The 57,671-nt window shown below is 46.4% G+C and carries 56 protein-coding genes and 4 tRNA genes (1 of these 60 cut by a window edge); 25 read left to right on the forward strand and 35 right to left on the reverse strand.

Annotated elements, in window-relative coordinates:
* The 15 genes from nuoL to tpiA form a co-directional block, all read right to left on the reverse strand.
* Positions 1–577, reverse strand: the start of a protein-coding gene (gene nuoL, locus EDC63_RS03875) for an NADH-quinone oxidoreductase subunit L (RefSeq protein WP_124947303.1). It extends 1,412 nt beyond the left edge of the window; only the first 577 of its 1,989 coding nucleotides appear in the window; it begins with the start codon at positions 575–577; its stop codon lies beyond the left edge, outside the window.
* Positions 578–672: 95 nt separating this feature from the next.
* Complete coding sequence (nuoK, locus tag EDC63_RS03880) at positions 673–978, reverse strand: NADH-quinone oxidoreductase subunit NuoK (RefSeq protein ID WP_124947302.1); 306 nt, start codon at positions 976–978, stop codon at positions 673–675.
* A gap of 21 nt (positions 979–999) precedes the next feature.
* Positions 1,000–1,629, reverse strand: coding sequence for an NADH-quinone oxidoreductase subunit J (locus tag EDC63_RS03885; protein ID WP_124947301.1), 630 nt, complete (start codon positions 1,627–1,629; stop codon positions 1,000–1,002).
* 28 nt (positions 1,630–1,657) lie between these two features.
* Complete coding sequence (gene nuoI / locus EDC63_RS03890) at positions 1,658–2,146, reverse strand: NADH-quinone oxidoreductase subunit NuoI (protein WP_124947300.1); 489 nt, start codon at positions 2,144–2,146, stop codon at positions 1,658–1,660.
* A 17-nt stretch (positions 2,147–2,163) separates the two neighbouring features.
* Positions 2,164–3,192, reverse strand: a complete 1,029-nt coding sequence (gene nuoH / locus EDC63_RS03895; RefSeq protein ID WP_124947299.1) for an NADH-quinone oxidoreductase subunit NuoH — start codon at positions 3,190–3,192, stop codon at positions 2,164–2,166.
* Between the two features lie 36 nt (positions 3,193–3,228).
* The gene (gene nuoG / locus EDC63_RS03900; RefSeq protein WP_124947298.1) at positions 3,229–5,604 is read right to left on the reverse strand and encodes an NADH-quinone oxidoreductase subunit NuoG; all 2,376 of its coding nucleotides are present in this window, start codon (positions 5,602–5,604) and stop codon (positions 3,229–3,231) included.
* 12 nt (positions 5,605–5,616) lie between these two features.
* Positions 5,617–6,879 carry an NADH-quinone oxidoreductase subunit NuoF gene (gene nuoF / locus EDC63_RS03905; RefSeq protein ID WP_124947297.1) on the reverse strand — a complete coding sequence of 421 codons (1,263 nt, stop codon included), beginning with the start codon at positions 6,877–6,879 and terminating at the stop codon, positions 5,617–5,619.
* 5 nt (positions 6,880–6,884) lie between these two features.
* Entirely contained in the window at positions 6,885–7,358 is a 474-nt protein-coding gene (nuoE, locus tag EDC63_RS03910; protein WP_124947296.1) for an NADH-quinone oxidoreductase subunit NuoE, read from the reverse strand.
* Between the two features lie 84 nt (positions 7,359–7,442).
* A complete protein-coding gene (locus tag EDC63_RS03915) occupies positions 7,443–8,696 on the reverse strand; it encodes an NADH-quinone oxidoreductase subunit D (protein ID WP_124947295.1) in 1,254 nt (417 codons plus the stop codon).
* On the reverse strand, positions 8,689–9,282 hold the full coding sequence (locus tag EDC63_RS03920) for an NADH-quinone oxidoreductase subunit C (RefSeq protein WP_124947294.1): 594 nt from the start codon (positions 9,280–9,282) through the stop codon (positions 8,689–8,691). The genes EDC63_RS03915 and EDC63_RS03920 overlap by 8 nt, the downstream gene beginning before the upstream one ends.
* Positions 9,283–9,300: 18 nt before the next feature.
* Positions 9,301–9,777: a NuoB/complex I 20 kDa subunit family protein gene (locus EDC63_RS03925; protein ID WP_124947293.1), complete on the reverse strand. Its 477-nt coding sequence runs from the start codon at positions 9,775–9,777 to the stop codon at positions 9,301–9,303.
* Positions 9,768–10,124 carry an NADH-quinone oxidoreductase subunit A gene (locus EDC63_RS03930; protein ID WP_124947292.1) on the reverse strand — a complete coding sequence of 119 codons (357 nt, stop codon included), beginning with the start codon at positions 10,122–10,124 and terminating at the stop codon, positions 9,768–9,770. The genes EDC63_RS03925 and EDC63_RS03930 overlap by 10 nt, the downstream gene beginning before the upstream one ends.
* A 154-nt stretch (positions 10,125–10,278) precedes the next feature.
* Positions 10,279–10,363 (reverse strand) — tRNA-Leu (locus EDC63_RS03935).
* 98 nt (positions 10,364–10,461) lie between these two features.
* Positions 10,462–10,830 carry a preprotein translocase subunit SecG gene (gene secG / locus EDC63_RS03940; protein ID WP_124947291.1) on the reverse strand — a complete coding sequence of 123 codons (369 nt, stop codon included), beginning with the start codon at positions 10,828–10,830 and terminating at the stop codon, positions 10,462–10,464.
* A 36-nt stretch (positions 10,831–10,866) separates the two neighbouring features.
* Entirely contained in the window at positions 10,867–11,622 is a 756-nt protein-coding gene (gene tpiA / locus EDC63_RS03945; protein WP_124947290.1) for a triose-phosphate isomerase, read from the reverse strand.
* Between the two features lie 433 nt (positions 11,623–12,055).
* Between tpiA and pstS the strand changes: the two genes are divergently transcribed.
* The 4 genes from pstS (at position 12,056) to pstB (ending at position 15,825) form a co-directional block, all read left to right on the forward strand.
* Entirely contained in the window at positions 12,056–13,105 is a 1,050-nt protein-coding gene (pstS, locus tag EDC63_RS03950) for a phosphate ABC transporter substrate-binding protein PstS (RefSeq protein ID WP_124947289.1), read from the forward strand.
* A gap of 106 nt (positions 13,106–13,211) precedes the next feature.
* Positions 13,212–14,174 carry a phosphate ABC transporter permease subunit PstC gene (pstC, locus tag EDC63_RS03955; protein ID WP_124947288.1) on the forward strand — a complete coding sequence of 321 codons (963 nt, stop codon included), beginning with the start codon at positions 13,212–13,214 and terminating at the stop codon, positions 14,172–14,174.
* A gap of 7 nt (positions 14,175–14,181) precedes the next feature.
* Complete coding sequence (gene pstA, locus EDC63_RS03960) at positions 14,182–15,027, forward strand: phosphate ABC transporter permease PstA (RefSeq protein ID WP_124947287.1); 846 nt, start codon at positions 14,182–14,184, stop codon at positions 15,025–15,027.
* Positions 15,028–15,051: 24 nt separating this feature from the next.
* Positions 15,052–15,825 carry a phosphate ABC transporter ATP-binding protein PstB gene (gene pstB, locus EDC63_RS03965; protein WP_124947286.1) on the forward strand — a complete coding sequence of 258 codons (774 nt, stop codon included), beginning with the start codon at positions 15,052–15,054 and terminating at the stop codon, positions 15,823–15,825.
* Positions 15,826–15,888: 63 nt separating this feature from the next.
* Here pstB and glmM read toward each other — a convergent pair whose 3' ends face one another.
* The 4 genes from glmM to EDC63_RS03985 all read right to left on the reverse strand — a co-directional run bounded on the left by glmM (position 15,889) and on the right by EDC63_RS03985 (position 20,795).
* Complete coding sequence (gene glmM / locus EDC63_RS03970; RefSeq protein WP_124947285.1) at positions 15,889–17,256, reverse strand: phosphoglucosamine mutase; 1,368 nt, start codon at positions 17,254–17,256, stop codon at positions 15,889–15,891.
* Positions 17,249–18,028: a dihydropteroate synthase gene (gene folP / locus EDC63_RS03975; protein WP_262982240.1), complete on the reverse strand. Its 780-nt coding sequence runs from the start codon at positions 18,026–18,028 to the stop codon at positions 17,249–17,251. The genes glmM and folP overlap by 8 nt, the downstream gene beginning before the upstream one ends.
* A gap of 107 nt (positions 18,029–18,135) precedes the next feature.
* Positions 18,136–20,037 (reverse strand): ATP-dependent zinc metalloprotease FtsH, encoded by a 1,902-nt coding sequence (gene ftsH / locus EDC63_RS03980; RefSeq protein WP_124947284.1) that lies wholly within the window; start codon positions 20,035–20,037, stop codon positions 18,136–18,138.
* 128 nt (positions 20,038–20,165) lie between these two features.
* A complete protein-coding gene (locus EDC63_RS03985) occupies positions 20,166–20,795 on the reverse strand; it encodes an RlmE family RNA methyltransferase (protein WP_124947283.1) in 630 nt (209 codons plus the stop codon).
* Positions 20,796–20,825: 30 nt separating this feature from the next.
* On the opposite strand from EDC63_RS03985, the gene yhbY reads away from it, so the two are divergent.
* Complete coding sequence (yhbY, locus tag EDC63_RS03990) at positions 20,826–21,119, forward strand: ribosome assembly RNA-binding protein YhbY (RefSeq protein WP_124947282.1); 294 nt, start codon at positions 20,826–20,828, stop codon at positions 21,117–21,119.
* On the opposite strand, the gene EDC63_RS03995 is transcribed toward yhbY, so the two are convergent.
* The 6 genes from EDC63_RS03995 to EDC63_RS04020 all read right to left on the reverse strand — a co-directional run bounded on the left by EDC63_RS03995 (position 21,111) and on the right by EDC63_RS04020 (position 28,064).
* Positions 21,111–21,572: a DUF4149 domain-containing protein gene (locus tag EDC63_RS03995; RefSeq protein WP_124947281.1), complete on the reverse strand. Its 462-nt coding sequence runs from the start codon at positions 21,570–21,572 to the stop codon at positions 21,111–21,113. The genes yhbY and EDC63_RS03995 overlap by 9 nt on opposite strands.
* A 9-nt stretch (positions 21,573–21,581) precedes the next feature.
* Complete coding sequence (gene greA, locus EDC63_RS04000) at positions 21,582–22,058, reverse strand: transcription elongation factor GreA (protein WP_124947280.1); 477 nt, start codon at positions 22,056–22,058, stop codon at positions 21,582–21,584.
* A gap of 82 nt (positions 22,059–22,140) precedes the next feature.
* Positions 22,141–25,344: a carbamoyl-phosphate synthase large subunit gene (gene carB, locus EDC63_RS04005; protein WP_124947279.1), complete on the reverse strand. Its 3,204-nt coding sequence runs from the start codon at positions 25,342–25,344 to the stop codon at positions 22,141–22,143.
* 190 nt (positions 25,345–25,534) lie between these two features.
* Complete coding sequence (gene carA, locus EDC63_RS04010) at positions 25,535–26,668, reverse strand: glutamine-hydrolyzing carbamoyl-phosphate synthase small subunit (RefSeq protein ID WP_124947278.1); 1,134 nt, start codon at positions 26,666–26,668, stop codon at positions 25,535–25,537.
* A 112-nt stretch (positions 26,669–26,780) separates the two neighbouring features.
* A complete protein-coding gene (gene dapB / locus EDC63_RS04015; protein WP_124947277.1) occupies positions 26,781–27,587 on the reverse strand; it encodes a 4-hydroxy-tetrahydrodipicolinate reductase in 807 nt (268 codons plus the stop codon).
* 6 nt (positions 27,588–27,593) lie between these two features.
* On the reverse strand, positions 27,594–28,064 hold the full coding sequence (locus EDC63_RS04020) for an outer membrane protein assembly factor BamE (RefSeq protein WP_124947276.1): 471 nt from the start codon (positions 28,062–28,064) through the stop codon (positions 27,594–27,596).
* Positions 28,065–28,146: 82 nt separating this feature from the next.
* Here EDC63_RS04020 and fur point away from each other — a divergent pair, with 82 nt between their 5' ends.
* Positions 28,147–28,581 carry a ferric iron uptake transcriptional regulator gene (gene fur / locus EDC63_RS04025; protein ID WP_124947275.1) on the forward strand — a complete coding sequence of 145 codons (435 nt, stop codon included), beginning with the start codon at positions 28,147–28,149 and terminating at the stop codon, positions 28,579–28,581.
* A gap of 110 nt (positions 28,582–28,691) precedes the next feature.
* Here fur and recN read toward each other — a convergent pair whose 3' ends face one another.
* A complete protein-coding gene (gene recN, locus EDC63_RS04030) occupies positions 28,692–30,353 on the reverse strand; it encodes a DNA repair protein RecN (RefSeq protein WP_124947274.1) in 1,662 nt (553 codons plus the stop codon).
* 1 nt (position 30,354) lies between these two features.
* A complete protein-coding gene (locus EDC63_RS04035) occupies positions 30,355–31,227 on the reverse strand; it encodes an NAD kinase (protein WP_124947273.1) in 873 nt (290 codons plus the stop codon).
* Between the two features lie 74 nt (positions 31,228–31,301).
* Between EDC63_RS04035 and hrcA the strand changes: the two genes are divergently transcribed.
* The 3 genes from hrcA to EDC63_RS04050 all read left to right on the forward strand — a co-directional run bounded on the left by hrcA (position 31,302) and on the right by EDC63_RS04050 (position 34,006).
* A complete protein-coding gene (hrcA, locus tag EDC63_RS04040) occupies positions 31,302–32,321 on the forward strand; it encodes a heat-inducible transcriptional repressor HrcA (protein WP_124947272.1) in 1,020 nt (339 codons plus the stop codon).
* Positions 32,322–32,391: 70 nt separating this feature from the next.
* Positions 32,392–33,483 carry a ferrochelatase gene (hemH, locus tag EDC63_RS04045; protein ID WP_124947271.1) on the forward strand — a complete coding sequence of 364 codons (1,092 nt, stop codon included), beginning with the start codon at positions 32,392–32,394 and terminating at the stop codon, positions 33,481–33,483.
* A 163-nt stretch (positions 33,484–33,646) separates the two neighbouring features.
* Positions 33,647–34,006, forward strand: a complete 360-nt coding sequence (locus tag EDC63_RS04050; RefSeq protein WP_124947270.1) for a YajD family HNH nuclease — start codon at positions 33,647–33,649, stop codon at positions 34,004–34,006.
* A gap of 233 nt (positions 34,007–34,239) precedes the next feature.
* Here the strand turns inward: EDC63_RS04050 and EDC63_RS04055 are convergent, their stop codons facing one another.
* From EDC63_RS04055 to EDC63_RS04070, 4 genes are all read right to left on the reverse strand, one after another.
* Positions 34,240–35,529 (reverse strand): Fic family protein, encoded by a 1,290-nt coding sequence (locus EDC63_RS04055; RefSeq protein WP_124947269.1) that lies wholly within the window; start codon positions 35,527–35,529, stop codon positions 34,240–34,242.
* A 448-nt stretch (positions 35,530–35,977) separates the two neighbouring features.
* Positions 35,978–36,499, reverse strand: coding sequence for a TIGR00645 family protein (locus EDC63_RS04060; protein WP_124947268.1), 522 nt, complete (start codon positions 36,497–36,499; stop codon positions 35,978–35,980).
* Positions 36,500–36,584: 85 nt separating this feature from the next.
* Positions 36,585–37,364: a co-chaperone DjlA gene (djlA, locus tag EDC63_RS04065; protein ID WP_223248372.1), complete on the reverse strand. Its 780-nt coding sequence runs from the start codon at positions 37,362–37,364 to the stop codon at positions 36,585–36,587.
* Between the two features lie 36 nt (positions 37,365–37,400).
* Positions 37,401–38,117, reverse strand: coding sequence for a hemerythrin domain-containing protein (locus EDC63_RS04070; RefSeq protein WP_124947266.1), 717 nt, complete (start codon positions 38,115–38,117; stop codon positions 37,401–37,403).
* Between the two features lie 211 nt (positions 38,118–38,328).
* Between EDC63_RS04070 and grpE the strand changes: the two genes are divergently transcribed.
* The 5 genes from grpE to EDC63_RS04095 all read left to right on the forward strand — a co-directional run bounded on the left by grpE (position 38,329) and on the right by EDC63_RS04095 (position 44,460).
* Positions 38,329–38,868, forward strand: coding sequence for a nucleotide exchange factor GrpE (grpE, locus tag EDC63_RS04075; protein WP_124947265.1), 540 nt, complete (start codon positions 38,329–38,331; stop codon positions 38,866–38,868).
* A 70-nt stretch (positions 38,869–38,938) separates the two neighbouring features.
* Positions 38,939–40,855 (forward strand): molecular chaperone DnaK, encoded by a 1,917-nt coding sequence (dnaK, locus tag EDC63_RS04080; RefSeq protein ID WP_124947264.1) that lies wholly within the window; start codon positions 38,939–38,941, stop codon positions 40,853–40,855.
* Positions 40,856–41,031: 176 nt separating this feature from the next.
* Positions 41,032–42,150, forward strand: a complete 1,119-nt coding sequence (gene dnaJ / locus EDC63_RS04085) for a molecular chaperone DnaJ (RefSeq protein WP_124947263.1) — start codon at positions 41,032–41,034, stop codon at positions 42,148–42,150.
* 198 nt (positions 42,151–42,348) lie between these two features.
* On the forward strand, positions 42,349–42,732 hold the full coding sequence (locus EDC63_RS04090) for a DUF6394 family protein (RefSeq protein ID WP_124947262.1): 384 nt from the start codon (positions 42,349–42,351) through the stop codon (positions 42,730–42,732).
* Between the two features lie 21 nt (positions 42,733–42,753).
* A complete protein-coding gene (locus EDC63_RS04095; RefSeq protein ID WP_124947261.1) occupies positions 42,754–44,460 on the forward strand; it encodes a potassium channel family protein in 1,707 nt (568 codons plus the stop codon).
* Positions 44,461–44,500: 40 nt separating this feature from the next.
* Here EDC63_RS04095 and EDC63_RS04100 read toward each other — a convergent pair whose 3' ends face one another.
* From EDC63_RS04100 to EDC63_RS04115, 4 genes are all read right to left on the reverse strand, one after another.
* Positions 44,501–46,885 carry a putative bifunctional diguanylate cyclase/phosphodiesterase gene (locus EDC63_RS04100; protein ID WP_124947260.1) on the reverse strand — a complete coding sequence of 795 codons (2,385 nt, stop codon included), beginning with the start codon at positions 46,883–46,885 and terminating at the stop codon, positions 44,501–44,503.
* Between the two features lie 241 nt (positions 46,886–47,126).
* Positions 47,127–48,497, reverse strand: coding sequence for a cysteine--tRNA ligase (gene cysS, locus EDC63_RS04105; RefSeq protein ID WP_124947259.1), 1,371 nt, complete (start codon positions 48,495–48,497; stop codon positions 47,127–47,129).
* Between the two features lies 1 nt (position 48,498).
* Positions 48,499–48,849, reverse strand: coding sequence for a DUF4870 family protein (locus tag EDC63_RS04110; RefSeq protein WP_124947258.1), 351 nt, complete (start codon positions 48,847–48,849; stop codon positions 48,499–48,501).
* Positions 48,849–50,525 (reverse strand): glutamine--tRNA ligase/YqeY domain fusion protein, encoded by a 1,677-nt coding sequence (locus EDC63_RS04115; protein WP_124947257.1) that lies wholly within the window; start codon positions 50,523–50,525, stop codon positions 48,849–48,851. The genes EDC63_RS04110 and EDC63_RS04115 overlap by 1 nt, the downstream gene beginning before the upstream one ends.
* 155 nt (positions 50,526–50,680) lie before the next feature.
* Between EDC63_RS04115 and EDC63_RS04120 the strand changes: the two genes are divergently transcribed.
* The 11 genes from EDC63_RS04120 (at position 50,681) to EDC63_RS04170 (ending at position 57,660) form a co-directional block, all read left to right on the forward strand.
* Positions 50,681–51,832 (forward strand): nuclear transport factor 2 family protein, encoded by a 1,152-nt coding sequence (locus EDC63_RS04120; protein ID WP_124947256.1) that lies wholly within the window; start codon positions 50,681–50,683, stop codon positions 51,830–51,832.
* Positions 51,833–51,835: 3 nt separating this feature from the next.
* Positions 51,836–53,071: a L,D-transpeptidase Cds6 family protein gene (locus EDC63_RS04125; RefSeq protein ID WP_223248371.1), complete on the forward strand. Its 1,236-nt coding sequence runs from the start codon at positions 51,836–51,838 to the stop codon at positions 53,069–53,071.
* 23 nt (positions 53,072–53,094) lie between these two features.
* Positions 53,095–53,727 (forward strand): peptidylprolyl isomerase, encoded by a 633-nt coding sequence (locus EDC63_RS04130; RefSeq protein WP_124947255.1) that lies wholly within the window; start codon positions 53,095–53,097, stop codon positions 53,725–53,727.
* Positions 53,720–54,211 (forward strand): peptidylprolyl isomerase, encoded by a 492-nt coding sequence (locus EDC63_RS04135; RefSeq protein ID WP_124947254.1) that lies wholly within the window; start codon positions 53,720–53,722, stop codon positions 54,209–54,211. Before EDC63_RS04130 ends, EDC63_RS04135 begins: the two co-directional genes overlap by 8 nt.
* Before the next feature lie 101 nt (positions 54,212–54,312).
* Positions 54,313–55,035 (forward strand): UDP-2,3-diacylglucosamine diphosphatase, encoded by a 723-nt coding sequence (locus EDC63_RS04140; RefSeq protein ID WP_124947253.1) that lies wholly within the window; start codon positions 54,313–54,315, stop codon positions 55,033–55,035.
* A 135-nt stretch (positions 55,036–55,170) separates the two neighbouring features.
* The gene (gltX, locus tag EDC63_RS04145; protein WP_124947252.1) at positions 55,171–56,562 is read left to right on the forward strand and encodes a glutamate--tRNA ligase; all 1,392 of its coding nucleotides are present in this window, start codon (positions 55,171–55,173) and stop codon (positions 56,560–56,562) included.
* Between the two features lie 70 nt (positions 56,563–56,632).
* Positions 56,633–56,708: transfer RNA gene (locus tag EDC63_RS04150), tRNA-Ala, on the forward strand.
* A 49-nt stretch (positions 56,709–56,757) separates the two neighbouring features.
* Positions 56,758–56,946, forward strand: coding sequence for a hypothetical protein (locus tag EDC63_RS04155; protein ID WP_124947251.1), 189 nt, complete (start codon positions 56,758–56,760; stop codon positions 56,944–56,946).
* Between the two features lie 49 nt (positions 56,947–56,995).
* Positions 56,996–57,071, forward strand: a tRNA-Glu gene (locus EDC63_RS04160).
* A 166-nt stretch (positions 57,072–57,237) separates the two neighbouring features.
* Positions 57,238–57,498 (forward strand): RNA recognition motif domain-containing protein, encoded by a 261-nt coding sequence (locus EDC63_RS04165; RefSeq protein WP_124947250.1) that lies wholly within the window; start codon positions 57,238–57,240, stop codon positions 57,496–57,498.
* A 77-nt stretch (positions 57,499–57,575) separates the two neighbouring features.
* Positions 57,576–57,660, forward strand: a tRNA-Leu gene (locus EDC63_RS04170).
* The last annotated feature ends 11 nt before the right edge of the window (positions 57,661–57,671 follow it).

Here is a 57,671-nt window from a genome sequence, read left to right on the forward strand (position 1 = left end):
GCCATAACACCATTCCGATACCTAACAGAAAGCCGAAATCCCCTACTCGATTGACCAGAAACGCCTTCAGGTTCGCATAGATAGCCGTTTGCCTGGTATACCAGAAGCCAATCAGTAAATAGGAAACAAGTCCCACCGCTTCCCAACCGAAAAATAGTTGCATGAAGTTATTGGCCATGACCAACATCAACATGGAGAAAGTAAACAGGGAAATATAGCTGAAGAAACGTTGATAACCAGGATCATCATGCATATAGCCGACGGTGTATATGTGTACCATCAGCGACACAAACGTCACCACTAGCATCATCATGACAGTGAGTTTATCGATTAAAAAACCGATCTCAAATCGTGTATCACCCGTCGTTAACCAAGTATAAACACTGCCATTAAAGGTATGCCCAGCCATTACATCCTGAAAAATTACCAGGGAAGCAACAAATGAAACGGCAACACCAATAATCGTTATCCAATGAGCGCCGGAACGACCGATAAATTTCCCAAACAGGCCAGCCACTATTGCTCCAAATAGCGGCGCCAGCGGTACCAATAAATACAGTTTTTGCATTTCAGTCATAGTTCAATTGCTCGACTTGTTTATTTTTCAGGGACAAAGTGTTATATCAACCTAACAGAGAAAATTTTCATAACGGTGAAATAAACGTCCCGATATTAGTGCTTCAAATGGTCTAGATCATCCACGTTGATAGTCCGCAGATTACGGAACAGCACCACGAGAATTGCCAACCCTATTGCAGATTCAGCTGCCGCAACAGTCAGAATAAAGAACACAAAAATCTGTCCGGATATGTCACCAAGATAATGCGAAAATGCAATGAAATTCATATTTACCGCAAGCAACATAAGTTCGATTGCCATGAGCAAAATAATGACGTTTTTCCGATTCAGGAAAATACCTACAACGCTGATCGAAAACAGGATCGCGCCAAGTACTAGATAGTGTGATAAAGACAACACCTGAATTCCCCTTGTAACCTGCTATTGACCGGTTTCGGCTGGAGCAATTTCTTTCTTCTCCGCCTTCATTGATACCAGACGAACCCTATCCTCTCGCCTTACAGCAATTTGCTGTGCGGCATCCTGAGATTTGGTATTTTTGCGACGGCGCATTGTCAAAGCAATGGCTGCCACAATCGCTACCAGCAACACTACAGCGGCAATTTCAAATGGATACACATACTCTGTATACAAGAGACGCCCCAATTCCTTGGTATTGCTGTAGCCTGCAGCATGCGTCTGCGGTGCTGGAACGATAGAAAGCCCAAAATGCTTACTGCCCAGCACTACGACCATCTCAAACACCATGAATACAGCGACAATCGCGGCTAGAGGCAGATAATTCCAGAATCCTTCACGTAATCTGTCCAGATTGATGTCGAGCATCATCACGACAAACAGGAATAACACCATCACTGCACCGACATAGACCAATACCAGCGTAATCGCCAGAAACTCTGCTTCCAACATAATCCAAAGTCCGGCCGCAGTAAAAAACGCCAGCACAAGAAACAATGCGGAATGCACAGGATTACGCGCTGTAATCACGCGCACTGCGGCAAACAGCAATATTGCCGAGAAAAAATAAAAAACAAATGTTTCAAAATTCATATTGATATCCTAAAAACCGCTTCAAACTTTAGCGATACTTTGCATCTGCAGCACGATCTTTTGCAATCTGCTCTTCGTGCTTATCGCCTACAGCTAACAGCATAGGCTTGGTGTAATACAAATCACCTCGCTTTTCTCCGTGGTATTCCAGTATGCGGGTTTCAACAATCGAATCAACCGGGCAGGATTCCTCACAAAAACCGCAAAAAATACACTTGGTCAAATCAATGTCGTATTGCGTTGTGCGGCGCGTACCATCTTCACGCTGTTCAGATTCAATGGTAATAGCCAATGCTGGACATACTGCTTCGCACAATTTACAAGCAATACAGCGCTCTTCTCCATTAGGGTAACGTCGCAATGCGTGCAGACCACGAAAACGCGGAGACTGAGGTGTTTTTTCCTCCGGAAACTGTACGGTAATTTTGCGCGCAAACATATGACGCCCAGTCAGAGCCATGCCTTTAAGTAATTCAGCCAACAACAGACTGCTTAAGAAATTTTTGATGCGGTTCATAATATTCTCTCCCGCTCTCAATGAAACAGATACGCATAAGGTGTCTGCATAGCGGCGCCAACCACCAGGATCCAGACTAACGTAATCGGTATAAATACTTTCCAGCCAAGACGCATGATCTGATCATAGCGATAACGCGGGAAAGTGGCACGGAACCATAAAAACAGGAACAAGACAAAAGCAATCTTGAACATAAACCAGACAAAACCAGGTATCCAGGTGAAAGGAGCAAATTCAAATAACGGTTGCCATCCACCAAGAAACATAATCGCTGTCAGGGTAGCAATGAGAATCATGTTGGCATATTCAGCGAGGAAGAAGACCGCAAAAGCCATACCGGAATATTCCACGTGGAAACCTGCGACAATTTCCGATTCGCCTTCTGCCACGTCAAAAGGTGCGCGATTGGTTTCAGCCACACCAGAAATCAAATAAACAATAAACAACGGAAATAATGGTAGCCAGTACCAACTAAATATACCGCCTTGCTGGCCATTCACGATATCGACCAGATTCAGACTTTGTGACGCCATCAACACACCAACTAGCGCAAATCCCATGGCAATTTCATAAGAAACGATTTGAGCAGCAGAACGCAAGCTACCCAGAAAGGCATATTTAGAGTTGGATGCCCAACCTGCAACGATGACACCATAGACACCCATGGATGTAATTGCCATGATATACAACAGCCCTGCATCCACATTGGCCAACACCAATTCCGGACTAAACGGGATCACTGCCCAGGCTGCCAGTGCAGGTGCAATAGTCAATACCGGCGCCAACACAAACAATATTTTATTAGAGCCGGTTGGAATAATGATTTCTTTGAACATCAGCTTCAGACCATCTGCGATTGGCTGAAGCAAACCAAATGGACCGACCCGATTGGGACCAATACGCACTTGCATCGCACCGATCACCTTGCGTTCTGCCAAGGTTAAATAGGCGACACCGATCATCAGTGGAGCAACGATTGCAACAATCTTGATGAGTGCCCAGACTGCCGGCCAGGTAAAGCCAAAGAGTTCTTGGAAAAATGCCATTATTAAAATAAGCCCTTAACTATATCCATGAAAAGGTTATGCCTTCTCTACTTCAATCTCACCCAACAGCTCACCCAAACTCGCTGTTAAAGCATGTGCACCAGCAATACGAACGCAATCACCAGGTAATTGATCATCGCGCATAGCTCTGAGGGTTGCCTGGCCTGACTTTTGGCGAACCATCGCCATACCGCCTTCTGATATTTGCAACTTCTGCAATAGATCACCATGCATAAATGCTTCAGGTGCAGCAGCGTCTTGGGTGCGTTGTAGCGACTCTGCCCGACGTACTACCGGATCAGCTTGATAAACAGGGATTTCACCCACCCGTTGCAGATTACTGACTGGAGGTACATCCACAGACTGCACCGAAATGTTTTGTTGCAAGTTATTCAGCCTGGCCTGAATGGCTTCATCACCCTTTCCGAGCATTTCAGCACGCACCATCTCAGTACTGTCATACTCAAATTCTTTTAAATTCAGCAGGTTTGCCAAAACACGCAAAATTTTCCAAGCAGGCCTGGTTTCACCAAGTGGTTTCACTACACCATGAAAACTTTGAACACGACCTGCCGTATTAATAAAGGTACCTGATGTCTCGGAAAAAGGAGCAATTGGCAGCATCACATCAGCATAGTCCATCGCGCCATGTTTGTAGGCGCTCATGGCAACAACCAAATCAGCCGATTGCATTGCCTGTATTGCCTGCTGAGGGTTATAGCTATCCAGTTCCATTTCTGCGCCAAGCAAAATATACGCATTCAGCGGCTTTTCAAGCATAGCGGCAGCATTCAAACCGGTTTTTGCAGTTTCACCCATTGATCCATACATAGGCACCGCCCCGGCGACATAAGCCCCAACACTATTTGCAGCTTCACCCAGAACGCCAAACTGGGCACCAGCCATTTCTGCAATCGTCTGAGCAATGCCTGAGAGTTCTGCATAACGGGGATGATGTTGAGCCAAATTACCCAACAGTACAGCCCTGCGCTCGCCTTGAGCAAGGCTGGAGGCAATGGCTTGCGCAGAATCAGAAACAGTGACCGAATCCACTTGCTGCTTCAATGCAGAAGGAATATCGATTGATTTAATTTCAGCAAGCGCTTTAAGAATTTGTGCAAGCATGTTTACCATAGCAACCGGTGAAACTATCGCTTTGTTGGCAACTTGCGTCAATAAATCTTCATCAACCGGATTAACAATGTTCAGTTCCGCGCCATGTTTTACCGCTTTACGTAAACGCAAGGCAATCAACGGGTGATCTTTCCGTAGCGTGCTGCCAATTACCAATACACGATCCAGCTCTTCCAAAGAGGCAATACTTTGCCCCAGCCATGGCGCACCTTGTAACTGTCCATCAGCACTAAAATCTGACTGCAGTAAACGATGATCCACATTCCCACTACCCAGACCGCGCATCAGTTTTTGTAATAGATATAGCTCTTCAAGTGTGCTGTGGGGGATTGCTAAAGCACCAATCTGATCAGCGCCAAAATCCTGCTTGATGCGCGTCAAACCATTGGCGACATACTCCAATGCTTCCTGCCATTCGCATTCACGCCATTCGCCACCACGTTTGATCATGGGAACAGTTAAACGGTCTTCAGAATTTAAACCTTCATAGGAGAAGCGATCTTTATCCGAAATCCAGCACTCGTTAATTTCTTCGTTTTCAGCAGGCAAAACACGCATGACACGATTTTGCTTCACATGCACAATCAGGTTACTGCCAAGCCCGTCATGAGGGCTGACTGATTTGCGACGGGATAGCTCCCATGTGCGGGCGGTATAACGGAATGGTTTGCTGGTCAAAGCACCAACAGGACACAGATCAATAATATTACCGGATAATTCGGAATTAATGGTGCTTTCAACAAAGGGCATAATTTCTGAATGCTCGCCGCGTCCCACCTGCCCCATTTCCATTATGCCGGCGATTTCCTGGCCAAAACGTACACACCGTGTGCAATGAATACACCGGGTCATATCCGTCGCTACAAGCGGCCCTAAATTCTTGTTTGAGACTACGCGTTTTTCTTCTTCGTAACGGGATTTACTGGCACCATAACCTACTGCCAGATCCTGCAACTGGCACTCACCACCTTGGTCACAGATAGGACAATCCAGAGGGTGGTTGATCAGAAGAAACTCCATTACGCCTTTTTGCGCTTTGAGAGCAGAATCTGATTTTGTAAAAACTTTCATCCCGTCCGTTGCAGGTGTTGCACAAGCAGGCAAAGGCTTTGCTGCTTTTTCTACCTGAACCAGGCACATGCGGCAGTTGGCAGCGATCGTTAACTTTTTGTGATAGCAAAAATGGGGAATGTACACACCCACCTGGTTAGCTGCATCCATAATGGTACTACCACTTGGAACAGATACCTGCTTGCCGTCTATTTCAATGTTTAACATACTTTTTCTCAATTACACCATGCACTTGCCGTGCTTGATGTGATATTCAAATTCTTCCCGAAAATGCTTGATGAAGCTTTTGACCGGCGTTGCTGCCGCATCCCCCAAAGCACAAATGGTTCGGCCACCAATATTGTTTGAAACGTCTACCAGCAAATCCAGATCTTCCAGTTTGCCTTTTCCATGTTCAATACGATGAACAATCCTGTACAGCCAACCGGTCCCTTCACGACAGGGCGTACATTGACCGCAAGATTCCTCGTAATAAAAATACGATAATCTTTCCAGCGCTTTCACCATGCAAACCGTATCATCCATGATGATGACCGAACCGGCCCCCAAAGAGGAACCGGCCTTTGCAATAGCATCGTAATCCATAGTGACATCCATCATGATATCGCCAGGCACTACAGGCACAGACGAGCCACCCGGAATACAGGCTTTAAGTTTGCGACCGCCTCGCATTCCGCCAGCCATTTCAAGTAACTCACTGAATGGTGTTCCCATTGGAACCTCATAATTACCCGGTTTGTTAACGTGTCCGGATACAGAGAATATTTTTGTACCACCGTTGTTTGGTTTACCCAATTCCAGAAATTGCTGGCCGCCATGCCGAATAATGTAGGGAATACAGGCAAATGTTTCAGTGTTATTAATCGTAGTTGGCTTTCCGTAAAGTCCATAACTAGCCGGAAATGGTGGCTTAAAACGTGGCTGTCCCTTTTTACCTTCGATAGACTCCAGCAAGGCTGTTTCTTCACCACAAATATAAGCTCCATACCCATGGTGGGCATGCAGATTGAAGCTAAAATCGGTGCCGAACAGGTTGTCGCCCAAAAACCCCGCCGCCCTGGCTTCTTCCAGCGCAGCTTCAAAACGATCGTATGCTTCGAAAATTTCGCCATGAATATAGTTGTAACCTACCTTAACATTCATCGTATAGGCAGCAATAGCCATTCCCTCAATCAGTACATGAGGATTTAAAAGCAAAATATCTCGGTCTTTGAAAGTCCCTGGCTCACCTTCATCAGAATTACAAACAAGATACTTATCACCGTCAAAATGGCGAGGCATGAAGCTCCACTTCAACCCGGTTGGAAAACCGGCGCCACCACGCCCGCGCAGAGCTGACTTTTTGACTTCACTGATAATTTCTTCCGATGGCACTTTTTCCGTAACCACTTTTTTCAGCATTTCGTACCCACCAGAGCTGCGATAGGTTTCGAGTGTCCATGGCTTATCTAAATGCTGGGTGTTAAAAATCACTTCATTCATAGAATCTATTCCAGCTCCGCTAAAATCTGATCGATCTTTTCTGGAGTCAAATAACTGAGCATTTTATGATTGTTGAGCGTGCACAATGGGGCATCTCCACATGCGCCCATGCATTCGGATTCACGTAGAGTAAATTTGCCATCATCTGTCGTTTCCCCAATCTGAATCCCCAGCTTCTTTTTTAAATGTTCAACAATATCCAGCGCACCGACCAATGTACAGGAAAGATTGGTACATACCGTGATTTTGTGATGACCAACGGGGTGCATTTCATACATATTATAGAAGCTCGCGACTTCATATACTGCAATAGCCGGCATGCCCAGATAGTGTGCTATAAAATCCATCAGTTCAGTAGAAAGCCAACGCTTTTCAATCTGCGCAATCCGCAACGCAGACATTACAGCAGATTGTTTTTGATCCGCCGGATATTTAGCAATTTCTTTATCAATTTGTGCGAGAGAATCGGATGTCAGCATTTTATAATCCACAACAGATGGTCAAAGACATACTTGCTACCGCACATACATGCACAGTCATACCATTGAAAAAAATCATATTCATCAACGGTCAATTTCACCAAAAACAATATCTTGTGTACCAATAATTGCGACAACGTCTGCAATCATATGACCACGAGCCATTTCATCCAATGCGGCCAGGTGAGGATAACCAGGCGCGCGAATTTTCAAACGATAAGGCTTATTTGATCCATCAGATACCAAATAGATACCGAACTCTCCTTTCGGATGTTCGACAGCCGCATACGCTTCACCTGCCGGCACATGCATCCCTTCGGTAAACAGTTTGAAATGATGGATTAACTCTTCCATATTCTGCTTCATGTCTACACGTGAAGGTGGCGCAACCTTATGGTTATCAGACATCACTGGTCCGGGATTAATACGCAACCAGTCAACACACTGCTTGATAATATGGTTGGATTGGCGCATTTCTTCCATACGCACTAGATAGCGATCATAACAATCACCATTAACACCCACTGGAATATCAAAATCCAGCTGATCATAAACTTCATAGGGCTGCTTCTTGCGCAAATCCCATTCCACTCCAGAGCCACGCAACATTGGCCCGGTGAAACCCAATGCCTTAGCGCGTTCAGGCGATACCACTCCGATTCCAACCGTACGTTGCTTCCAAATCCGGTTATCCGTCAAGAGGGTTTCGTAATCATCCACATACTTCGGGAAACGTTTGGTGAAATCATCAATAAAATCCAGTAACGATCCCTGACGGTTCGTATTCATATCTTTGATTGCAGCGGCATTGTGGATTTTCGATGCCTGATATTGTGGCATCGTGTCAGGCAAATCACGGTATACACCACCCGGCCGATAATAAGCTGCATGCATACGAGCACCGGAAACCGCCTCGTAACAGTCCATCAGGTCTTCGCGTTCTCGAAAGGCGTACAAAAATACCGTCATGGCGCCAATATCCAGCCCATGGGCACCAAGCCACAACAAATGATTCAATAAACGGGTAATTTCATCGAACATCACACGGATATACTGAGCGCGAATTGGCACATCAATTTGCATCAGCTTTTCGATCGCCATGACATAGGCGTGCTCATTGCACATCATTGAAACGTAATCAAGCCGATCCATATAAGGCACTGACTGAATATAGGTCTTGTGTTCAGCTAACTTTTCAGTAGCACGATGTAACAGCCCAATATGTGGGTCAGCACGTTCAATCACTTCACCATCCAGTTCCAGCACCAAACGCAAAACACCATGGGCTGCAGGATGCTGTGGACCAAAATTCAAAGTGTAGTTTTTAATCTCAGCCACCGTAATTCTCCTCACGGATGATGCGCGGTGTGACTTCACGCGGCTCGATTGACACTGGCTGATAAATCACTCGCTGCTGATCTGGGTCGTAACGCATTTCTACGTTGCCACTTAACGGGAAGTCCTTACGGAAAGGATGTCCAACAAAGCCATAATCAGTCAGAATACGACGCAAATCCGGATGGCCGTCAAAGACAATTCCAAACAAATCAAAAGCTTCTCGTTCAAACCAGTTAGCTGAGGGCCAGATTTCATTGACTGAGCCAATGAGCGGGAAGTCATCCTCTGGGGCAAAAACACGTAATCTCAATCGATGGTTCAGACTGACCGACAGCAGATGGTATACCACTGCAAAGCGTTTACCTTCCCATAAGCCATCACCATAATCCAGATAATCCATTCCACACAGATCAATTAACTCTTCAAAATGCAAGTCTTGGTGATCACGCAGGGTTTCAGCAACAGATAACAAGTCATTTGCCGAAACGACAACTGTCAATTCGCCAAGCCGTTCGGTGAGGCTCGTCAACTTGTCGCCCAAAGCACTTTTCAGGCAAAGCGAGAGTGTTTCCAACTTGGAACTCATATTGATATCCAGAATCCTTTAACGAGCAATTGTATTAGTGCGCTTAATTTTATTCTGAAGCTGAATAATGCCGTAAAGCAATGCCTCAGCAGTCGGCGGGCAGCCAGGAACATAAACATCAACCGGTACAATCCTGTCGCAGCCACGTACAACAGAATAAGAATAATGGTAATATCCGCCACCATTAGCACATGAACCCATCGAAATCACCCAGCGCGGCTCTGCCATCTGATCATAAACTTTACGCAAAGCTGGGGCCATCTTATTGCACAACGTACCAGCTACAATCATCACATCTGATTGACGCGGGCTAGCACGAAACACTATCCCGAAACGATCCAGATCATATCGCGAAGCACCTGCCTGCATCATTTCAACAGCGCAGCACGCCAGACCAAAAGTCATTGGCCACAACGATCCAGTGCGCGTCCAGTTAATCAGTTTATCTGCAGACGTAGTGACGAAGCCTTGTTCCAATACACCTTCTATTCCCATTCCAAGGCTCCTTTCATCCACTCATAAACAAAGCCTACAACCAGAATACCAAGGAAAATAACCATTGCCAGATATCCGAACAGACCAATTTCATTGAGCACAACTGCCCAAGGAAAGAGAAAGGCAATTTCCAGATCAAACAAAATAAACAGGATAGCGACGAGATAATAACGCACATCGAATTTCATGCGCGCATCCTCGAATGCCTCAAATCCACACTCATAAGGAGAAAGCTTCTCACTGTCGGGGTGGTTTGGTGCAAGCAACCAACCGATCAGCATAGGCCCAACGCCTACCAGCAGACCGACGATTACAAACAGCAAAATCGGAAAATAACTTTCTAGCATCCAATTCGCTCCAGAAGAATACCTAGTTACACAAGGTAAAAAATTTAGTTTAGTTGCGGTTTAAGGCCCATGTCAAGCCTGAGAACGATATCCATTCAACCTGATCCATCAGGTTAATTCGTAACTGAATTCATGTTCTTTCAACACAAATTTGTGGTGCCGATGACCAGACTCGAACTGGTACAGCTTTCGCCACCGCCCCCTCAAGACGGCGTGTCTACCAATTTCACCACATCGGCAAGTAGACAGAAAAGCGGGGTTTGCTTTTCCGCATTGACAACCTGACCTGACTAATAATTACCAGAAGCATGAATAGCCATGCTCGTCCTGTTAATAATTAATTCGGTATTTCCCTGGCTTTTGACCCGGCGTTGCCTGTATTAATTTGCCCAGTCGCATCGACCGGTTTAGCATTCACTGTTGCAGCAGGTTGCGTAAGCGGCTGGTGCGACTCCATAACCCCAACCGGCTTAGACTTATGGCTAGATAGATAAGTCAAGCCAAGGCTGGTTGCAAAAAATACAGCAGCCAGCACAGCGGTTGCTCTGCTCAAAAAGTTTGCTGAGCCAGAGGAGCCAAACACGCTGCCAGATGCACCACTACCAAACGCAGCACCCATATCGGCGCCTTTACCATGTTGCAATAGCACCAAGCCAATAACACTAACCGCTGCCACTACGTGAAAAACCCAAATTACTAATTCCATCATAACCTCATGAAGCTTTGCCTTTTCAGCAAAGCATTAACCCTGAGCAGCCTTACAAACAGCCACAAATTCTTCAGCAATCAAAGATGCGCCGCCAATCAGGCCACCATCAATATCACTCATTGAAAAAAGTTCGACAGCATTCGATGCCTTGACGCTGCCACCATATTGAATGACTAATTTTTTCGCTATATCCGCATCTAAACCTGCAATCTTTGAACGGATGAAGGCATGAACAGCTTGCGCTTGTTCCGGAGAAGCCGTTTTTCCCGTTCCAATGGCCCATACAGGTTCATAAGCCACTACCGCTTTAGCGAAAGATGCTACACCAGCCAGTTCAATTACTGCATCCAACTGCCGCGCCACAACCTGTTCAGTCACACCACTTTCACGCTCTTCCAGCAACTCACCTACACACAGAATGGGCGTCATGCCAGCTTGCTGAACTGCAACGTACTTGGCTGCAACAGTTTGATCACTTTCAGCGTACAGACTACGACGTTCAGAATGACCAACAATCACATAAGTACAGGAAAAATCAACCAGCATTTCAGCCGAAACTTCCCCTGTGAATGCACCTTTACTATGCTCGCTGAGGTTTTGAGCCCCCCAGGATATATTTGTGCTTTGCAATAACGACTGCAATTGTGACAAGTAAGGAAATGGTGCACAAACTGCGCAACCAACATTTTTAAACCCAGCCATAGCGGGCACAATAGCATCTAGCAGAGCCTTATTCTGCGCCAGATTACCATGCATTTTCCAGTTACCAACTACCAACTTTTCCCGCATAACCAACCCCAGCTTGCAAAGCACTCAATAGTACCTATGAAGGCACATTTGGTCAATCCCGGCACTGCCACAATTGTGAGCCAGAAATGCTTCAATCTACTTCAAAATTAAAAAACACATGCTCTACCTCAAGATTCTAGCAATTCACTTGCATTGCAGCATACTGCCTTAATTCTTCATAAACACATCACAACACCTTATTATATCCAATTAATCCAAGTGCCCAATCAGCACTCAATCAAATAATTTGATCAAACTGGAAATGGGCAGACACTAGCATCATAAGACAATCAATTTCTTTTTCTGCAATTTCACCTACACTGTAATAATTGTAATATTTCTGTAACACAGTTCCTTTAACATTCGTTGCAGCACTTCAGGAACAACACTTTGACAGGCCTGATTGTTAATTGAGAAAATACCAGGAGAACAAATGAAATCTTTATTGAATAAAAGTTTAATCACCACTCTCTTCATTACTGCAGGACTTAGCAGCGCCTCAGTTTTTGCAGCCGATATGACCATTACTGGCGCCGGCGCAACATTCCCTTACCCTGTATACGCCAAATGGGCTGAAGCTTATAAAGCTAAAACCGGTGTTAAAATGAACTACCAATCCATCGGCTCAGGTGGTGGTATCAAACAAATTATCGCTAAAACCGTCGATTTTGGTGCTTCAGACAAACCCCTTACACCAGAGGATCTGGAAAAAAATGGCTTGATGCAATTTCCTACCGTTATGGGTGGCGTAGTTCCAGTAATCAATCTTCCGGATATTCAACCTGGTCAAGTTAAACTCTCTGGTGCAGTATTGGCAGACATTTTTCTGGGCAAAATCAAAAAATGGAACGAAGCGCCAATCGCTGCTTTAAACAAAGGTGTAAACCTGCCTGATTCAGCCATTACCGTTGTGCACCGCTCCGATGGTTCCGGCACTACCTTCATTTTCACAAACTACCTCTCTAAAGTCAGCCCAGAGTGGAAAACCAAAGTAGGTGAAGAAGCCTCAGTATCATGGCCTGCTGGTGTTGGCGGCAAAGGCAACGAAGGCGTGGCATCCTATGTCAAGCAAATCAAAGGCTCTATTGGCTACGTAGAATACGCATATGCACTGCAAAGCAAAATGAGCTTCACGCAGTTACAAAACAAGGAAGGTGAGTTTGTTAAACCTGAGGAAGAGTCTTTCAAAGCTGCTGCAGCAGGAGCTGACTGGGAGCACGCTCCGGGTTTTTACGAAATCCTGACCAACGAGCCTGGTAAAAAAAGCTGGCCTATCACTGGCGCTACCTTTATCCTGATGCATAAAACACAAGACAAGCCAGAAGCAGCCAAAGCGGTGTTAAAATTCTTTGACTGGGCTTACACAGATGGCGACAAAATGGCACTGGAACTGGATTACATTCCCATGCCGGATAAAGTTGTCAAACTCATCCAGGATGCCTGGAAAAAACAGATCAAGGATGCCGGTGGTAAGGCTCTCTAAAATAATGCAATATAAAAATTGTTAATAGCAACTATAACAATTTACACATATTGCTAATATAATAAGGGGCCGAATCTGGCCCCTTTTAATATTTATATCCAAGATAATGTCAAAATTATTTACTGACGCTCGCCTCAAAAGACATCAGCTGCTAGACATTCTGTTCCGCAATATGACCAGGCTGTTTGCTTTCCTGGTATTCGCAATCCTGATAGGCATTGTTATCTCATTATTCATTGGCAGTCTTCCTGCAATGAAAGCATTTGGATTTGGCTTTCTGTTCAGCGCTGAATGGAATCCCGTCACTGAACAATTCGGTGCTCTGGTGCCAATTGTAGGTACCCTGGTTACTTCAGTCATTGCTTTACTTATCGGCGTGCCTGTCAGTTTTGGCATTGCCATTTTCCTGACTGAATTATCCCCTCGCTGGATGAAGCGTCCTTTAGGTATCGCAGTTGAACTTCTGGCCGGGATACCCAGTATTATTTATGGCATGTGGGGATTATTTGTATTTGCACCTGCGTTTGCCGAGCATGTTGAGCCATGGCTTACAGAACATTTGGGAGAAATAACGCTTATAGGTCCATTATTCCAAGGGCCACCTATGGGAATCGGCATGCTTACTGCCGGGTTGATTCTGGCCATTATGGTCATTCCATTTATTGCATCTGTGATGCGCGACGTATTTGAAATAGTGCCTCCCATGCTCAAAGAGTCTGCATACGGGTTAGGTTCAACCACATGGGAAGTTGTCAGGCACATTGTTCTACCCTATACGAAAATGGGTGTTGTGGGTGGAGTCATGCTGGGCCTGGGACGTGCATTAGGTGAGACCATGGCCGTCACTTTTGTTATTGGTAACGCACACGAACTGAATTCTTCCATTCTTATGCCAGGAAACAGCATTTCTTCTGCGCTTGCCAATGAGTTTACTGAAGCAGTTGGTGAACTTTATACCTCTGCACTAATTGAATTAGGCCTGATACTGTTTTTGATTACCTTCATAGTATTATCTCTATCCAAATTGCTCTTGGCCCAACTCACCAAGCGTGAAGGCAAACAAACTTAAAAAATATATGGATACTCGCTACCTACGCAGACGCTTCGTTAACGGCTTTAACCTGACAATATCATTGCTTGCAATGGCATTTGGCTTGTTCTGGCTGGGCTGGATTCTCTGGACCTTGTTATCGCAAGGTTTTCACGGCCTCAGCCCTACCCTGTTCACACAAATGACGCCACCACCCGGTAGTAATGGCGGTCTCTACAATGCCATAGTGGGCAGCTTCTTCATGACCATGGTTGCCACTCTGATTGGCACGCCGGTTGGCATTTTAGCGGGGACCTATCTGGCTGAATTTGGACAAAAAGGCTGGCTTGCACCAACAACACGCTTCATCAATGACATTCTTCTCAGTGCGCCATCTATCGTTATTGGCCTATTCATCTATGAAGTTTACGTCGTCAATGTGAAACACTTTTCGGGCTGGGCCGGTTCAATGGCACTTTCACTCATCGTTATTCCGGTCGTTGTGCGCACAACAGAAAACATGCTGCGACTCGTTCCAAATACGCTACGTGAAGCCGCAGCAGCTTTGGGTGCACCACAATGGAAAATCATCATGCTGGTTACACTGCGCGCTTCACGTGCCGGCATATTGACTGGACTCCTGCTTGCGGTTGCACGTATCAGCGGCGAGACAGCGCCACTTCTGTTTACTGCCTTGAACAATCAGTTCTGGAGCAGCAACATGAACCAGCCAATGGCTAACCTGCCAGTTGTCATTTTCCAGTTTGCCATGAGTCCTTATCAAGATTGGCAACACCTGGCCTGGGCAGGCGCACTGCTTATTACACTTGGCGTACTTACTCTAAACATCTTTGCTCGCGTATTTTTCCGTCAAAAGACAGCGCTGCATTAAAAACCGATTAACAGGACGAGATTAATGAGCGATCCGATCATCACGAATCCAAAAATCCTTATCAAGGACTTGAATTTTTACTACGGCAAATTTCATGCCCTGAAGAATATCAATCTGAATATTCCCGAGAAGAAGGTTACCGCTTTTATTGGCCCTTCCGGCTGTGGAAAATCAACATTGCTTCGCACCTTAAACAGGATGTATGAACTTTATCCCAAGCAAAAAGCAACGGGTGAAGTTATTCTGGACGGCGGGAATATCCTGGATTCGGGGCAGGATCTGAATAAATTACGGGCCAAGGTTGGTATGGTTTTTCAGAAACCAACCCCCTTTCCCATGTCAATTTACGACAATATCGCTTTTGGTGTAAAACTGTACGAAAACCTGAGACGTCGTGAAATGGCGGAGCGGGTTGAATGGGCACTGCGTAAAGCTGCATTATGGGATGAAGTTAAAGACAAACTCAAACAAAGCGGCAACAGCCTTTCTGGGGGACAGCAGCAACGACTGTGTATTGCGCGGGCAATTGCGGTCAAACCGGAAGTCGTATTGCTGGACGAGCCCGCTTCAGCACTTGACCCCATATCCACAGCACACATCGAAGAGTTAATTCATGAACTGAAAGAAGATTATACGATTGTAATTGTGACGCACAACATGCAACAGGCAGCCAGGGTGTCTGACTATACTGCCTATATGTATCTGGGTGAATTGATTGAATTTGCAGATACCAACATGATCTTCACCACGCCAAAGATGAAAGCAACTGAAGATTATATTTCTGGAAAGTTTGGTTAATCCTGCATTAACGCAGGTTGATGTTACTCAATAACATCAACCTGCGTTAATTTTATTTATCGACTATTCTGTTAGTGCCGATTCCTTGCGTACAGTTTCTGAAATCGTATCAGCCCAACTCTGAACTTTCTCCCGGGATTTTCCTTCTACCATTACCCTGACTAGTGGCTCCGTTCCAGAAGGTCGCAGCAATACCCTGCCAGCCCCCTCCAAAGAACACTCAGCCTCCACCAGAATTGCTTGAATTGGAATATTGTCACGGAAATCAAACGTTTTGGGGACACGCACATTAATCAGAATTTGCGGATACAGCGTAAGATCCTTTGTGGCTTCAGCCAAAGTAGATTTTCCAACTCGCAACGCGTGCAATACCTGAAGCGCAGAAACGATACCATCGCCCGTAGTATGCTTATCCAGACATAAAATATGCCCTGAAGTTTCTCCGCCCAGATACCAGCCTTTTTGCTGAAGCATTTCCATCACATATCGGTCACCCACATTTGCGCGGGCAAAAGGGACTTTCAGTTTTTCAAGCGCATGTTCCATGCCCAGATTGGTCATTAAGGTTCCAACCAGCCCGCCTCTTAGCGTTCCGCTTTTCTGACGTTGCTTGGCAATCACATAAAGCAGTTGATCGCCATCATATAGAGCACCATCAGCATCAGCCATAATCAGGCGATCACCATCGCCATCCAGAGCAATACCTATATCCGCTTTATGTTTTTTTACAGCAGCCTGCAATGCAGCCGGCTCAGTTGAACCACAATGATGATTAATATTCAGGCCATCAGGCTGGTTACCAATCGCAATAACTTCAGCCCCTAATTCATGAAATACATGAGGCGCAATATGATAGGTTGCACCATGCGCACAATCCACCACGATCTTCATGCCACGCAAATCCAGTTCATTTGGAAAACTGCTTTTGCAAAATTCAATATAACGGCCTGCAGCGTCTTCTATCCGCTTAGCTTTTCCAAGCTGAGCAGATGGCATGGCAACGATCGGTTCACTCAGGCCAGCTTCAATGGCACGTTCTGTTTTATCTGGTAACTTGCTACCTGAGGCAGAAAAGAACTTAATACCGTTATCTTCGAATGGATTATGCGACGCACTGATCACCACGCCAGCTTGTAACCGCAGAGCACGAGTCAGGTACGCAATCGCTGGAGTAGGCATAGGACCAACCAGCATGACATCAACACCAGCAGCCGAAAGTCCCGCCTGAAGGGCGGATTCCAGCATATACCCGGAAATTCGCGTATCTTTACCAATGATCACACCTGGGCGTTCTCCGGAAGGTAGGCGCCTGTCTGAACCGGCAAGCACTTTACCTGCTGAATAGCCAAGATGCATGACAAATTCCGGGGTAATCGGCAACTCACCCACTTTGCCGCGCACACCATCCGTACCAAAATATTTTCTACTCATGTTTCCCCTCTATTGCATGAATAATTTCCAAGGCGTCTCTTGTTTCTTTTACATCGTGGACTCGCACAACTTTTGCGCCTTTTTGTACTGCTAATACAGCTGCTGTGATACTGGCAGCCATCCGCCCCCCTACTTCTCGTCCAGTAATTGCCCCCAACATAGATTTTCGGGACAAACCTGCCAGCACCGGAACCCCAACTTTATGAAATTCCTCTAGCCGATTCAATAATTGTACATTATGTGCCAAGCTTTTGCCGAAACCAAAACCAGGGTCAATCACAATTCGGTCAGGTGAAATACCCGCATGTGAAACAAGAGCAACTCTTTCTTGGAGAAACGCAAGGATTTCCACAAGTACATCTCCATATTGCGGGGATACTTGCATGTTCACAGGTATACCCTGCTTATGCATCAGACACACGCCAACTGAAGAACTTGCCACCACCCTCAGTGCTCCTTCCGATTGCAATGCATTGATATCATTAATCATGCATGCGCCAGCTTCAATTGCGGCAGACATTACTTCTGGTTTATGTGTGTCTACAGAAACAGGGATGTTTTGTTCCGACAGCGCTTCGACAAGGGGCAATATACGTTTTAATTCTTCAGACGCATCAACGGGAAATGCCCCGGGACGTGTAGACTCCCCACCTATATCCAGAATATGGGCACCTTCTTCCATGAGTTGAATTGCATGGTCCAGGGCTGACTGATGAGACATCAATTTGCCACCATCAGAAAAGGAATCGGGGGTCAGGTTAACAATCCCCATGATCAAGGGACGTTCAAGTGAAAATCTATATTTTCCGCACTGCAGGTACATAATGATAGAAATAAAAAAAGGGTGAGAATATTCTCTCACCCTGGAATTCCATTAAATTACGCTTCTTCAGCAGGTTTTGTCGTTGTTACAGTTGGCGCTGGTGCGCTAGGGGTATTATCCTGTGGAGGCGGCGTCACAGAGCTTTGACTTGGTTTGGGTGGACGAGGTGATTTCCCCTCCATGATGTCATTGATCTGATCCGCATCAAGAGTTTCCCACTCCAATAAGGCTTTTGTCATCATTTCAATCTTGTCGCGATTTTCTTCAATCAGACGACGCGCTAACGCATATTGCTCATCAATAATACGACGAATTTCCACATCAACCGTTTGCATAGTGGCTTCACTGACATTCTTGTGAGTGGTTACTGAGCGACCAAGGAAGACTTCGCCTTCGTTTTCTCCATAGACCATAGGCCCCAACACATCACTCATACCCCATTGCGTAACCATTCGACGTGCCATTTCGGTAGCACGCTCAAAATCATTGCTGGCACCTGTTGTCATCTGATTCATGAAAACTTCTTCAGCAATCCGGCCGCCGAACAAGACTGAAATATTTTGCAAAATATTTTCTCGATCCATGCTGTAACGATCTTCGGTAGGCAATTGCATAGTCACACCCAATGCTCTGCCACGTGGAATAATCGTCACCTTATGTACAGGATCTGTTTTTGTTAACAGTTTCGCAACCACCGCATGCCCAGATTCATGGTAAGCGGTATTACGACGCTCATGCTCAGGCATGATAACTGAACGACGCTCAGCACCCATGATGATTTTGTCTTTAGCGCGTTCAAAATCATCCATATCCACCAAACGCTTATTGCCTCTGGCTGCAAACAAAGCGGCTTCATTTACCAGGTTCGCCAGGTCAGCACCGGAAAACCCGGGTGTGCCACGAGCCAGGATGTCCGCACGCACATCAGGCGCCATAGGAATTTTGCGCATATGTACCAGTAAAATCTGCTCGCGTCCACGAATATCCGGTAATGATACAACCACCTGCCTGTCAAAACGACCAGGCCGCAACAAAGCAGGATCCAGCACATCTGGGCGATTTGTCGCTGCGATTACAATAACGCCAGATACCCCTTCAAAACCATCCATTTCTACCAGCAATGCATTCAACGTCTGTTCGCGCTCATCATTACCACCTCCCAGACCAGCACCGCGCTGGCGACCAACCGCATCAATTTCATCTATAAATATGATACATGGTGAGTTTTTCTTGGCTTGCTCAAACATATCACGCACCCGAGCTGCACCTACACCAACAAACATCTCAACGAAATCTGAACCAGAAATACTGAAGAAAGGCACTTTAGCTTCGCCAGCAATCGCTCTGGCCAGCAAGGTTTTTCCGGTACCTGGGCTACCAATCATCAGCACACCTCGAGGAATGCGGCCACCAAGCTTCTGAAATTTGCTTGGATCGCGTAAAAACTCAACTAACTCACCCACTTCTTCTTTAGCTTCATCACAACCGGCTACGTCAGCAAATGTGACAGTATTGGTAGTCTCATCAAGCATGCGTGCTTTGCTTTTTCCGAATGAGAACGCGCCACCCTTGCCCCCGCCTTGCATCTGACGCATAAAGAACACCCATACGCCAATCAAGAGCAACATTGGAAACCAGGAAATGAAGATATTCATCAGGAAGGAACCTTCTTCTTCAGGTTTCGCTTCAACGATGACACCATTTTTCAGCAGATCACTGACCATCCAAGGATCAGAAGGGGCATAAGTCGTAAAACGTTTACCATCCGATTTCTGACCTTTCAAAATGCGGCCTTCTATCGTAACTTTGGAAACATGCCCTTGCCTTACTTCATCAAGAAACTGGGAATACTCTATCTGACTTTGCGCGGCCTGACGACTGCTGAACTGATTGAATACAGTCATCAACACAAGTGCGACAACTAACCAGATAGCAATATTTTTAACCAGATTATTCATTTATTCATTAACCTAATTTACACAACAATTATTCTATTAAAACCCATTCTAAACCACATTAGTATTTTATGTTAGGGCTAATTTTCAAATTTCAAGACTTAAAACACAGGGAATTTAACAGCCCTGAACTACGCCGATTCACCTTTCAATTCTTTACCTAACAGATATAGTTCGCTGCTTCGGTCACGCGATGCTTTTGGTTTACGTGTTTGAACTTGCTTGAAATTAGCGCGCATAGTTTGAACAAACTCCTCAAAACCTACTCCCTGGAAAACTTTCGCCAGGAATACTCCTTCTGGCTTCAAGTAATTGACAGCAAAATCCATCGCAAGTTCAACCAGATGCATGCTTCTTGCCTGATCAGAGAGCCCTATGCCACTTATATTAGGCGACATATCAGAAATAACCAGATCAACCTGCTTGCCTTGCAGCGCATCAGCAAGTTGTGCCAGCACTGCATCCTCACGAAAATCACCCTGAATAAAAGTCACACCTGCAGGGGGCGACATTTCCAGAATATCCAGTGCGATCACTTTTCCGGATGATCCTACCTTTTGGGCGACTACTTGCGACCACCCCCCCGGGGTAGCTCCCAAATCAACCACCACCATTCCAGAACGAAAAAGATTATCGCGCTCATCTATATCCAATAACTTGAAAGCGGCGCGCGAACGATACCCTTCCTGCTTTGCAAGCTTCACGTAGGGGTCATTAATATGCTCGCGCATCCATGCTTTACTGGTTTTGGTTCGTTTCATCGGGTAGAATTCAGGATTTTTGAGGTTGCCATGTTAACACTTACCCCCGCTCAGCGCCGTTTTTTACGTGCTCAGGCACACGCACTTAGTCCGGTCGTGATGATCGGCGATTCCGGGTTAACCGAATCAGTATTAAAAGAAACGGATAATAGCCTGAAAAGTCATGAACTGATCAAGATTAAAGTTGCCGGTGATGACAGGACTTTACGTGAAACCATACTTTCCGAAATCTGTACCAAACTAAATGCAGTTACTGTACAGCATATTGGGAAAACGTTGATCATTTATCGTCCTGCTGCAAAACCCAAACTGAAATTACCTTGATCCAGCCTTGTGCTGGAAAATTAACCACAAACCGAGCAGACTTTCCACCAAATAAACAATGCTGGCAACACCATGCCATGTAGCAAATCTGCTTCGGAAAGCACTTTCCATCACTTCTCGCGGCATTGCTTGTGCCTTGAGACCTGCAATCACAGGCTGAATACCAAAATGACCTGCAATTGTCAGTGCCAGCATGGCCAGAACCAGCCAGAATACCTTTTGCTTAAGTGCAGCTACGCCCATTCTTGCCAAACGAAATATCAGCAAGTAAAAACCACATGCCATGCCGACATAAGCTATCAAGGTAAATAATTTCCCTGCCAGCATTCCAGCCAATGCTCTGTCGGATAAATTTGCAAATAGTGTCGGTGCGGCCATATAACCTATGGCCCACAATCCGCCCACCCAAAGAGTGATAGCAAAAACAGCTAAATTATCAGCAAAGTTTTTCAGGGTCAGTTCCTAGATATATTTTACGTCTAAAATTTCATATTCACGTATACCGCCTGGAGCCTGCACTTCAGCCACATCACCTGCATATTTACCGATAAGCGCGCGCGCAACGGGCGAACCAATGGATATCTTCCCTTTTTTTATATCTGCTTCGTCATCACCCACAATTTGATAGGTCACTTTATCGCCAGATTCCAGATCTTCAAGATCAAGCGTAGCGCCAAATACACACCGCCCATCAACATCCAATTGCGTTGGATCAATAATTTGTGCATTGGACAACTTGCCTTCCACTTCAGCGATCCGACCTTCTACAAAGCTCTGACGTTCTTTGGCAGCGTCATATTCTGCATTCTCAGAAAGATCGCCATGAGAGCGTGCTTCAGCGATTGCGGCAATAACGCTCTGCCTTTCTACTGTTTTAAGTTGATGCAACTCAGCGCGCAGGGCCTCTGCGCCAACAACGGTTAAGGGAATCTTGTTCATTTACAGTACTACTCCTTCAAAATGCAATATAAAACGCCGGTAACACAAATGATGAATCATTGCGTTACCGGCGTTTCAATTATTATACCAGGCGCTTATGCAAACCTTGTAGTTCGTATACCTGCAATTCTTCCATATGTTGCAAACCAATACAAGCCGCTCGCGCACCCGCCAATGTAGTGTAATACGCTATCTTGTTTTGCAGCGCGGCTCGCCGGATCTCATAAGAATCTTTCACGGCCTGTTTATCTTCTACCGTATTAACGATCAGACTAATCTCGCCATTTTTAATCATATCAACGATATGTGGGCGACCTTCAGCTACTTTGTTTACAGGCGTTACCGCCAAACCTGCCTTAATCAACACGGCTGCAGTACCGCGAGTTGCATATAAGGTAAACCCAAGCCTCACCAATGTTTGTCCAATATCAATAGCCTTAGGCTTATCTGAGGGTTTAACACTGATAAATGCCTTGCCAGATGAAGGCAAACGCTCACCTGCGGCCAATTGTGATTTAACAAAAGCTTCTGCAAAAGTGGCACCCACTCCCATCACTTCACCAGTAGACTTCATTTCAGGCCCTAGTATGGTATCAACACCAGGAAACTTGATGAATGGAAATACTGCTTCCTTTACTGAATAATAGGGAGGAATGACTTCTTTTTCAACCCCTTGATTAGCCAAGGTATTTCCCACCATGCAGCGCGCTGCCACTTTTGCCAGTGGAACGCCTGTTGCTTTAGATACAAATGGAACGGTGCGTGATGCGCGTGGGTTGACTTCCAAAACGTAGACCGTATTATTCTGAATAGCAAACTGCACATTCATCAATCCTACAACCTGCAATGCTTTTGCCATCACAACAGTTTGTCGTTTCAGTTCAGCCTGAACTTCCGGGGATAAACTAAAAGGAGGAAGCGAACAGGCAGAATCACCGGAATGCACACCTGCTTGTTCAATATGTTCCATGATACCGGCAACCAGCACGGATTCACCATCGCACACGGCATCCACGTCCACTTCTGTCGCATCATTCAGGAAACGATCAAGTAGAACAGGAGAATCATTAGAAACTTTTACTGCCTCACGCATGTAACGTTCGAGATCTGATTGCTGATGAACGACTTCCATCGCGCGACCGCCCAGAACATAGCTAGGGCGCACTACCAATGGATAACCAATTTCTTCAGCTAGTCGAATTGCCTCTTCAGGTGCACGGGCAGTACGGTTTGGCGGTTGCAAAAGGCCTGTTTGCTGCAGCATCTTCTGGAAACGTTCGCGATCTTCAGCACAATCAATCATATCAGGCGTGGTACCAATAATGGGCACACCATTGGCTTCAAGGTCACGCGCTAATTTTAGTGGGGTCTGCCCACCATACTGAACAATCACGCCAAATGGTTTTTCTACAGCAACTATTTCCAGCACATCCTCAAGGGTTAACGGCTCAAAATACAATCTGTCCGAGGTATCATAATCTGTCGATACGGTTTCCGGATTACAATTAACCATAATGGTTTCATAACCGTCTTCACGCATTGAAAGGGCCGCATGTACGCAACAATAATCGAATTCAATACCCTGACCAATTCGGTTTGGACCGCCGCCCAGCACCATGATCTTTTTCTTATTTGTCGGCTGCGCCTCACACTCTTCTTCATAACTAGAATACATATAAGCTGTATCCGTTGAAAATTCCGCTGCACAGGTATCCACACGCTTGTATACCGGCCGCACTCCCAGCTCCCAGCGTTTTGCTCTAACTGCATGCTGATTTGTATTCAGTAGTTTGGCTAGTCGGCGATCAGAAAAACCGCTACGTTTCAGCTTTCGGAGTTCATCTTTAGAAATCGTTTCCAGCTCTCTGCCAGACAAAGCCTGTTCACGTTTCACCAAATCTTCAAGCTGAGTCAGAAACCATGGGTCAATAAAGGTATAACTCTGAATTTCTTCAAAAGTCATGCCAATCCGGAACGCATCTGCAACATACCAGATGCGTTCCGGTCCCGGATTACCTAGTTCTTTAGCTATGACATCTCTTTCAGTGGTTTTTTCATCCAGCCCATCGTTACCCGTCTCGAGACCTCGTAACGCTTTTTGCAGAGATTCCTGAAAAGTCCGGCCAATGGCCATGACTTCACCCACTGATTTCATCTGAGTGGTCAGCCTGTCATTGGCTTTGGGGAACTTTTCAAATGCAAAACGAGGGATTTTGGTGACCACATAATCGATACTTGGCTCAAATGATGCAGGTGTTTTGCCACCGGTAATATCGTTTTTTAATTCATCCAGGCTAAAGCCTACTGCGAGTTTCGCCGCGATTTTGGCTATCGGGAATCCTGTCGCTTTGGAAGCCAGTGCCGAAGAACGAGACACACGCGGATTCATTTCAATCAGCACCATTCGACCATCAGCCGGATTAATACCAAACTGGACATTTGAGCCACCGGTATCCACGCCAATTTCACGTAATACTGCGATGGAGGCATCCCGCATGATCTGATATTCGCGATCTGTCAGCGTCTGGGCTGGCGCTACGGTGATGGAATCACCAGTATGCACGCCCATCGGATCAAAATTCTCAATGGCACAAATAATAATACAGTTGTCGTGGCTGTCACGAACCACTTCCATTTCATATTCTTTCCACCCGATCAGCGATTCTTCAATCAGCAGTTCGTGTGTGGGTGAAGCTTCCAGACCGCGTTCGCAGATAGTATTAAATTCTTCACGGTTGTAAGCAATACCGCCACCGCTCCCTCCCATCGTGAAAGAAGGACGGATGATCGTAGGAAAACCAACCATCGCCTGCACTTGCGTTGCTTCTTCCATGCTATGTGCAATCGCAGAGCGCGGGCTCGCCAGACCAATTTTAGTCATTGCCTGTTTGAACTTCTCACGATCTTCGGCTTTGTCGATGGCTTCACGGGAAGCACCGATCATTTCCACGCCGAATTTCTCAAGGACACCATGCTTTGCCAGATCAAGTGCGCAATTAAGTGCAGTTTGCCCACCCATGGTCGGCAAAAGCGCATCGGGACGCTCTTTCTCAATAATTTTCTCTACAATTTGCCAGGTAATCGGCTCAATGTAAGTAGCGTCTGCCATATCCGGGTCAGTCATGATCGTGGCTGGGTTAGAGTTCACCAGAATGACGCGATAGCCCTCTTCTCGCAACGCTTTGCAAGCTTGCGCTCCGGAGTAATCAAATTCGCACGCCTGCCCGATAACAATTGGACCGGCACCGATGATGAGAATGCTTTTTATATCAGTACGTTTTGGCATATTTAGTAACTTTTCACCGCTGGAACACAGGGGTTCAGTAGGTCATTTCAGAACTGACAAAATGAGTTTTGCGGCTTTTCTACCGCTGTTCCGGCCTTCAATACTCACTATGCCTCTGTGTTGAATAAAACTTAATTTGAATTTCATCAACTCGTGTGGTGTTAACGCAGTTTTTAATCGCAGGAACGCGTTACACCTTCGCCTGACGCATCATTGTTATGAAACGATCAAACAAATAGCTTACATCTCTTGGACCTGGACTGGCTTCAGGATGCCCCTGAAAACTGAACGCAGGTTTGTCTGTTCTGGCGATTCCTTGCAAGCTTCCATCAAACAGGGAAACATGGGTAGAACACATGTTAGCCGGCATAGTTGACGCATCCACCGAGAAACCATGATTCTGACTGGTAATCATTACCCGCTTGCTTTCGAGATCCTGAACAGGGTGATTTGCGCCATGGTGGCCAAATTTCATTTTCATGGTCTTGGCACCGCTGGCAAGCGCCAGCAATTGATGCCCCAGGCAAATACCAAACATTGGAATCCCGCTTTCAAGCAGTTCCTGAATCGCTTTTATGGCGTAATCACATGGCTCAGGATCACCGGGACCATTAGAGAGAAAAATACCATCTGGCTTCAGTGCAAGCACCTCTTTAGCCGTACTTTGTGCCGGCAACACGGTTACTTTACATCCGCGGTCAGCAATCATGCGCAGAATATTTCGCTTGATACCGTAATCAAAGGCAACAACATGAAACTCAGCATTGACGGGTTGATTAAAGCCCTTGCCAAGGGACCACTCACCTTGCTCCCAGACATACGGTTTGTCGCAGCTCACCACCTTGGCCAAATCCATTCCCGCTAATCCAGGGAAAGCATTTGCCTGTTTAAGCGCTTCAGCTTCATTTATGTCGCCTGCCATGATACAGCCACTTTGCGCACCCTTCTCGCGCAGCAACCTGGTCAGCTTGCGTGTATCAATATCGGCTATGGCGACTACATTTTGCGACTTAAGAAAATCGGATAACTCTTGTTCTTTACGGAAATTACTGGAAGCAATAGGCAGGTCTCTGATGACAAGACCACTTGCGAAAATCTTATTGGATTCATCGTCTTCAGCGTTCACCCCGACATTACCAATATGGGGGTAAGTCAGCGTAACGATTTGCTTGCAATAGGAAGGGTCAGTCAGTATTTCCTGATAGCCGGTAAGTGCGGTATTGAAAACCACTTCACCTACTGTAGAACCCTCAGCACCAATGGAAACACCCCGGAACACAGTACCATCTGCGAGAACGAGAACAGCAGGTTTTTGATGCGGCACCGAAATAAGCTCCTAAAGACGTGGCTTGTGAACATACAAAGAAGCGGGACAGGCTTATCACCCATCCCGCCCCCAGAATTGCCGACAATTATACTAAAATATTACACTTCTATCAACGCAAACCAAGAACATCCTGCATGTCATATAGTCCGTTTTTGCGTCCACCTAGGAAGTGCGCGGCTCTTACGGCACCATTTGCAAATGTGGCACGGCTGGAAGCCTTATGCGTAATTTCTACGCGCTCACCAATTCCAGCAAACATAACGGTGTGATCACCAACAATATCGCCGCCACGCACGGTGGCAAAGCCAATTGTTGAAGGAGAGCGTTCGCCGGTAACCCCCTCCCGACCATAAACCGCGCAATCAGCCAGATTTCGACCCAGCGCCTGCGCCACCACTTCGCCCATGCGCAAAGCCGTTCCTGAAGGTGCATCTACCTTGTGGCGATGATGCGCTTCCACCACTTCTATGTCGAAACCTTCATTCAAGACTTTGGCAGCAATTTCCAGCAATTTGAATGTCAAATTAACACCCGCGCTCATATTTGGAGCGAAGACAATACCGATATCCTGGGCCGCTGCCGCAATCTGAAGCTTCTGATCTTCACTGAAGCCAGTCGTACCAATCACCATTTTCACGCCGAGCTGACGGCATAACGCCATGTGCTCAAGCGTACCTTCAGGACGGGTAAAATCAATAAACACATCACTTCCTGCAATGGCTTTTGCCGGGTCATCCGTTATCATCACACCACAAGGAGAGCCTACCAATTCGCCAGCATCCTTACCAACATAAACACTACCCGCTCTTTCCAGGGCAGCGTATAAGCGTGCATCGGGCGACATAGAAACCGCCTCGATCAACGCACGTCCCATACGACCGGAGCTGCCTGCAATGACAATATTCTGCATATCCATACTCAATTACAATCCAATTTTTTCAAGCATTCTGCCAAAAAAACCTTTTTCTTCTTTTTCAACTTTGGCGCCATCATTTTTTTGATCCGCCTTCACGTTCTGCTGAGCCTCATCTGGTTTGGCCGATGCATTTTCCGCTGCCTTTGTATCTTCCGACGTAGCTGCTGCCACATCGCCTTCCAGACGTTTCAACAGGTCTCCTTCAAATACTACAGTTAACTTGCGTTGCTCCAGCAGTTTTCCACCTTTTTTCAAAAGATATACGTAGTCCCATCGGTCTGCATGGAAAGCATCCGTAATCAACGGGGTACCGAGAACAAATTTTGTCTGCGACTTGGTCATACCCGGTTTAAGCTTGGATACCATTTCCTGCGTAACAACGTTACCCTGCTGAATATCAATTTTGTAAGGTGATATTGTAGGGACATAGGAGCAAGAAGCCAGCAGCAACACCAAGGGAATAATTATTTTGTACATACGTTAACGTCGATGTGTTTTGCAAAGATTTAAAAAGGCTATATCATACCTCAGAATTGACTAACTCAGGCATCACAAAATTATGAGCGATTCCACTGACCTTAAAAACATTGGCCTTAAGGCAACCTTACCCAGATTAAAAATTCTCAACTTGTTTGAAAACAGCTCGGTTCGCCACATGGCGGCTGAAGATGTTTACAAGCAACTGATTGCTGATGGCGAAGATGTGGGCCTGGCAACTGTTTACCGGGTATTAACCCAGTTTGAACAAGCCGGCTTACTGATGCGCCACCATTTTGAAAGTGACAAAGCCGTTTATGAGCTTAACCAGGGCGGCCACCATGACCATCTGGTTTGCTTGCAATGCAACCGGGTAGAAGAATTTTTTGATGAAGAGATCGAGCGCCGTCAAAAGAAAATCGCCCAAGACAGAGGATTTGCAATTCACGATCACTCTCTGTACTTATACGCTGATTGCACCAAGGAAGCTTGCCCGCACAAGGTAAAAGCCAAGTAAGACCATCTGCAAGCACAGCGATAACAAAGCGACGGATTTAAATCAAATCAGGTGAAAATCGGACCAATCAACCTGCTTTCCACCTGATTTATTGCGCTCTCCGCTGAACGCTAGGCTTCAAACCCCAGCATTTCTTCTGCATGTTTGCGGGTTGTCTGGGTAATATCTACTCCACCCAACATCCGCGCAATTTCATCGATGCGACTCGACTTCTCCAGTACGGAAATCTGACTGACCACCGTATCGCTGCGCACTGTTTTTGCTACCTGCCAGTGATTCTGTCCTAATGCCGCCACTTGAGGTAAATGTGTAATACACAGCACCTGCCGCTCATCACCCAGTTTTCTCAACATTTGTCCGACAATTTCCGCCACACCACCGCCAATCCCCACATCCACTTCATCAAAAATTAAAGTCGGTACTTTGGAAATTTTGCTGGTAATGACTTGTATTGCCAGACTGATACGGGAAAGCTCGCCCCCTGAAGCCACTTTTGCCAATGGTTTGGGTGTGACACCCCCATGAGAGGAGACCAAAAACTCGATCTGCTCTAGTCCATAAGCACTGCCTTCAGGCAGCTCTGGCAAACCTACTTCAAACTGACCACCTGCCATTGCAAGGCTTTGCATTGAAGCGCTGACTTTTTGCGACAACGTTTTAGCAGCGGTTTGTCTGCCAGCACTTAATTTTTTCGCCTTTGCCAGATATTCCGTCTGCGCTTCTGTCTCTTTCTGCTGCAAATTACCACTTTCGCCTGCACCCCCTAACGCATCCAGGCGACTTTGCCATTGATTGAGCAACTCGGGTAACTGATCTGGTGTTGTTCGATACTTGCGTGCGATGGAATGCACTTCATCCAACCGTTGTTCTGCTGTGCGCAATCTTTCCGGATCCAGATCCAGGCGCTGCAAATAATGCCTTAAACTGTATACTGCTTCTTGCAACTGGATTTCAGCAGGCTCAAGCACATCTAAAGTTTCTTTCAAACTGGCATCAAATTCCTGCAAGTGCTTTAAACGCGAAGCTAAAGCACTAATCTGGGGCAAGCAGGCAGATTCGCCTTCGGAAAGCAATTCCAGCCCGAACTGAGCACCTTCCATTAAACTTGCTGAATTGGATAAGCGAGCATGCTCTGCCAACAACTCTTCCCATTCTACAAGAGAAAAACTCAGGCCTTTGACTTCACGTACTTGCCATTCAAGCTGTTCTCGTTCCTGAGCATGCGCTTCTGTGTCTTTTTCCCACTCCAGACGACTTTTACGCAGTTCCTGCCAGCGCCGATAGGCTTCTGTCACTTCTCCACACAAACCGCGCAACCCAGCGTAACCGTCGAGCAATTCCCGCTGAGCATTTTGCCTGAGCAAAGACTGGTGTGCATGCTGACCGTGAATATCTACCAGCCACTCCCCAGCATCTCTCAATTGCTGCTGCGTAGCTTGCCGGCCATTAATAAAACCCCGCGAACGACCATTCGCATCGATTATTCTGCGCATCAGACACACATCCGGGTCGCCTGCCAGATCATTTTCTTCCAGCCAGCGCTTCAACTCAGGTAATGCTTGTATATCAAACTCTGCAATCAGTTCCGCGCGTTCGCAGCCGGCACGAACAACCCCGCTATCGCCGCGCTCACCCAGCACAAGAGCAAGAGCATCGATCAATATGGACTTCCCTGCTCCTGTTTCACCGGTTAATACGGTAAAACCGGCAGTAAATTCCAGATCCAGCTTATCTACAATGACGAAATCACGAACACTTAAGTTGAGCAACATTTTAGAGTTTCTCGCCCCAATGCAATTTTTGCCTCAACATGTCGTAATAACTGTGACCAACAGGGTGCAGCAGCCGGACAGCATTTTCAGCACGTCGCACAATCACCTTATCGCCCACGATCAGGTCAAAATGTCGCTGCCCGTCAAAATGAGCGCGTGCGTCGCTTGCATAGGTAATAGTGATCTCAACTACAGAGTGGCTATTTACTGCAATCGGTCGCGCAGATAGCGTGTGCGGGCAAACAGGGACAAGGGCAATCGCTTCAAGGGTTGGGTGCAACAGGGGGCCGCCAGCAGAAAGTGCATAGGCGGTTGAGCCTGTTGGCGTGGCCACTACCAGACCGTCTGCACGTTGGCTGTTTACAAACTCGTTATCGATGGATACTTCTATCTCAATCAGGCGACCGGTATTGCCTTTACCAACAACCACATCGTTAAAAGCACAGGCGGAGAAAACTTTTTCACCCTCGCGCCATATTTCAGCATTCAGCAGAATCCGGTCTTCAGCGCTATATTCCCCGTTCAACATTTCTGCAACGGTATCAAACATGGTATCGATGGAAACGTCGGTAAGAAATCCCAGCCTGCCCTGATTCACACCAATGAGCGGCACTTTAAATCCGACCAGTGTGCGGGCAATGTTCAGCATCGTGCCATCCCCTCCCATAACAACGGCCACATCCGCCACACCACCAATATCGGAAAGGTTTGCCATGAGAAAGTTTGACGTGCCGATAAGTTCAGCGGTCTGCCTGGCCACTAGCACAGCATACTCGCGTTCAACCAGAAATTGCGCGAGCCGCAACAACGGTTCGCTGATTTCAGGGCTATTATATTTACCGATTAACGCTATTGTTTTAAATGGTTGGGTCATAGGTTTTGAATTATAACGCTAGCGATCCGATTTGACACGTTATGGATTTAAGCAATTTTGTGTAAAATGGACTCATGCTAAATTCTCGCGCACAACTTTTACTCAAAACGCTGGTTGAACGCTACATAAATGAAGGCCAGCCTATTGGCTCGCGCACGCTTTCCAAATTTTCAGGTCTGGACTTGAGTCCAGCCAGTATCCGCAATGTGATGGCTGACCTGGAAGAATCTGGGCTCATTATCAGTCCACATACTTCTTCCGGGCGCATTCCTACCTCCCGGGGCTATCGTTTTTTTGTTGATACACTACTCACGATAAAACCGCTAGGCGCAGGGGAAATTCATCAGCTTGAGAATAAGCTGCATCCAGACGATCCGCAAAGATTAGCCGCCTCTGCCTCTCAACTTCTTTCCCAACTTACCCAGTTTGCCGGTGTCGTCATGACACCCAAACGGCGCAGCGCCGCTTTTCGCCAGCTGGAATTTTTGACGCTCTCTGAGAAACGCATCCTTCTGATCATTGTAACGGCAGAAGGGGAAGTGCAAAACCGCATTATTTGCACAGATAAATCCTATAGCTCATCAGAACTCACCCAGGCTGCCAATTTTTTCAACCAGAATTATTCAGGACTGACGTTCACAGAAGTACGCGCAAAAATTCAAACAGAACTGAAGCAATTGCACCATAACATGACCCATTTGATGAACGCAGCGCTTGAAGCCGGCAGTGAGGCGCTCAGTGAAACCCAGGATAACTGTGTTATTTCTGGTGAACGCAATTTGCTGAACGTGCACGATCTTTCTTCCGACATGGCCAGCGTCAGAAAGCTATTTGATGTATTTGAGCAAAAAACCGCATTACTGCAACTACTTGATCGCAGCCAGCAGGCTAATGGGGTGCAGATATTTATTGGCGGTGAATCCGGGTTAACACCATTGGATGAATGCAGCGTCGTCACGGCTCCATACGAAGTGGATGGCAAAATTGTTGGAACTGTTGGCGTTGTCGGACCTACACGTATGGCCTATGAGCGTGTTATTCCGATTGTGGACATTACGGCAAAGCTCCTGACCAGCGCCCTTTCATTCCAATAATCCAATTTTTATGTTTGTTTAGCACTACATAACTCACATTCCAAAAGGCTTGCTTACAACAACTATCCAAATGAGCTATCTAAAAGAACCCCCTTTTCAACATGGCAGCCTGCCTAAAATTGGCATTTTATTGGTTAATCTTGGTACACCAGAGGCTGCAACAGCCTCTGCCCTACGGCCTTATCTGAAGGAATTTCTGTCTGACCCACGAGTCATTGAAATACCTAAAGCCATATGGTGGTTTATTTTAAACGGCATTATTCTGAACACACGCCCCAAAAAATCGGCTGAAAAATATGCCCAGATATGGACCAAAGAAGGTTCCCCTCTTAAAGTAAACACTGAAAAGCAGGCAAAGTTGCTCAAAGGTTACCTGGGCGATCAACTAAAAACACCTTTCGTATTGGAATACGCGATGCGTTACGGCAACCCGTCCATTGACAGCGTACTCAGCAAACTGAGAGAGCAAAATTGCGACAGAATTCTGGTGCTGCCGCTCTACCCGCAATACGCCGCCAGCGCGACAGCAACGGCTTTTGACAAAGTTTTCCAGTCGCTGGCTAAAATGCGTAATGTACCAGCAATCCGCACAATCAAGCATTATCATGATCGCCCGGATTACATACAGGCACTAGCCCAGAGCATCAATGAATACTGGATGCAAAACGGCCGCCCGGATAAGCTGGTGATGAGTTTTCATGGCGTTCCCCGCTTTTCTTTAGACAAGGGCGACCCTTACCACTGCGAATGCCAGAAAACAGGCCGACTGCTGGCAGAAGCGCTGGGGCTTAAAGAAAATCAATATCATGTATGCTTTCAATCCCGCTTTGGGCGCACTGAATGGCTAAAGCCCTACACAACCAATACGTTGGAAGAACTGGGCAAGGCAGGCACCAAACGCGTAGACACAGTCTGCCCTGGTTTTACCAGTGACTGCCTGGAAACCCTGGAAGAAATCGCCATGGAAGGCAAAACCACTTTCCTTAACGCGGGCGGCAAAGAATTTCACTACATACCTTGCCTTAATAGCCGCGATGACTGGATAAAAGCCATGCGCGACATCGTGATGGAAAATTTACAAGGATGGATTTCACCCGTTCCGGATGAGGCTGCACTACAAGCAAGCAAGACTCGTGCAATCGCATTGGGTGCCAAAACATAAATGGTTTCTGATACTGAATCACTCTTGCATCAGCACATAATGCATTTGCATTAACCCCCTAGAGTGAAGATGCTAGAAGCCCCAGAAGCCAGTTGATAGAAAATAAAATTACGCTTAAGCTGATTTTGTTAGCCCGGGCGGTCAATTCAATCGAGGTGCTGAAATGGCGCAGGAAAATAGCAAGCTGGACAAATTAGTGCTTGAGGCACGCCGAAATGCAGAGAAAAGAACTACTGGATATCGAGAGCAAGCGCTAAAGCTGTACCCTTGGGTTTGTGGTCGCTGCGCCCGTACTTTTACCCGAGAAAACCTCCAGTTGCTGGAGGTACACCACAAGAACAGCAACCATGACGACAATCCGGCTGATGGCAGCAATTGGGAACTCCTCTGCACTTATTGCCATGAAAATGAACACTCCCGGATTAAAGATTCAACTGGTCGTTCTGATGATGGAAATTCTGAAAACCTGGCCACCTTCAATCCGTTTGCAGGACTAAAGGATTTGTTGAAGAACAAAAAATAACCATCTGAGTGAAAAGTACGAGGGACCTCCTCGTAACACTTACCTTACTCAAAATCCGAAATTGCAATATGGTGATATGGTCTCTACATATCAATAGGTCGGTGTGTGCACGCAGCATGCATTCAGGTTGATTGCTGCGGAGGTCTACTGATCGGCCTGAGCTGACTCTCAGACATCTCCATTAATACCTGAGTGATTCAGCCCGATTACCATGAAGATTGGGAGTCTGCTCGCTACTTGAGCTTCATATTGTGAGCAAGCGCATTTCTCGCAGCAGCATTGGCTTTGGCCTCTTTGACAAGCTGTCTTAGCGCTTGTGGATCCACGTCAAGATCGCCTGCCGGATAGAGGTTAGGCAAGAGAGACCCGAGAGCATGCATAGGGAAACCGACTCGAACCTTGCCTCGCGGGGTATCGGAGACAAGGAACCCTTCGAGGACGAGCACGTTAAGCACGTCTCTCGCTGTCCTTTCTGGGAGGCCGGTGAGACGGCCTGCCTCCATGCGCTCAAATTCTCCAGTACTGAAGGCATGGATGAAGAGGTGTGCAGACTCAGGTTTGAGGTCGAACCGCACTTTCTGGAAAAATTGCTTGGCTCTGAATCTAAAGTTGTCGAGTGCGAACATCCTGGCCATGAATTTGGCCTGATCGATGGCAGTTTGCATGGCGTACTCACAAAATTCTGCCAAGCGCTTTTCGGACAAGTTTCCACGCCCATCAAGATCGCCCATTCGAGGTTGGTCGGCTCCGGCTAGTTTCGCCTTGTATTCTTCCGCGGTCTTCGCGAACCCTCGGGACATCGACCATAGGCATGCGCCATTTACTCCACACTCTCGGAGCATTGCGTCGATGGTGATCCGCGCCACCCGACCGTTCCCATCAAGAAAGGGGTGAATCCACACAACTCGATGATGGGCTGCGAAAACCGAAAGAATGCCGTTTAGCTTGCTTATTCCGCCTTTTTTTGACCATTCCAGGCGGAGGCCGTAGACCTCTGTGAAGCGCTCTAGGAAGCGATTAAGTGTGTCTGCTCTTGGCGCTACATGTATGCCTACGTGGACATCCCTCTCGCGGAACTTTCCGGGCTCCATGTAGCTCCCGTCCTTGAGCGTCAGCATTTCCTTCGGCAAATGCTCGCAAAAGCGCCGGTGAACTTCGAGGATAAAGGGAAGTAGAAAACTTTTGTCGAGCGACTGCAACTTTGCCCATCGATCAGCCTCGATGTGAGCAAATGCAAGACTCTGCAAGTCCGTTTGCTCTATCTGCTCCTTTACCTCGAACAGCGCCTTCTCAATATCAATTGGTAAGGTGTGATGGCCCTCGATCAAGTTCGAGTAGTAACAGTTCATCCCCGAGACAAGCTCGGAGAGGCTTTTCGCGGTCGCTGGAACAAGTGCAGCGTCTAAGCAGGCAGACGCTTCTGATAGCTCGTGAGCAAGCCCGATCAGCGAGTCATAGATAGGCCGAGAGCTATCGATGACTAGCGGTTCCATCTGAGTAGGATTGTCGTATAACTCAATCATTGTTTCCTCTGAATTTGCCGATGACTGTGCCGATTATAATTCATAAACAATTAAATAGTTAGCGTTAGATCACACGATATCTCTGCCGATATCTGTGCCGATCGTTCTACTGAGGTTCCAGCCGAACTTTTCTAGCGTAGTTAAACCGACTTTTTAGAAGACCATGTCTCTCGGTCACAGGCATTGTGCGACGAGCAAGCGTATGTGGGTGGCTTCATCTAGGGTTCTAGTGCAGAATTTTGAGCTATCTCCGGTTCGTTAGACAGATTCGAAGGTCTGCTCAAGCCGAAAATGAGACTGTCAGCGCACATATCCAGAACTTCCGTTTAAGGACGGTGAAGGCTGCACACCTCACAAAACCAGCGTTCAAGCCACAAAAAAAATGGGGGGGAAATTTTTTAAGCATCCGCCCCTCACCATTGAGGAACGGAGTTCATTTTTCAGCTACTCAGTGGGCCACTGGCTCCATCAGTCGATTGGTGAAAGCCATCGCCATCGCAGATAACACAAAAGCCATATGAATAATTACTTGCCACATCATGGTCTGTTGACTCAAGTTGGGCGCTTCAATAAAAGTTTTCAGCAAATGGATGGAGGAAATACCAATCAGCGCCATGGATAGCTTGACCTTCATGGTACCTGCATTGACGTGCTCCAGCCATTCAGGCTGGTCGGGATGTTCATCCAGATGCATACGTGACACGAAGGTTTCGTATCCACCAACAATGACCATCAGCAACAAATTGGCAATCATGACCACATCTATCAGGCCCAGTACAACCAACATGATTTCGGTTTCGGTTACTGTCTTGGTGTGTTGCACCAAGTGCATCAGTTCTACGCCAAAATGATAGACATAAACGGCTTGCGCAACAATGAGCCCAAGATAGAGTGGGGCCTGGAGCCAGCGACTGGCAAAGACCATATTGGCCATTATTTTAAGTATTTTGTTTTGGTGTTTCGTTTCCATTCATTTCCCTTACTATGTTTACTTTATTGATGACTATTTTACGTGTTTCCGACTAACGGGCCAAATGACACTTATCGATTACAGACTATTGCTTACGACTTTTTGTAATTAAATCATAGGCAACTTGCACTTCCTGCGCTTGCTCGGTGGCGACTGCAATCATGTCTTCAGGCACACCCTGCCCCATTAATTTATCCGGGTGATATTGACTCATCAGCTTTCGATAAGCCCGTTTAACTTCCTGATCGCTACTTTCTTTACTTACCCCTAACGCTTTATACGCATCATCCAGATTAGTGGCAGAAGTTGTCTGCCCTCCAGCGAAATGCGCTTGGTTTAATACCATATCCAGCATATGTTTGAATGCTTGCTGGTCATACCCCAGATGACGGGCAATATCGACCAGCAAGCGCTCTTCAGCGAAATCAATACTGCCGTCAGACACTGCCATCACAATGAGGTAAACCAGCAACATTTGTTTCAGGCTGTGGGTATGGCCGCAAACGGCCATGAATTGCCTTATGTTTGGCTCATAATCAAAATCCGGGGCGGCACCTTGCTTAAAAAGCATGATCACTCGCTGCCTGTGTTCAGCAGACATGCCCAGTTTTTGAATAAACTGTTCGACATGGGCTATTTCATCTTTAGAAATATGGCCATCTACTTTGGCCAGTTTGCCCATTAAAATGAAAACCGTTTCAAGAAATACAGTTTGGCGATGATGGCTGCTAAGTGGGTTAACACCGCCAACACCGTAAGCGATAACGCGCCCAACAATACTGCCTATAAAATAACCAGCAAATGCACCAAAAATTCCAAAAAAGTAATACCCTAACAGGGCTCCAATGAGTTTAAACAATGTCACTCCTGAAATTGCTTTTAAAAAAATCCGTTACCACGATCAATTACTGCCTTCAATTAACGTTTCCTGCACTCTTTTGAACAAGGCTGATTGCATTTCTGCCGGCACTCTGAAAATAGCTGCCTTCCAATGGGGAAACAAAAGGCTTTCCTCGCGGTACTCATGCTTTGCCAGCGTACCAGACATTATTGCAAAAAATGCGGCAACTTCCTTTGCATCCGGCAATCCGTCTTCAAAATAAGACTCAATGACGGCTGCCTGCCCCAGTATTTCATCATGTTCGCGCAACATGGTGGAGGTAGGATCACCACCAAAAGGATCTCGTGGCGCAGCAAAAGAGAGGGTCAATATATTATTTTCCACATCCATATGCTTCTTTAAACCCACGATGAATTCTTTGATGAGCGGCGCAGCCTCTGCCACTTCGCCAGCATTGATATGATGCAGGGAACGGGCAAACAAATCATCCAGTCGCTTATGATCGCGCGTTAACAGATCAATGACATCTGTTGCCGGAGCGTCTTCCCGGTGTCGGATGACGACGCGCCACAGATCAACAGCTTCCTGTTGAATCTCCCAACTGAGATTGTCACGCAGATGCAGGTTGATGGTATTCATCAGCATGGTGGGCTCTTGCTTTGTCAGCATTGTGACTATCTCGCCGCGCACCAGATCTTTTAACTCATGGTAAGCTGCCGATTGAAGCTGACTGGAAGCTTCGCCGGTCAGGTCCAGCATTTTTTCTGATACTGCCATTTCAATTCCTGTCTTAAAATCCGATTCATTAGCACCGACTGATATACTATCAGCCTATCCACTTTATTGGAAATCAACGGCTATTTTGTCCTATTACAGCCCCTTCCATTCAGATAATGACATATCTGCCACAGAAAAAATTTTTTCCAAAACACTTGAAATAAGAAATTACGCCTAAATATGCCTGTGATGGAATATTAGGAGGCTTTACATGCAAGAAGATAAACAGAACGAAACAACCCCTGAAAACAATCAACAAGCTGCTGAAGAAGGTGTAGATACCCTGCCTAGCATGGAGGAAATGCTGAAGCAGTCTGAGCTTTTAGCTCAGGAGCACCATGATGCCTGGCTTCGCGCCAAAGCGGATGCAGACAATATCCGTAAGCGTGCGCAAGTAGATATCGGCAATGCTCACAAGTATGCAGTTGAAAATTTTTCTTCTGAACTACTGACAGTGAAAGACAGTCTGGAAGCGGCACTCAATGTTGAGAACACGACGCTGGAAAATCTGAAAAGTGGTGTTGAGCTCACTTTGAAGCAACTGGTTTCGGTATTTGAAAAATTCAATATTGCCGAAGTAAGCCCCATGGGGGAAAAATTTGATCCACATCAACACCAGGCCATGAGCATGGTGGAAGCCGACGCCGCACCCAATACGGTGATTGGCGTCATGCAGAAAGGGTACAAATTGAATGACCGAATTCTGCGCCCTGCGCTGGTTATGGTAGCAAAAGCAAAACAAGAGGGTTGAAATTATTAATCCAGCCCTCACCTTGAATTCAACAGTAAAAAAGTCATTAACATTTAATTAAGGAAAAATCATGGGAAAAATTATCGGCATTGACCTGGGAACAACAAATTCCTGCGTTTCTGTAATGGAAAATGGTGTAGCGAAGGTTATCGAAAATTCTGAAGGCGCTCGCACTACCCCTTCTATCGTTGCCTACACAGAAGAAGGCGAAATTCTGGCTGGCGCATCAGCCAAACGCCAGGCAGTAACCAACCCTAAAAACACTCTGTACGCGGTAAAACGTCTGATCGGCCGTCGTTTTGACGAAAAAGAAGTACAGAAAGACATTAACCTGATGCCGTATTCCATCGTAAAAGCAGAAAATGGCGATGCATGGGTGGAAGTGCGCGGCAAAAAAATGGCGCCGCCACAAGTTTCTGCTGAAGTTTTACGCAAGATGAAGAAAACTGCCGAAGACTATCTGGGCGAAGAAGTGACTGAAGCGGTTATTACCGTTCCTGCTTACTTCAATGATTCCCAGCGTCAGGCGACTAAAGATGCTGGCCGTATTGCCGGTCTGGAAGTAAAACGTATTATCAACGAACCAACGGCAGCTGCCATTGCGTTTGGTCTGGACAAGAAAGAAGGCGACCGCAAAATCGCCGTCTACGATCTGGGTGGTGGTACTTTTGATATTTCCATCATTGACATCGCTGAAATTGAAGGCGAGCATCAATTTGAAGTACTTTCTACCAACGGTGATACATTCCTTGGTGGTGAAGACTTTGACCAGCGCATCATCGATTACCTGGCTGATGAGTTCAAGAAAGAAAATGGTATCGATTTACGCAACGACATCCTGGCGCTGCAACGTCTGAAAGAAGCTGCGGAAAAGGCCAAGATTGAACTTTCCAGCTCACAGCAAACTGAAGTGAACCTGCCATACATTACGGCAGATGCCAGTGGACCTAAGCACTTGGCGGTAAAAATCAACCGCACCAAGTTTGAAACATTGGTTGAAGAACTGGTTAATCGGACGATTGCGCCATGCAAACAAGCTATTAAAGATGCCGGCATCAAGCTTTCAGACATTTCAGACGTGATTTTGGTTGGCGGTCAGACCCGTATGCCAAAAGTGCAGGAAGTGGTTAAAGAACTGTTTGGCAAAGAGCCGCGCAGAGACGTTAACCCGGATGAAGCTGTAGCAGTGGGTGCATCCATTCAGGGTGGTGTGCTTCAAGGTGAAGTGAAAGACGTTCTGTTGCTAGACGTTACCCCGCTTTCTCTGGGTATTGAAACCATGGGTGGTGTGATGACCAAACTCATCCAGAAAAACACCACGATTCCTACCAAGGCATCTCAAGTGTTTTCTACAGCGGATGACAACCAGAATGCTGTGACCATTCACGTTCTGCAAGGTGAGCGGGAAGTAGCTTCCGGCAACAAGAGTCTGGGCCAGTTCAATCTTTCTGACATCCCGCCAGCACCACGCGGCATGCCTCAGATCGAAGTGACTTTTGATATTGACGCCAACGGTATTCTGCACGTTTCCGCTAAAGACAAGGCAACCGGTAAAGAGAACAAGATCAAAATCCAGGCAAGTTCTGGTTTGTCTGAGGAAGAAATCAAGCGTATGGAGCAAGATGCCGCTACCCACGCTGAAGAAGACCGCAAGACATTGGAACTGGTCAATGCTCGCAACCAGTGCGACGCGATGGTTCACTCCGTGAAAAAATCACTGGTTGAATTCGGTGACAAGATTGGTGCAGATGAAAAAGCCAAGATTGAATCTGCGTTGAAAGATGCAGAAGAAGCACTGAAGAGCGATAACAAAGACGAAATCGAAGCAAAAACCAAAGCATTGACTGAAGCTTCTCATAAACTGGCTGAGCAGATGTATGCCAAAGAAGGAGATGCCGGTGCTGGCGCTTCTGCACAAGGCGGCGAACATAAGGCTGACGATGATGTAGTGGATGCCGAGTTCGAAGAAGTTAAAGAAAACAAGTAAGGACGACTGTTGAAGCACAGAGCTAATGAGGGTTCGATCTTTCGATCCCTCACCTCTGTGCTTTAATGCTTTTTGCTTTCCTTAAACCTGCGAGATATAGCTTTCGTTTGGGTAAATAGACTGCACACAACCAGATGACTCATTTGCCTTGTGTGTCTTTGTGGTGAAACTAAATTATGTCAAAACGCGACTACTACGAAGTGCTCGGCGTCAACCGGGACGCTAGCGACGATGAAATCAAGAAGGCCTACCGTAAACTGGCCATGAAACACCACCCGGATCGCAACCCGGACAATCCTAATGCTGAAGAGCATTTTAAAGAAGCAAAAGAAGCTTACGAAATTCTGTCTGACGCAAGTAAGCGCCAGGCTTATGACCAGTATGGTCATGCCGGAGTAGACCAGAACGCCAAGGGCGGAGCTGGTTTCGGTGGTTTTGCCGATGCTTTTGGCGACATTTTCGGTGACATCTTTGGCGGCGGTGGCGGCGGTGGTCGACGCTCCAATGTCTACCGTGGCGCAGACCTCCGCTACAATCTGGAAATCAGTCTGGAAGATGCGGCACGCGGTGCAGAAACCCAGATTCGCATTCCCACCATGGATGAGTGCGAAACTTGTAGCGGCACCGGTGCAAAACCAGGTACAGAACCTGTCACTTGCACAACCTGTGGGGGTCATGGTCAGGTGCGCATGCAACAGGGCTTTTTCTCTATTCAGCAAACTTGTCCAAAATGTCATGGCAGTGGCAAAAGCATTCCCAATCCGTGTCCAAAATGCCATGGCGCTGGACGCATCAAAGGCCATAAAACACTTTCTGTGCGTATTCCGGCTGGAGTGGATGAAGGCGATCGCATTCGTTTAAGTGGCGAAGGCGAGCATGGCGTTAATGGCGGCCCGGCAGGTGATCTTTATGTGATGGTTCAGCTCAAGCCCCATCAGGTGTTTCAAAGGGACCATAACGACCTTCACTGCGAAATGCCTATCGGCTTTACTATCGCAGCTTTAGGCGGTGAAATCGATATCCCTACCCTGGACGGATCTGCAAAAATCAAAATTCCAGCCGAAACTCAGACGGGAAAAATCTTCCGTTTACGTGGCAAAGGGATCAAAGGTGTGCGGAGCACAACCCATGGTGACTTGATGTGTCATGTGGTGGTAGAGACCCCTGTCAGCCTGACAGAACGTCAGAAAGAATTGCTGAGGGAACTGGAAACCCTGAATGCACAAGACGGGGACAAACATAATCCTCGTGCCAAATCCTGGATGGATAAAGTGAAGGAATTCTTTGCCCAGTAATTGTTTTCAGCATATTTCTGTGAATTGATCTCACTGCAACAAAAAACCAGAGTAAAACCTGTACAGGTTTCGCTCTGGTTTTTTCACTTTAAGTCCATTACGATTTGCCCCCATTACGCTCCTGTAGCAGTCAGCACATCATTTTTCAGTTAAACTACATATTAAGAAAACTCAACAATACGTACTGGAAGGATAAAAATGAATCTTGAAAAAGTGTTTTTCGCATTTTTCATTGTTTTGGCACTCACCTTGAATTTTGGTTTTTTCATCGGAGACATCGCCAACCCGGTTCATCATAGTGAATATGAATTATTTGCTGCCATAGTGGTGAGCCTGATCGCTACGGTTTTAAAATTTGGTGATCGCACGCACCTCGGTGCTGTTTTACTGGCAACCAGCCTGGTAGCTGACTTGCAGTTAATTACCGCGGCCATCGTCTGGACCATCGTTGAACACGGGACCCAAACAGGCATGACTCCGCATATCATGGCAATCATTGTTTCTCTTTCTGGTGGTGCATTACTGGCCAATATTACTTCTGTCGTCCTTTTTGTCGCCGAAACATTAGCATTTCGCCGGTAACTCTGGCCCGGAGGAAAGCGTTTGCATAATATTGGCTATATTTTACTGCGGCGGATTCATACACCTCTGATTGCGCTGATTTGCGTTTACGCTGTTTCCATCCTGGGGTTCGTATTGATACCCGGTGTCGACAATGCCGGTAAACCATGGCACATGAGTTTCTTTCATGCGTTCTACTTCGTGAGCTTCATGGGCACCACCATCGGTTTTGGCGAGATACCCTACCCATTCACGGATGCCCAAAGAATGTGGGCTACAGTCGGTATTTACGCTACCGTAATTACCTGGCTTTACAGTATTGGTTCAGCACTCTCTGCGCTACAAGACCCATCGTTCCGCTCAATTCTCCAGCAAAATACCTTCCGACGTGCAGTGAATCGCATTACAGATCCTTTCTTTCTAGTGTGTGGTTATGGAGATACAGGCAGCATGCTAGTGCGTGCACTTTCTGAATCAGGGTATCGTTCGATCGTAATCGACAAGTCACAGGATCGCATCACCGCTCTGGAACTGGAAGACTTAAGATCTCCCGTCCCAGGGTTATGCGCTGATGCTGCAGAACCCGACAATCTGATTCTGGCCGGATTAACCCATGCCAACTGCCGGGGTGTGATTGCCTTAACGGATGATGATGACGTCAACCTGAAAGTAGCCATTACCAGTAAGCTACTTAATACCCGCATCCCGACTATCGCTCGTGCAGAATCACGGGAAATTGAAGCCAACATGGCTTCATTCGGCACTGATGAAATCATCAATCCATTCGATACTTTTGCCGGCCGCCTCTCGTTAGCCATTCATGCACCAGGTATGTTTTTGCTCTATGAATGGATGACTGCGGTACCTCACGAACCTTTGAGAGAGCCGATCTTTCCGCCACATGGTAGCTGGATTTTGTGTGGATACGGCCGCTTTGGCAAGGCAGTACACAAGCATTTGTTGTCCGAAAACATCCCCCTGACTTTTATTGAAGCCACCCCAAAATTGACTGAATCGCCGACGGGAACGATCACCGGAAGCGGAACTGAAGCCAGCACTTTGCTGGAGGCAGATATCATGAACGCGGTAGGGATTGTCGCCGGCACAGATAATGATGCAAACAACCTTTCCATCATCATGACGGCTATCATGCTTAATCCCAATCTGTTCATAGTTGCCCGTCAGAATACCCATCGTAATGACAGCATCTTCGCAGCTGCAAAACTGGATCTGACTATGCAGCGTGGAAGTGTGATTGCAAATAAGATCTTTGCTCTCATCACAACGCCCCTCTTATCCGAGTTTTTGCAACTTGCCAGATTGAATACAAATGAATGGGCCAATCAGCTAGTCAGTCGTATCGGTGGTATTTCCGGTAATGAAGTGCCTCAAACCTGGGCACTATATATTACCCAGCAAGACTCACCCGCCCTGTTCAAGGGGATTTTAGAAGCATCACAAGTTTGCATTAGCGATCTTTATCGTGACCCGCGCAATCGCAATGAACGCCTGGCTTGTATTGTACTATTGGTGCAGCGCGGCGACACCGAGTACCTATTACCAGACGAAGATTTCAATCTGCAACAGGAAGACCGCATCCTGCTATGCGGACGATTTGGCGCCAGCACGCAAATGGAATGGATAGCCAAAAATCACAATGTATTTAATTACCTGATCACAGGAACGGAAAGAGCAAGCGGTGCTTTCTGGCAATGGCTGGAGAGAAAAACGCCTGCAAAATCTCGTTAATGAATGACGTAGTCTCAGCTTAAATTAAACAGTCATGCAGTTAATTATCCCAGACATCATCGATTTCTGGCTTGGCAAAATAATAGCCCTGAGCCCAATCTACGCCAATTTCGCAAAGAATTCTGGCTGTTTCAGCATCTTCAACACATTCTGCAATAGTAATCACATTAAAATTCCGGGCAGTTGACACAATACTTTCAACCAGTTGGCGAACCCGTTTATCCTGGATAATTCGCCCAACCATCCACCCCTCTATTTTCAGAAAATCAACCGGAAGTTCGGCCAGATACAAGAATGATGAGTTTCCGCTGCCAAAATCATCTAGCGCGAGCCGGATACCAAAGTCGGTCAGCGGCTTCAGGTTTTTCTTCAGAGTCAGAATATCCCCGCTCTGGCGCTCGGTAATCTCGATTACCAGCGGTTTTGCATTACCCTTCTGATCACAATTATCTCCACAAAACCCTTTGGCGTGCTCCAGCAACGTATCAACCTGCTCCACATTAGCTAAAAATTGATGGGACAAATTAATAAAATGTGCCAGCCCAAGTCCCTCTCCACCAACTTTCATTGCACGTGCGCAACGATTCATTGCGCTGACAGAAACCATTTTATCTATTGAAGCAACCAGATGCAGGGATTCGGACGCTTGAATGAAACTGGCAGCTGGCACAAGCGAATTATCTGCATTACGAATGCGAGCCAACGCCTCATCGGCAACAATTTTGCCAGTGCATAAGTTGACGATAGGCTGAAAAACCGGAATCACACGACCATCGTGCAATGCCCCTTGCACTTGCGATCCTTCCCAAATAACACTATTTTTATTTGAATTTGCCGATCCGGAACAAAGCACTTTATCCCGCCCACTGTGCTTCGCTTCATAAAGTAGTGCATCAGCTTGTGCCAGCAATGAATCAATATTCTCATGTTTCTGGTTGTACATGGACAACCCCATACTGATAGTCAGCGGAATTTCACCCAGTGGCATCTTAAGCGGGTTGGCTTTAACCAGTTTACGTACGCGCTCAGCGGCATTATGTGCGCCACGACCATCCATGCCGTGAAAACACAATAAAAACTCCTCCCCTCCCCATCTCGCAATCCAGTCGCCACCACGCAAACAGGTAGCCATCAGATCTGCAACATGCTTCAAAGCCTGATCGCCCACATGGTGACCATGCTGATCATTCACCAATTTAAAACGATCAATATCCACAATTGCAATTGCGAATTCACTGTCTGTTCGTCGTGCGCGATTCCAGTCAGTTTCGAGCCTGTTTTCTGCGGCTCGTCGGTTAGGCAAGCCCGTCAACCGGTCTTCCAGCGCAATTCGCGCAATGGCCTGCTCTGCTGCCTTACGCTCGGTAATATCATGTTGAATCGCAACAAAATGGGTGATATCGCCGCTATCATTCGCTACCGGCACAATGGACAAGTCAATCCAGAAACGCAGCCCTTCCTTGGTGTAATTCAGCATTTCCACGTGCGCTTTCCTGCCAGCAGCCAATGTTTCCCTAAGCACAATACGCGTTGCCTGGCTTGTATCTTTACCTTGGAGAAATCGTGGGTTTTTTCCTATTGCCTCTTCTGCAGAATACCCCGTTAATTGTGAAAACGCTGGATTTACATAGACAACTTCCTGATGATCATTACAGATCAATACTGCCTGATCAGAAACCTCAACCGCAGCTGATAATAATCGGCGCTGCTGAATTTCCCCCTCTATCTCGGATAAATTAGCGGCAAAACAGCGCAATACCTTACCCTCTGCATTCTCGTCAGGATAGGAGATAACCAGCATGGGGACTTTCTGGCCGTTTGCATGTTTAAAATGAATATTCGAGCGGCCATTTGGCTCTTTTTCTGAAATCGAACCAAGCAGGCGTTGATAAGATTTAGCATCGAGAAACTTCTTTATCTCGCTGCCTTCTGTCTGCTCACACACATAGCCCAGAAAATTCAGAAAGTTATTGTCTGCCTCTAACAATACATTATCTGAAAGCCGAACCACAAAGCGCCCAATTTGCGCGGCATCCATAAAATCCCGCTCATGACGCATCGCCAGTTTATGCTCATGATCAGACACCGCAGCAGTCAGTTCGCTCAAGCTAGCACTTACAAGCAAACCCATCAGTTCAGAAGAAAGCTCAAAGACCCTTTCCAATCCTTGGCTGACGTGAATTTTATCGCCGTCAGCTGCCGCTTTCACACAACTATTGGCTGCATTGAGAAACTGAGTATGAAGTTTACCCAGGCGCGCCCATTCAGCTGTCAATTCAGGATGATTCAACTCTTTAATTCGAGCACTGCCCTCCCCTTCATACCATTTCCAGTAGTCAGCGGAAAGCAAACCTGTTTTTTTTGCTGCAGCACCATCTAAAGCAGCATCTGACACACGCTTGATCAATGCCAAGTGACGTTGCAATTCAATAAGTAAAGGTGGAAAAATAGTCTTGAAGCTGCTTATGATTTATCTCCCCAGAAACTGCAGACAACTGAATACCTGAAATTTTGCAATAACCCAACTAAGTAAAACTGACAATTTTTATATTCCGACTCTTTTATTTGGTGGCTTTTAGAATGATTATACTGATTCACCAGTAATTTGCGATGCCAGATATTCATAAAAAAGGCCGCTCATGCGGCCTTGATTCTATTCTGAAACTTCACTCACGACGCCATATGGTTCCCTGCGACGCATCTTCCAGCACAACCCCTGCATCCTGCAGCTCTTTGCGAATTCGATCGCTTTCCGCAAAGTTTTTTGCTTTTCGTGCTGCAGCTCGGTCTGCAATCAGCTGCTCAATTTTTTCAGGCGTGTAGGCAGATTCGCTCAATCCCGCTTTGAAGAACTCTTCGGGATCACGTTGCAATATTCCGAGAACATTCGCCAATTGTTTGAGCAGACCGGCCTCTTCAGATGACTTTGATTTATTTACCTCGTTAGCGAGATCAAACAACACGGCAACCGCTTCTGGTGTATTAAAGTCATCATCCATTGCTTCCTTGAAGCGGGCAGCATAGGCCCCTTCCCAATCAATTTCAGTCGGGTTGATACTGATACCGCGCAACGCAGTATAAAAACGGGTCAAGGCGTGTTTTGCATCATCCAGATGATGATCAGAGTAATTCAGCGGGCTACGATAATGTGCGCGCAAGATGAAATAGCGGACCACTTCCGGATCGTACTTTTCGAATACTTCGCGAATAGTGAAAAAATTTCCCAATGACTTGGACATCTTCTCGTTGTCAACACGCACAAAACCGTTATGCATCCAATAATTAACGAATGCTTGGTCATGAGCACCTTCACTCTGCGCAATTTCATTTTCGTGGTGAGGAAACTGTAAATCCTGCCCGCCGCCATGAATATCAAAATGAGCACCCAAATAATGCTCGCTCATGACAGAACACTCAATGTGCCAGCCAGGGCGACCTTTTCCCCAGGGAGAATCCCAAGCGGGTTCACCAGGTTTAGCCCCTTTCCACAAAACAAAATCCAGTGGATCTCGCTTATGGGTATCTACCTCTACCCGTTCACCAGCGCGCAGGTCATCCAGCGATTTACCAGAAAGCTTGCCATAACCGGAAAAATTATGGACAGCGTAGTACACATCCCCATTATCCGCTGGATATGCAAGCCCCTTGCCAACCAGGGTTTCAATCATGGCCACCATTCCAGGCACAAACTGTGTAGCACGTGGCTCAAAAGACGGTTTTTGCACGCCCAGTTTTGCCGCATCCTCATCCATTGCGGCAATAAAACGTCCCGTTAGCTGATCAATGGGCTCATTGTTTTCTGCAGCGCGCTTAATGATTTTATCGTCAATATCCGTAATATTGCGCACATAGCTCACTTCCAGACCTGATACCTTAAGCCAGCGTTGTACCAAATCGAACACCACCATCACCCGGGCATGCCCCAGATGACAATAATCATAAACCGTCATGCCGCATACATACATATTGGCCTTGCCCGGTTTAATCGGTTTAAATTCCTGCTTTTCGCGTATCAGTGTGTTGTATATTTTTAACATTTTAACTTTCAGAATACATAGGTTTATTGTCGTTCAGATTGAGCCAGCCTTTGACAATACGATAAATACACCAAACCACATTGACCATTAAAATAATCCAGCCAATGCCAAAAAATAATGTCATGCCCCCAATTACCGCCCATAGCAAACCGTACCAGAATGTACGTACCTGCCAAAGAAAATGGCTTTCCAGCCAGGTCCCGGCCGCTTCATCCCGCTTGATATATACCATGACCACTGCAACAATAGCCGACACGCCAAATACCCAAGTCAGCGCTAACAACGCATAAATCACCGTCGACAGGGACTTCAATGACTGGAGCTTAGTGTTGTCGAGCTGGTTGTCGTCCATTAGCCTTGTTCCTTAGCCCACGAATCCTTGAGCGTCACAGTCCGGTTAAACACAAGATGTTCACCTGGTTTATGATCTCGCCGATCAGCGCAGAAATAGCCCAACCGCTCGAACTGATACAACATTTCCGGTTGCGCATCACGGGCAGAGGGTTCCACCCAGCCTTGCACCACAGTAAGCGAATCAGGATTCAGGAACGCCAGAAAATCCTGTTCTTTATCACTATCCGGCTTAGGTACCGTAAAAAGTCGGTCATAAAGTCTTATTTCCACAGGTAACGCATCTTCAACCGACACCCAGTGAATCACGCCCTTCACTTTACGTCCTTGCGGGTTTTTACCCAGAGTTTCAGGATCAATAGAGCAACGAAGCTCTGTTACATTACCTGCAGCATCTTTAATCACTTCATCACAGCACATCACATAACTGTAGCGCAAACGCACTTCACCACCGGGCTTTAAACGATGAAAGCCATCAGGAGGCAATTCCATAAAATCATCCGACTCAATCCAGATTTCTTTGGCAAAAGGCACTACCCGCTTACCTAATTCAGGGCGCTGAGGATGGAATTCGCCTTCACGGGATTGTGACTCGCCTTCAACAAAGTTGGTAATAGTTACTTTCAGTGGCTTGACCACAGCCATCACACGTGGTGCCTTGGCTTCTACGTCTTCACGAATACAACCCTCAAGCACCGACATATCCACCACATTATCGCTTTTTGAAATCCCGATGCGACGCGTAAACTCCCTGATTCCTTCTGGCGTATAACCGCGGCGGCGCATACCGACAATCGTTGGCATACGAGGATCGTCCCAGCCTGAAACCAGCCCTTGCGTCACCAATTGATTCAATTTACGTTTGCTGGTTATGGCGTATTGCAGTTCCAGCCGTGAAAACTCAATTTGTTGCGGATGGCAAGGTACCGATATTTGATCCAGCACCCAGTCATATAGCGGCCGATGGTCTTCAAACTCCAGCGTACAAAGTGAATGGGTGATATTTTCCAGTGCATCAGAAATACAATGGGTGTAATCATACATCGGGTAAATACACCATTTATCTCCAGTCCGAATATGATGTGCACGGCGAATCCGGTAAATTGCCGGGTCACGCATATTGATATTAGGAGAAGCCATATCAATTTTAGCCCGCAATACCTTGGAACCGTCCGGATATTCCCCTGCCCGCATTTTCTGAAACAGCTCAGTATTCTCTTCAACAGAGCGATTGCGGAAAGGACTGTCCTTGCCAGGCTGAGTCAAGGTACCCCGATATTCACGCATCTCATCGGGTGTCAGATCACACACATACGCTTTGCCCTGTTTGATCAGTTCAACACCAAAAGCGTAAAGTTGTTCAAAGTAGTCAGAGGCCCAGCGCACTTCCCCGTCCCACTGAAATCCGAGCCAGCGCACATCATCCTGAATAGAAAGGGCATACTCCTCACTTTCTTTTTCCGGATTGGTATCATCAAAGCGTAAATTACACTTACCTTGATAATCCAGCGCCAAACCAAAATTCAGACAAATCGATTTAGCATGACCTACATGCAGATATCCATTAGGCTCTGGCGGAAAACGCGTCACAACAGACTTGTGTTTACCGCCTTTTAAATCAGCTTCGATGATATTACGGATAAAATGGGGAACGGGATCACGTTCGTTACTGCTCATATTTCAGCTCGTTTTTCTATGTTAATTAATGCAAAAGCGCGATTTTACCCGAAATTTACTCCCTGCATCGACATCAGAATTACAATCCTATTTTGCAATCACCTTGCTTCTTGTTAGAATTCGGGTAATACAACAACTTTTCAAAGCATATCATAATGATCAAGATACGCATTACTGCACTGCACCCGCTTCTCAAAACAGCCATTCTCTGCCTTCCGCTATTTTGCATGTCTGCGGTTCATGCTGACGAACTAACAGATGCTCAACAACTGGCACGGCAGGGGAAAAGTGCTGAAGCAATTGAACTACTGAATAAATATCTGGCAGCACACCCAAAGGATGCTCAGGCCCGTTTTCAGAAAGGCATTATTTTAACCGAGCAGAATAATGCCAGCGAAGCGATCAAAATATTCAACGACCTGACCCAGGACTATCCAAATCTTCCTGAGCCTTATAACAATCTGGCCGTTTTGTATTATTCCCAAGGCCAATACGATAAAGCGAAATCTGCGCTGGAAGCTGCTATTCGTACCCATCCTACCTATGCAACCGCCCACGAAAATCTGGGCGATATTTATGCCAAGATGGCGAGTCAGGCCTATGACAAAGCTTTGCAGCTGGACAAATCCAACACCACAGCCCAAATCAAACTGTCTTTGGTAAGAGAGCTATTTAACCCTGGTTCAAAAGGGTCACAATCACTGCCTAGAGCGACTGTCAGCAAACAGCCCGCAACCACCATTGCTCTAAACACCGCAAAACCAATCGCAGCTCCTCCAGCAAATACAATGGGAACGCCTGCGAAGCTTGATGATTTGAAAAACACAGGGCAAAAAACCCCAATTAGAACCGAGACTGTGACCAGTCCGGCCAAAACTGCAGCTGTCGCCCTCCCTCCCGTTGCAGAAACAAAGCCAGCTCCAAAACCCATTGTTGAGCAGCCTGCAAAACATGCCGCTTCCGAACAACACGACGAAGTGCTCTCCACACTGAACGAATGGGCAAAAGCCTGGTCAGATAGAAATGCAAAGGCATATTTATCTTACTATGCCAAAGATTTCAAAACACCAAGAGGCGAAAAACGTGCCGATTGGGAAAATGGCCGGAAGGAACGGGTCACCAGCCCCAAATCAATCCAGGTTGCAATTGTGTCACCCAAAATCAGAATTTCCGATGCAAGCCATGCTTCAGCAACATTCAGACAGATATACCGCTCGGATAGCCTGAAAAGCTCAACCATGAAAACATTGGATTTTGTTAAATCAGGTGGAAAATGGGTTATTCTTGAAGAAAAAATCGGCCGGTAAAGCATGATAAAACGTTTCAAAAAAACCATTCAGTATGGCGTACTGGCGGCACTGACCTTTGCCACTCCTTCCGCCATTCCGATGGGCGGCCCTGTACCGAGACACTTCCAGCCCATCAATAATGTGCCGCAAGCACCCTTATCATTAGAGTCCATGCTGGTTCAAAGCCTGCTCGACATCCAGCGCAACCAGCTGGGTGCTGCGCTGAGCAATATTGAAGCATTACTTAAAATCAACCCCAACTTTCGTCTGGCCCAACTCATCAAGGGCGATTTACTCATGGCCCGGGCACAACCCATTAGTAATATCGGAAGCGCCACGGATGCCCCTCAGCAAAGCATCACAGATTTTCGTGATGAAGCCAGAGCACGCCTCCAGCGTTACGTGCAGCAGCCACCGACACATTTAGTACCTAGCAATCTGTTGCAGCTCCAGACAAAACAAAAATACGCGATAGTAGTAGACATCAGTAAATCTCGACTCTACCTGTTTGGAAATACTGACGGAAAATTACAATACGATTCTGACTACTACATCACTGTTGGTAAAAACGGCGGTGACAAAACCAAAGAAGGCGATTTACGCACACCAACTGGTGTCTACTTTGTAACGGCCAACCTGCCTAAAGGAAAGCTTACCGATTTCTATGGTACAGGTGCATTTCCGATCAGCTACCCCAACGAATGGGACAAGAAAATGGGACGAAATGGCCACGGCATCTGGCTACATGGTACTCCTGGCGATACTTATAGCCGCCCCCCCCGTGCCAGCAGTGGCTGTGTCGTCCTGACCAACCAGGATCTGGATTCCCTTGCTAAAAAGATCCAGGTCGGATTAACACCAGTAGTGATCACAGAAAAAATTGAGTGGGTAGACCAGAATCGATCCAATGCACAGCGCATTGCACTTAACCAGCAAATTGATAATTGGCGTCACGATTGGGAAAGTCGCGACACAAACCGCTATATCCAGAATTATTCAAAAAACTTCCATGCCGACGGCCAGAAGCTACCCGAGTGGGAAGATCAGAAACGACAGGTAAATGCCAGTAAATCATGGATTAAAGTTAATTTGTCCAACGTTAGCATCTTCCGTTATCCTGAAATTGACAACATGGCCGTAGTGACTTTTGATCAGGATTATCAGAGCAATAACTTGAGTAATCAGATGCGGAAACGACAGTACTGGAAACTTGAAAACAACCAGTGGAAAATCGTTTACGAAGGGGCCGTGAGCTAAAAAACATGATCATGGAGAACCAAATGAAATTCCTGCTTATCCTTATTAGCATGGCTATCTGCTTTAATGCTCAGGCCGGTTACCCACAGGTAGAATTAAAGACCAGTCGTGGTGACATACTACTCGAACTTTATCCGGACAAAGCCCCAAAAACCGTTGAAAACTTCATCAATTATGTAAAAAGCGGTTTTTACAAAGGCACCGTATTTCATCGGGTCGTTGATCGCTTTGTAATTCAAGGGGGGGGCTTCACACCCGATTTGCATGCTAAACCCACATTAGCATCTATTCCCAATGAAGCAACCAATGGTCTGAAAAACGAACCCGGCACCTTGGCCATGGCGCGCACTAATGATCCCGATTCAGCCACATCCCAGTTCTTCATCAATGTAGAACGCAACCTGTTCCTGAACCACTACAAAAAAGAACCCAATTATTATGGCTATGCTGTGTTCGGGAAAGTCATTAAAGGGATGGACATTGTTCAAAACATTTCCTCGTCCCCGACATCAGCTTCCGGTCAATTCGCTTCTGACGTTCCGGTTCAGCCCATTGTGATCGAAGACGTCACATTGGTGACCGAAAAAATAGCGGAGCAACCCGTAAAAAAGCAAACTATCAGTAACTCAAAAAAGAAAAGGAAAGCACATGGTTAAGATTCACACCAATATGGGTAGCATCACTCTGGAACTAAACGCAGAAAAAGCCCCTGTTACAGTTGAAAACTTTTTACAGTACGTCAATGACGGCTTTTTTAATGGCACTATTTTTCATCGAGTGATTAATGGATTCATGGTTCAAGGTGGCGGATTTGATGCCGACATGACCCAAAAAGCCACCCGCGCTCAAATCAAAAATGAAGCTGACAACGGCCTGAAAAATGACAAATACACCGTTGCCATGGCTCGCACACCAGACCCGCATTCTGCCAGCTCACAGTTTTTTATCAACGGTGCAGACAATGGCTTTCTAAACTATACCGCAGCCAATTCTCAAGGCTGGGGCTATTGTGTGTTTGGCAAAGTGACTGAAGGTATGGAGGTTGTGGACCAGATTCTGAAAGTCAAAACTGGTAACAAAGCCGGACATCAGGACGTTCCGGTAGAAAGCGTGATTATCGAAAGCGCCGAAGTCTGCTAATTTCAATTTATCGCCGGGAAAATTTATTTTCTCGGCGATAAAACCGAAACACACTATCCTAACCCTTCTGCTTTCCGTCTCTGGTCTCTTCTGAATTCCTGATGCCACATACCTTATTCATTTCAGACACACATCTCTGCATCTCCCGGCAGCACACGAACACTTTATTTTTTGATTTTTTAAGAAACACAGCCACCAAAGCGGAATCGCTATATGTACTGGGTGATTTGTTCGAATACTGGCCTGGCGATGATGATATTGATGAGCCATTACATACAGAAGTAGCTTCAGCATTTTCCCAACTTAAAGACAGAGGTGTTGCACTTTTCCTTATGCATGGCAACAGGGACTTTCTGGTTGGTGAAAAATTCTGTAAAGCTGCGGGCATGACACTGCTAAAGGATCCCTATTTATTCGATTTACACGGCACTTCCACCCTGCTCATGCACGGCGACACTTTGTGTACTGACGACATTGCTTATATTGCTTTCCGCGACCAGGTCAGGAATCCAGCCTGGCAAGCAGCCTTCCTTGCCAAACCGCTTGCTGAACGCAAAATGATTATTGAAGGTTTACGCGAGTCCAGCAAACAAGCTCAAACACAAAAATCAACAGAAATCATGGATGTCACCAACGAAGCGGTTCAAAATACCTTACGGATTTACAACTATCCCCGCTTAATCCATGGCCACACACACCGCCCTGCAAAACATGCTGAAACGGTTGATGGGAAAATCTGTGAGCGCTGGGTTTTACCCGACTGGTATGAACATGGCGGATATTTGCGCTGCGATAGTAGCGGTTGCGAAATGATTCATATCTGATTTAACGCTGCCTACAACACTGATAACGTAACTCACGTAAATACCTGTCTCAAGCTATTCACATAATGCTTAACCAACATAACTCCAGCGAACTGTCGTAAAATACACTTTTTTCTCCTGATATAAAGCTCTAAGATGATTCGAACACGCTTTGCCCCAAGCCCAACCGGCTACCTGCATATTGGCGGCGCACGCACCGCTCTCTTCTCATGGGCATTTGCTCGCAAACATGGTGGAACATTTGTTCTGCGCATTGAAGATACGGATCTGGAGCGTTCAACGCCTGAATCAGTCAAAGCCATCCTGGACAGTATGGAATGGCTGAAACTGGGTTACGATGAAGGCCCTTTTTATCAGATGCAGCGAATGGACCGCTATAACCAGGTTATTCAACATCTACTGGATGAAGGCAAGGCTTACCATTGTTATGCCAGTATTGAAGAACTGGATAAAATGCGGGAGGCACAACGTGCTGCAGGACTAAAACCTCGCTATGACGGGCGTTGGCGCGACTCTACCGCCACCCCGCCGGTGGATGTAAAGCCGGTTATTCGCTTCAAAAATCCGATTGATGGTGAAGTGATCATCGATGATCTGGTCAAGGGAACCGTGATTGTTCAAAACACTGAACTAGATGACCTGATTATTGCCCGTGCAGATGGCACGCCTACCTACAATTTTTGTGTTGTGGTAGATGATTGGGATATGGAAATCAACCACGTTATTCGCGGCGACGACCACCTTAACAATACTCCTAGACAGATCAATATACTAAAGGCGCTTGGCGCCCCAATACCAAAATATGCCCATGTACCCATGATACTGGGACATGATGGCGAACGACTTTCAAAGCGTCACGGCGCAGTCAGCGTTATGCAATATTTTGAAGATGGTTACTTGCCTGAAGCATTGCTGAACTATCTGGCTCGCCTGGGTTGGTCTCATGGTGATGAGGAAATCTTTTCCCTTTCACAGCTTGTTGAATGGTTTGATCTTAAAGATATCAGCAAATCCCCAGCCAAATTCAACCCGGAAAAGCTCACGTGGGTAAACCAGCAATACATCAAAGCCACAGATAACCCCCGTTTGGTAGAACTAACAAAACCATTCATGGAAGTGGATTGCTGCAATCCAGCCCATGGACCTGATCCAGAAAAAGTGATCGGTTTACTGAAAGATCGGGTCAATACACTCAAAGAGCTTGCAGATGCAGCTGTCTACTTTTACCGTGTACTGGAACCCCATGAAGATCTGAAGCTTCAGCACCTGACTGCCGAAGTAAAACCAGCCTTAAGTGATTTTGCAACAAAACTGGAATCCATTGAATGGAAGCAAGAAGCAATCAATGCACTGCTAAAAGAAACCGTCGGTGCACATGGGCTAAAATTCCCCAAGATCGCTATGCCCCTGCGCATCATGATCACGGGAGAAACCCAGACCCCCTCCATTGATGCCATTATTGAACTGCTTGGCCGGGAAGAATCACTACGCAGAGTACAAAATCACCTCCAAAATTACCCTGTGTAAAATAAAGTGAAAATTATCCTTGGAGAATCTTTACAAGCGCATACTTGATACGTATAATTCACAACCTTTCGGGGGTATAGCTCAGCTGGGAGAGCGCTTGCATGGCATGCAAGAGGTCAGCGGTTCGATCCCGCTTATCTCCACCAAAAGCAGGTACTTCAGAACGACCTTGGTTGAACTGGAGAAAAAGGAAAAATGCACCGTATCGGAGTAATCACCGTATGGCTTGGAATAATTAGCAGCATAATCGGTTTGATAGTCGGTTTTGCCAGTTTTTCCAGTGGTGACGAAGACACAATCGGTTTTTGGTTGAGTCTGGTTCCGGTAGGTTTTGCGCTTTTGCTACTAGGTACTGTAATGACACAAATGTCATCGAAAAGGTGATAAAATCATTGCAGAAATAGTTCAAAACGTATACAATGCTTGAGTTTTGGTCCCCATCGTCTAGAGGCCTAGGACATCGCCCTTTCACGGCGGTAACACGAGTTCGAATCTCGTTGGGGACGCCATATTGAGAAAGGGCTTGGAGAAATCCAAGCCCTTCTGTTTTTTCAGTGCCATTCATGTCACGCTATTTTTTGAAACTCAGGTTACAAAATTAGCGATCTGAGCGATCAGAGACAGACTAACAACTCGCCAATCTTCACCAGATTGGCAAAATATGAGAGGCCATCAATGCAGATTTTTGTAGGCAATCTAGCACCAGAAGTAACCGAAGAAGAATTACAAGCTGCGTTCGAAGCTTTTGGCCAGGTAAAGACTGTGCAGATTGCAAGAGATCTGTTTAGCGGCGTATCAAAAGGCTTCGGTTTTGTAGAGATGCCCGGCAAGGCGCACTCTGCAGCGGCGATTATGGGACTGAATGGGAAAGATCTCAAAGGAAGCCCTTTGAAAGTAAATGAGTCACGCCCTAAAACATTTGGACGTCGTCGATAGTATAATTAACACAGACCAAATTTTCGGCAGTTTCATCCGAAATTTCCATTTAAAATCTGGTCTGGTTATCCCTCTTTGCGGATATGGTGGAATTGGTAGACACGCTGTCTTGAGGGGGCAGTGCCGCAAGGCGTGTGAGTTCGAGTCTCACTATCCGCACCAGTTAAAAAATC

Origin of the sequence: Sulfurirhabdus autotrophica, assembly GCF_004346685.1 — a bacterium.
GTDB classification, from domain to species: Bacteria; Pseudomonadota; Gammaproteobacteria; order Burkholderiales; family SMCO01; genus Sulfurirhabdus; species Sulfurirhabdus autotrophica.

What these genes read in the sequence shown, in the direction of transcription:
- EDC63_RS03885 (WP_124947301.1), bottom strand. Translation starts at nt 1,629, where the DNA reads ATGAATTTTGAAACATTTGTTTTTTATTTTTTCTCGGCAATATTGCTG.
- nuoI (WP_124947300.1), bottom strand. Translation starts at nt 2,146, where the DNA reads ATGAACCGCATCAAAAATTTCTTAAGCAGTCTGTTGTTGGCTGAATTA.
- nuoH (WP_124947299.1), bottom strand. Translation starts at nt 3,192, where the DNA reads ATGGCATTTTTCCAAGAACTCTTTGGCTTTACCTGGCCGGCAGTCTGG.
- nuoG (WP_124947298.1), bottom strand. Translation starts at nt 5,604, where the DNA reads ATGTTAAACATTGAAATAGACGGCAAGCAGGTATCTGTTCCAAGTGGT.
- nuoF (WP_124947297.1), bottom strand. Translation starts at nt 6,879, where the DNA reads ATGAATGAAGTGATTTTTAACACCCAGCATTTAGATAAGCCATGGACA.
- nuoE (WP_124947296.1), bottom strand. Translation starts at nt 7,358, where the DNA reads ATGCTGACATCCGATTCTCTCGCACAAATTGATAAAGAAATTGCTAAA.
- EDC63_RS03920 (WP_124947294.1), bottom strand. Translation starts at nt 9,282, where the DNA reads ATGAGTTCCAAGTTGGAAACACTCTCGCTTTGCCTGAAAAGTGCTTTG.
- EDC63_RS03925 (WP_124947293.1), bottom strand. Translation starts at nt 9,777, where the DNA reads ATGGGAATAGAAGGTGTATTGGAACAAGGCTTCGTCACTACGTCTGCA.
- EDC63_RS03930 (WP_124947292.1), bottom strand. Translation starts at nt 10,124, where the DNA reads ATGCTAGAAAGTTATTTTCCGATTTTGCTGTTTGTAATCGTCGGTCTG.
- secG (WP_124947291.1), bottom strand. Translation starts at nt 10,830, where the DNA reads ATGGAATTAGTAATTTGGGTTTTTCACGTAGTGGCAGCGGTTAGTGTT.
- tpiA (WP_124947290.1), bottom strand. Translation starts at nt 11,622, where the DNA reads ATGCGGGAAAAGTTGGTAGTTGGTAACTGGAAAATGCATGGTAATCTG.
- pstS (WP_124947289.1), top strand. Translation starts at nt 12,056, where the DNA reads ATGAAATCTTTATTGAATAAAAGTTTAATCACCACTCTCTTCATTACT.
- pstC (WP_124947288.1), top strand. Translation starts at nt 13,212, where the DNA reads ATGTCAAAATTATTTACTGACGCTCGCCTCAAAAGACATCAGCTGCTA.
- pstA (WP_124947287.1), top strand. Translation starts at nt 14,182, where the DNA reads ATGGATACTCGCTACCTACGCAGACGCTTCGTTAACGGCTTTAACCTG.
- pstB (WP_124947286.1), top strand. Translation starts at nt 15,052, where the DNA reads ATGAGCGATCCGATCATCACGAATCCAAAAATCCTTATCAAGGACTTG.
- glmM (WP_124947285.1), bottom strand. Translation starts at nt 17,256, where the DNA reads ATGAGTAGAAAATATTTTGGTACGGATGGTGTGCGCGGCAAAGTGGGT.
- folP (WP_262982240.1), bottom strand. Translation starts at nt 18,028, where the DNA reads ATGGGGATTGTTAACCTGACCCCCGATTCCTTTTCTGATGGTGGCAAA.
- ftsH (WP_124947284.1), bottom strand. Translation starts at nt 20,037, where the DNA reads ATGAATAATCTGGTTAAAAATATTGCTATCTGGTTAGTTGTCGCACTT.
- EDC63_RS03985 (WP_124947283.1), bottom strand. Translation starts at nt 20,795, where the DNA reads ATGAAACGAACCAAAACCAGTAAAGCATGGATGCGCGAGCATATTAAT.
- yhbY (WP_124947282.1), top strand. Translation starts at nt 20,826, where the DNA reads ATGTTAACACTTACCCCCGCTCAGCGCCGTTTTTTACGTGCTCAGGCA.
- greA (WP_124947280.1), bottom strand. Translation starts at nt 22,058, where the DNA reads ATGAACAAGATTCCCTTAACCGTTGTTGGCGCAGAGGCCCTGCGCGCT.
- carB (WP_124947279.1), bottom strand. Translation starts at nt 25,344, where the DNA reads ATGCCAAAACGTACTGATATAAAAAGCATTCTCATCATCGGTGCCGGT.
- dapB (WP_124947277.1), bottom strand. Translation starts at nt 27,587, where the DNA reads ATGGATATGCAGAATATTGTCATTGCAGGCAGCTCCGGTCGTATGGGA.
- EDC63_RS04020 (WP_124947276.1), bottom strand. Translation starts at nt 28,064, where the DNA reads ATGTACAAAATAATTATTCCCTTGGTGTTGCTGCTGGCTTCTTGCTCC.
- fur (WP_124947275.1), top strand. Translation starts at nt 28,147, where the DNA reads ATGAGCGATTCCACTGACCTTAAAAACATTGGCCTTAAGGCAACCTTA.
- recN (WP_124947274.1), bottom strand. Translation starts at nt 30,353, where the DNA reads ATGTTGCTCAACTTAAGTGTTCGTGATTTCGTCATTGTAGATAAGCTG.
- EDC63_RS04035 (WP_124947273.1), bottom strand. Translation starts at nt 31,227, where the DNA reads ATGACCCAACCATTTAAAACAATAGCGTTAATCGGTAAATATAATAGC.
- hrcA (WP_124947272.1), top strand. Translation starts at nt 31,302, where the DNA reads ATGCTAAATTCTCGCGCACAACTTTTACTCAAAACGCTGGTTGAACGC.
- hemH (WP_124947271.1), top strand. Translation starts at nt 32,392, where the DNA reads ATGAGCTATCTAAAAGAACCCCCTTTTCAACATGGCAGCCTGCCTAAA.
- EDC63_RS04050 (WP_124947270.1), top strand. Translation starts at nt 33,647, where the DNA reads ATGGCGCAGGAAAATAGCAAGCTGGACAAATTAGTGCTTGAGGCACGC.
- EDC63_RS04055 (WP_124947269.1), bottom strand. Translation starts at nt 35,529, where the DNA reads ATGATTGAGTTATACGACAATCCTACTCAGATGGAACCGCTAGTCATC.
- EDC63_RS04060 (WP_124947268.1), bottom strand. Translation starts at nt 36,499, where the DNA reads ATGGAAACGAAACACCAAAACAAAATACTTAAAATAATGGCCAATATG.
- EDC63_RS04070 (WP_124947266.1), bottom strand. Translation starts at nt 38,117, where the DNA reads ATGGCAGTATCAGAAAAAATGCTGGACCTGACCGGCGAAGCTTCCAGT.
- grpE (WP_124947265.1), top strand. Translation starts at nt 38,329, where the DNA reads ATGCAAGAAGATAAACAGAACGAAACAACCCCTGAAAACAATCAACAA.
- dnaK (WP_124947264.1), top strand. Translation starts at nt 38,939, where the DNA reads ATGGGAAAAATTATCGGCATTGACCTGGGAACAACAAATTCCTGCGTT.
- dnaJ (WP_124947263.1), top strand. Translation starts at nt 41,032, where the DNA reads ATGTCAAAACGCGACTACTACGAAGTGCTCGGCGTCAACCGGGACGCT.
- EDC63_RS04090 (WP_124947262.1), top strand. Translation starts at nt 42,349, where the DNA reads ATGAATCTTGAAAAAGTGTTTTTCGCATTTTTCATTGTTTTGGCACTC.
- cysS (WP_124947259.1), bottom strand. Translation starts at nt 48,497, where the DNA reads ATGTTAAAAATATACAACACACTGATACGCGAAAAGCAGGAATTTAAA.
- EDC63_RS04110 (WP_124947258.1), bottom strand. Translation starts at nt 48,849, where the DNA reads ATGGACGACAACCAGCTCGACAACACTAAGCTCCAGTCATTGAAGTCC.
- EDC63_RS04115 (WP_124947257.1), bottom strand. Translation starts at nt 50,525, where the DNA reads ATGAGCAGTAACGAACGTGATCCCGTTCCCCATTTTATCCGTAATATC.
- EDC63_RS04120 (WP_124947256.1), top strand. Translation starts at nt 50,681, where the DNA reads ATGATCAAGATACGCATTACTGCACTGCACCCGCTTCTCAAAACAGCC.
- EDC63_RS04125 (WP_223248371.1), top strand. Translation starts at nt 51,836, where the DNA reads ATGATAAAACGTTTCAAAAAAACCATTCAGTATGGCGTACTGGCGGCA.
- EDC63_RS04130 (WP_124947255.1), top strand. Translation starts at nt 53,095, where the DNA reads ATGAAATTCCTGCTTATCCTTATTAGCATGGCTATCTGCTTTAATGCT.
- EDC63_RS04135 (WP_124947254.1), top strand. Translation starts at nt 53,720, where the DNA reads ATGGTTAAGATTCACACCAATATGGGTAGCATCACTCTGGAACTAAAC.
- EDC63_RS04140 (WP_124947253.1), top strand. Translation starts at nt 54,313, where the DNA reads ATGCCACATACCTTATTCATTTCAGACACACATCTCTGCATCTCCCGG.
- gltX (WP_124947252.1), top strand. Translation starts at nt 55,171, where the DNA reads ATGATTCGAACACGCTTTGCCCCAAGCCCAACCGGCTACCTGCATATT.
- EDC63_RS04155 (WP_124947251.1), top strand. Translation starts at nt 56,758, where the DNA reads ATGCACCGTATCGGAGTAATCACCGTATGGCTTGGAATAATTAGCAGC.
- EDC63_RS04165 (WP_124947250.1), top strand. Translation starts at nt 57,238, where the DNA reads ATGCAGATTTTTGTAGGCAATCTAGCACCAGAAGTAACCGAAGAAGAA.